Below are 57,291 nucleotides of genomic sequence, written 5' to 3'. Positions count from 1 at the left end.
GATGTGACGATCTTTCTTGTGCACCTGCGAGGCCATGGAGAACCCGGCCTGCTGTTTGTGCACCGACTGGGTGACGAAGATGCCCGGATCGTCCGCGTGCAGGTCCAGCAGCAAGGGCGAACAGTCCTTCATCATCGGGATGAACTGCTCGTAGCCGACCCAGGCCGAGTCGAACAGGATGTAGTCACACAGTTTGCCGATGCGGTCGACTACCTGGCGGGCGTTGTAGACGGTGCCGTCATAAGTGCCGAGCTGAATGATCGCCAGGCGGAACGGGCGGGCGGCCTGGGCCTTGTCCGGTGCTACTTCGGCGATTAACTCGCGCAGGTAACTCTCTTCGAAACAGTGGGCGTCGATGCCACCGATAAAACCGTAAGGGTTGCGCGCGGTCTCCAGATAAATCGGCGTGGCACCAGCCTGGATCAGTGCACCCTGGTGATTGGACTTGTGGTTGTTGCGGTCGAACAGCACCAGGTCGCCGGGCGTCAGCAGGGCATTGGTCACCACTTTGTTGGAGGCGGAGGTACCGTTGAGCACGAAGTAGGTTTTGTCGGCGTTGAACACCTTGGCCGCGTGTTTTTGCGCCAGCAGCGCCGGGCCCTCGTGGATCAGCAGGTCACCCAGCTTGACGTCGGCGTTGCACATGTCGGCGCGAAACAGCGTCTCGCCAAAGAAATCGAAGAACTGCCGGCCGGCGGGGTGCTTGCGGAAGAACTGGCCGCCCTGGTGGCCCGGGCAGGCGAAGGTGACGTTGGCCGATTCGGTATAGCGTTTAAGTGAATCGAAGAACGGTGGCAGCAGGCTTTCTTCATAGGCCTTGGCCGCTGTCTCCAACTGGTGACCATGGTATTCGGCATTGTTGCGCGAACGGTCGAAGATGCCGTTGACCTGCAGCAGGACGTCCTCGAGGTGCTTATAGACATCACGCGCGCGGTTGCCGGTGCCGGGGGAGGTGGCGAGGAAAATCGGAATATCGAAACCGGTGCGCTGGAGTGACTCCAGGGCGCCGGCCATCACGTCTTCCACCGAGAACACGGCGACGGCGATGTCGGTGTAGTCGGTCTGACTGAGCGGGACTACTTGCCGATAGGTCTGGAAGCAGTCAATCGCGGAATCACTGGCAGCAATCTTTAAAATTTTCATGCGGGGAAATCTCCTGGCGGACACTCACTTGTCCACCGTTTGCAAGAGATCAATGTACCGAGGGATCCATCAAGGTTCCCTGACCTGAATCATGCCAACACTGGTTATAGACGTGTTTGGCCAGATTGGTAGTGACGGGCGAACCGCAGTCGACTCCTGGCAAACCCTGTGCATCCCCGACGCTGACACGCCAGTACTTCGGCGCGCATCCCCGCGAACACTAGGTTGCGGGCACAGCGGATCTGGCCAACTACAGGTCGGATTCGCGCAAAAAACCTCGGGATGCATCTGTTCGAATGATCTCCAGCGGCCCACCAGAGTGGCGCCCTCTGTCGCTCAATCACTGACAAGGATCAAAGACATGCAAATGCCCAAAACCATCCAGATCAAGAACGGCGAGAAAGTGAGCCCGACCTTCTCGGCTCAGGAGTACGCCAACCGCCAGGGCAAACTGCGCGCTTATCTGGCACAAAACAACATCGACGCGGCAGTCTTCACTTCCTATCACAACATCAATTACTACAGCGATTTCCTCTACTGCTCGTTTGGCCGCCCATACGCCCTGGTCGTGACCCAGGACAGCGCCGTCACCATCAGCGCCAACATCGATGGCGGCCAGCCTTGGCGTCGGACCGTGGGCACGGAAAACATCGTCTACACCGACTGGCAGCGCGACAACTACTTCGTCGCGATCCAGCAGGCTTTGCCCAAGGCCGGGCGCATTGGTATCGAATTCGATCACCTGAACCTGCTCAACCGCGACAAGCTCGCCAGCCGCTATCCCCAAGCCGAACTGGTGGACATCGCCGCGCCCTGCATGCGCATGCGCATGATCAAGTCGGCCGAAGAGCACGCGATCATCCGGCACGGTGCACGGGTGGCGGACATTGGCGGCGCCGCGATCGTCGAAGCGCTGCGTGACCAGGTACCGGAGTATGAGGTGGCGCTGCATGCGACCCAGGCCATGGTGCGCGAGATCGCCCGAACCTTCCCGGACTCGGAGCTGATGGACACCTGGACGTGGTTCCAGTCCGGTATCAACACCGATGGCGCGCACAACCCGGTGACCTCGCGCAAGGTCAACAAGGGCGACATCCTCAGCCTCAACTGCTTCCCGATGATCGCCGGCTACTACACGGCGCTTGAGCGTACGTTGTTCCTCGACCACTGCTCCGATGAGCATCTGCGCTTGTGGGAAGTCAACGTCAAGGTCCACGAGGCCGGGCTGAAACTGATCAAGCCGGGCATGCGCTGCTGCGATATCGCCGCGCAACTGAACGAGATATTCCTGGAACACGATTTGCTGCAATACCGCACCTTCGGCTACGGGCACTCCTTTGGCACCCTGAGCCATTACTACGGTCGCGAAGCCGGGCTGGAATTGCGTGAAGACATCGACACGGTGCTGGAGCCGGGGATGGTAGTGTCCATCGAACCGATGATCATGCTGCCCGAAGGGCGGCCAGGTGCGGGCGGTTACCGCGAGCACGACATCCTGATCGTCAACGAGCAGGGTGGGGAGAACATCACCAAATTCCCGTACGGGCCGGAGCACAACATCATTCGCAAGTAACCGAACAACAGTTGGATGTGGGAGCTTCGCCGCTCCCACTTCCGGTCGTAGACCATCGCTGAACACTACGATGCATGAGCGCCCAAGAACGCCCAGCATTCATTGACCTTAACCCTGCCAAATAAAACAATAGAGGGTGTTTGTCATGTCATATGTATCGACTGTTTTTCCCGATTTTTGCGCCTCGACCCGGGGAGGTGCGCAATGAGCACTGCAAGCCTCACGCTGGAACAGACCCATGAAAAAAACTCCGAGCGCAAGGCCCTGCGGCGCGCGGCCAGCGCCAGCTTCATGGGTAACTTTGTCGAATGGTTCGACTACGCGGCCTACGGTTACCTGGCCACCGTTATCGCGCTGACATTCTTCCCGCAAACCGACAAGGCCAGCGCCTTGCTGGCGACCTTCGCGGTATTTGCCCTGTCGTTTATCGTCCGCCCCCTGGGTGGCCTGGTGTGGGGCCACTTTGGTGACAAGTATGGCCGGCGCAGCGCGTTGTCCTGGTCGATCCTGATCATGTCGGTCTCGACTTTCTGCATTGGCATCCTGCCTACATACAACCACATCGGCCTGTGGGCGCCGGCGTTGCTGCTGGTGATTCGCCTGTTCCAGGGCTTCTCTGCGTCCGGTGAATACGCGGGGGCGTCGGCGTTCCTCGCCGAGTACGCACCTGAAGGCAAACGTGGCCTGTACACCAGTATTGTCCCGGCCAGTACCGCAGCGGGTTTGCTGTTTGGCGCGGTATTCGTCGCCGGCCTGCATGCCTGGCTCAGCGTCGAGGACTTGCACAGTTGGGGCTGGCGCCTGCCATTCCTGCTGGCCGCGCCGTTTGGCCTGGTGGGGCGCTATATCCGCATGAGCCTGCAGGACACGCCCAAATTCCTGGAGATGGAAAAGCGCCTCGAAGCCAAGGAATGTGCGACCCACGCCCCGGTTCGCGAGTTGCTCACTGTGCATCGGCGCAGCGTGATCATCGGCATCGGCGTGACCTGCCTCAACGCCGTGGCTTTCTACCTGCTGCTGAGCTACATGCCGACCTATTTGTCGACCGAGATGGGCATGAGCGAAAGTGATTCGTTCCTGGCGTCCACGGTGTCCCTGGCCACCTATATCGGCCTGATCTTCCTGATGGGCAGGCTGTCGGACCGCTTCGGGCGCAAGACCATGCTATTGACCGCCTCGGTGCTGTTCCTGTTGTTGACCTTTCCGCTGTTCGGGATGCTCGATCATCAGCCGTTGCTGGTGGTGCTGATGATCCAGATTGCCTTCGGCGCGATCCTGGCGATGAACGACGGCACCCTGCCGTGTTTTCTCGCCGAGATATTTCCCACCCGGGTGCGCTTCAGCGGGTTTGCCTTCAGCTTCAACATCGCCAATGCGGTATTTGGCGGGACGGCGCCATTCATTGCGACCTGGCTGATCCAGATGACTGGCAACAAGATGGCCCCGGCCTGGTACCTGCTGGCCGCCGCAGCGGTAGCGCTGGTGGCAATGCTGGCCAGCCGTGAGACCGCGCACAAGGCTTTGCAGGATTGATGCTGGGTGCGGTGGGGTTCGCCCGGACCCCATCGCGGGCAAGCCTTGCTCCCACAGGACACCGGCAAGCCTTGCTCCCACAAAACACTGGCAAGTCTTGCATTAATGCACGGCCACCTGCTTGCGCTCACCAAGCGGTGATACCCCAAAAAACCGGCTATAGCATTTGGAGAAATGTGCCGGGGACACAAAGCCGCAGGCGAGCGCGATGTCGCGGACCTGCGACTCGCTGCGCAACAGCAGTTGCCGCGCCCGCGCCAGGCGCAGTTCCAGGTAATACTGGCTGGGGGTGCGCTGCAGGTGTTTGTGAAACAGGCGCTCGAGCTGGCGCACCGACACTTCGTTCAAGCGCGCCAGTTCTTCCAGGCTCACCGGCTCTTCAAGATTGGCCTCCATGATCGCCACCATCTGGCTGAGCTTGGGTTGCGAGGTGCCCAGCTTCTGCCGCAACGGCACGCGCTGCTGCTCCTGGGCGCCGCGGACCCGGTCGCACAACAGCAACTCGGCGGCATGGGCGGCAATGTCGCGGCCACCGGGTTCGCGAGCGATCAGTTGCAAGGTCATGTCCATCGACGCCACGCCGCCGGAGCAGGTGTAGCGGTCGCGATCGAGCTCGAACAGCTGGTTGGAGATGATGATCCCGGGAAACCGCTCTTTCAGTGCCTCGATGTCTTCCCAGTGAATGGTACAGCGATAACCCTTGAGCAAATCCGCCCGGGCCAGCAGGTGGCTGCCGGTGCAGATGCCCCCCAGCGTCACCTGTTGGTGGGCAAGTTTGCGCAGCCAGTTGAGCAGGGGGCGGCTGCTGTGATTGGAGACAATGGGGTTGGAGCCGACCACGAACAGAATATCCAGCTCGGGGGCGTCGGCGATGGAGTAATCGGGCAGGATGCGCATGCCATTGCTGGCGGTGACCGGGTCCAGCGTGGCGCCGATCACCACCGTGCGAAACATCGACCGGCGCGCCGCCATATTGGCCATGCGCAGAGTTTCCACGGAGGAGGCGAAGCCGATGGTGGTGAAGTTGGGGATGACCAGGAAGCCCACGGTTTTCACCGACCGTTGTGCACTGGCTGGACTGTCCACGGGCGGTGTGTTCGCCTTCATCAATACTCTCCGCTGTACCAGTGACGCGTTGTGCGCACGCACCGACCTGGCGCAGCGTCAGCGCGTTTTCACGAGGGTGATGTGCAAGTGCCGGATGGTTGAATCTTACACCCAGTGCTCGCTCAACAGGCGCACCGCCTCGGCCTCCACGGCGCCTTCATCGGCGCCATCGGAGAACACCGCGCAGGTAGTGATTTCGGCTGCGCAGACACTGTGGTAAACCGCCACCACACTGCCAGGGCCGCAGCCGGTATGACCGCTGAGGATACGTCCTCCTGCAACCGGCCCGTGCATCAGGCCCAGGCCATAAGCGGGCGCGACCCATGGCCGTCCGGGGATCGGCCCGCCGAGCGCGCGCACCGTCTGCATTTGCTCAAGCAAGGAGTGCGCCAGCAGGTCGCCGGCGAACAGACGGTCCAGGCACAGTGCCGCTTCCACCAGCGGGCCGATCAGCAAGCCGTGGTAGACCCAGCATGGGTCATAGGTGCTCGCTGTGCCCATGTTCACTCCTTGCAAGTCGGCCTTGCAGGTCGCCAGGCGCACCCGCGTCAGGCCAAGCGGTGCGAACACCCGTTCCGCCAGCGCCTCGCCCAGGCCCTGGCGCGTCACGCGCTCGATCAGCCGCGCCACATACAGATAACCCACATTCGAGTAGCGCCAGCCATCTCCTGGTGCATAGCGCAGGCGGGATGCATCAAGGCGCTGCAGCATTTCCTCCGCCGCCCAGGGAGTGTCGCCGCGGGCAACCGCCCCATGGTAGTCGGCCAGTTCGCTGTAGTCCGCCAGGCCAGCTTCGTGGCGCAACAGCTGGCGCAGGGTGAAGGTGCCCTCGGGCAGTGGCTGATCCAGCGCGACCAGGCCGTCTCGCACCAGGGACAGGGCGGCAGCAGCCAGCACGGTCTTGGTGAAGCTCCACCAGGGGATCGTCGCATCAGGCCGATCCGGGGTCAGGGGGGTACCGTTGGAAACAAGAGAGAAAAGCATCGCTGGCTGCTCTGAAAGGGGGGGCGCGGCGTGAGTTTGCCAGAATGCAAAAGCCGATGACCAATTGATTGCTATCTGCTCATGACCGCATGCGATTCATCGCAGCCAATGCACCAGCACTCCCGCCACTGCGCATGAAATCAGCACTTCGATAACACCCCGCTTGAAATGCAGCAGCGCAATCGCGGCAATCAGCGCGAGCAGCAGCGCTACCCAATCGAACACGCCACTGAATCCGGCAGGCCACAGCACGTGATAACCGAAGAACAGCGCCAGGTTGACAATTACCCCGACCACGGCTGCGGTGATGGCGGTCAGCGGCGCAGTGAATTTCAGTTCGTTGTGAGTCGACTCCACCAGCGGCCCGCCCGCGAGGATGAACAGAAACGACGGCAGGAAGGTGAACCAGGTGACCAAAGCAGCGGCGAGCGCTCCGGCGAGGAAAGCCTGGTCGGGTCCAAACAGCTGCTGCACGTAAGCACCAACGAAGCCGACGAACGCCACCACCATGATCAGCGGCCCGGGGGTGGTTTCGCCCAGCGCCAGGCCGTCGATCATCTGGGTCGGTGTCAGCCATCCATAATGGCTGACGGCGCCCTGATAGACATAAGGCAGCACCGCATAGGCGCCGCCAAAGGTAAGCAGCGCGGCCTTGGTGAAGAACCAGCTCATCTGGGTGAACGCCCCGTGCCAGCCGAACAGCAGGGTGAGCGCCGCCATCGGCAGCAGCCAGAGGATTGCCCCGACAATTCCCAGGCGCAGCAATTTCAGGCTGCTGAATCGGGCATGCTCGGGCGGTGGGGTATCGTCATCGATCACCGCGGGACCGAAGGATTTACTGCCAGGTAATGCTGCGCCGCGCGTGAATTTGCCGGGTGCAAGACGTCCGCCGCCGTAACCGATCAGGGCCGCCGCCAGCACGATCAACGGAAAGGGCACGTTGAACAACAGGATGGCCGCAAACGACCCGCCGGCAATGCCCCACAGCCAGTTGTTCTGCAAGACCCGGGAACCCATGCGGTGAGCGGCTTGCAGCACGATGGCCGTGACCGCCGGCTTGATCCCGTAGAATACGCCGGCCACCACCGGCACCTCGCCGAAGGCGATGTAGACCCAGGATAATGCGATCAGGATGAACAACGACGGCAGCACGAACAGCGCACCGGCAATCACGCCACCCCAGGTGCGATGCATCAGCCAACCGAGATAAGTCGCCAACTGCTGTGCCTCCGGGCCGGGGAGCAACATGCAGTAGTTGAGGGCATGCAGGAAACGGCGCTCGGAGATCCAGCGCCGGCGCTCCACGAGCTCCTGGTGCATGATCGAGATCTGCCCGGCCGGGCCACCAAAACTGATAAAACCCAGCTTCAGCCAGAACCATAAGGCTTCCCGCAGGGAAACCGTGCGGGGTTGTGCCTGAGCCCGTTCACCTTGAGTCATTACTGGGCGCCAAACATTGCCGTCCAATAGATGCCAGCATTGCTTTTCGGATCCGTCGCGTAGGCCGCCCCCAGTTCCGTGTATTCGGGATTCATCAGGTTGGCGCAGTGGCCAGGGCTGGCGACCCAGCCGTCGACGACCTTGCCCACGGTGTCTTGCCCTGCGGCGATGTTTTCGCCGACGCGCTGGCCAGCGTAGCCCGCCAGTTCCGCGCGGTCACCCGGCATGCGGCCATCGCGATCCTTGTGGTCGAAGAAGTTGTTGTTGGCCATGGAACGCGAATGCGTTTCGGCGGCGCTCGCCAGTGTCGCGTTCCAGGTCAGTGGGGCGGCAGCGGCAAAGGATTGCGTGCCGCATTGGCGAGCCTGGCTGCGGGCGTTGTTGAGCAGGGTCAGGACTTTCTGCCCTTCGGCCTGCGAGTCGCCCAGGCGTGCGGCCATCAGCGGCCGCGCGAGCACGATGCGCCAGTCGCGCTCGTCACGACTGACGCCAATGTCGACGAATTGCGGGTCGAGCACCACGTGGCAGAAGCTTTCCCGAATGGCTTGCATGGCCGATTGCGCGTCCCGCGGGCCGGACAGGGTGATCGCCTGCACATTGACCATCGGGTAGCCGGCACTGGCCATGGCTTGCTGCAGGTTCCGGACGTTGGTGGCGGACAGTGCCAGGCGCGGATCACCCGCCAGTGGCGGCAGTTCCTGCGGTAGCTGGTCGGCGCAACGCTGGGGCTGGCTGCGGTAGAGGTTGATGGCATCGATCAGTTGTTTCTCATCGACCGCCAGCGCCTGGGCAGTGAATGACAGGCCCAGCGACAAGGCGGCGAGGCGCATAACGGATGGAATGAAGCGCATGGAAATCCCCTTGGGCAGATTGCGCCCATGATGCGCGATTTTACCCCTGCTTGCGCAATGCCTTTTTGTGCATCGAAACAGTTTTATTGGCCGCCGGATGAAATGAATGGCGCCTACTACAATCAAGCCAGGCCGCCGATATGACGTGTAACAGCGTCGATAATGCGCTGCCCCATCCGGTTCCTTGAGAAGGGTCGATCATGCGCTTGATGTGGACTGCAACCTGCCTGGCACTATCCCTGATTGGCGGCCTGGTAGTGGCCACTGAACTTGAACAGCAAAAAGCCGAGGACAAGGCTGAGGTCCTGGAGCACAAAGCGGCGGAGAAAGGCGCCGACGTCCCGGTGCCCAAGGCCGAAGCGATCACCACCTCGGAAGTCCAGGCAGTCGATCCCGCCGGCTCGGCGCCGCTGGATGACGCCATTACCTGTCTTGCGCGCTCCATCTACTGGGAGGCCAAGGGGCGTGAAACCAGGGAAATGGAAGCCGTCGCCAGCGTGGTGATGAATCGCCTGGGGCACGAAGGTTTCCCCGATACGGTTTGTGCCGTGGTCAAGGAGGGCTCGGAAAGCCGCAACTGCCAGTTTTCCTGGTGGTGCGACGGGCGCCCGGATCAGGTCAAGGAAGACGCCGAGTATGCGGTGGCCAAGGAGATCGCGCGCAAGGCGTTGAACCGAACCCTCAATGACCGCACGGCGGGCGCGATGTATTTCCATGACAAGACCGTGCGGCCGGATTGGGCGAGCAAGTACATCAAGACGGCGGATATCGGCAGGTTCAGGTTTTATAAGCCGCGGGGTGGGGACGCGAAGTAGGCTTGGTTAGTCTGAGGGGAATGAGTTGTCTGAGGCCCATCTGATTTCAAACGGTGATATGTCATGAACAGACTCTTTGCGTTATTGCTGCTCATATTTTCGGTAGGCACATCGTCGGCTTCGGACGATTTCCCCTATTTTATTGACGGTATCAACAGAATCAACGCAGTGCTGGGGAAGTCTCCATCACCCAGTCGAACTGACTTGATTGAGGTCAGCACCATCGGTTGCAACATTTTCACTCAGCTACTACACGATCCAAAGTTCGATGAGGGTCTTGTCCGGGTTTCGCGCTCGTCGCCCCAAGCCCGAAAACAGCTTCAGGAACTGGCCCGTAACTACGATCTGTTTCTGATGTCATTTGTGCCTGTTGAGGAAAAAGAGCTGCTAAAGGCAGGTCTCGACAAAGAAGTGGTCGCGGATCTGATTCAACTTATTAAAAAGTACCAGCATGCGGTCGCGACGCCTGTTGATCCCGGCGCGATCAAGGAGCAATTTGGCACTTTGCGCAAAGAATTTTGCGCCAGGTCGAAAGACCTGCAAGGCATCGAAGATGCTGCACTGGCCGACGCCACCGCCTCCCAGACTAAGCGTGGGTGGTATTGGCAGTTAGGTGGCGCTGCAGTCGTCGTGGTCGACATGGGAGCTTCCGCAGTCGCCATTGCCGGTGGAACAGTCGCTCTCCCTGGAATAGGTACGATTGCCGGTGCAGAATTTGCTGCAATCGTCATGGGCGGTTCGACTGTACTGGGTTCGGCAATCGCCTCCGATGCTAAATGACGCAAGCGTGGCTAGCGCTTATGTTCGCCGGTTTCGGTCGACAAAGCTGGTCAGTAATGAAATAGGCCAGAAGCATATTTGCGCGACGTTGGAGCCGTCTTGAGCAGTGGCGTCACCGTTCCATAGGGTTATATGGTCTCCGGTCAGTGCATCATTTGGACCTCGTCGCCAGTAATTCTTGAAGGCGATGATTCCCCGCGTGTGTGCTATGCGAGGGCTTTGGAGGTAGTTGCGAGCTTCACTTTTACTCAACTCGAGGGGTTTGCCCAACCGATCTTCAAGCAATTCCATAAGGTTTTCCGCCGAGGCAATCAACTTGCGACCATTGCGGTCATGGACGATGTATTTACTCCAGCCATCGAACAGCATGCCTGCGCCGGCGTCGTGCAGCGCCAGCGAAAGCCGAGTCGCGCACATGTTCATATGCGGTTTGCCCGCTCGCTGCTGTTTGAGAAATTTCTGGTCTGAGTAAACATCGGCATCGGTTCGGGCGATGCCTAGCGACTGCCACATCCTCTCGAACACATCGGGTTCTGCGGTCCGCGGACCAGGGCTCTGTGGCCTTGCTTCGGCCACCGATGGTTGCAAGAGACGAAACGGCCATGGCCAACGCGATTGTCCTGCCGACGGAACCTGGCTTGAGCGCTCACCGACGTCGACCTTGGTGTCACCCTTGGACACACTGAACGGAGCTCCGCGTTCCGCTGCTGCGCCGATAGCGGAGGTGATCTCAGGTTTGTCCAACGGTGACATTGGCTTGTCTCCTGTCAGGCTCGCGATCATCGCGTCATTCACTTTACCGATGGCTGACTTCGCATCGTCGCTGGAAATATTTCCCGATGCGGCATCTCGATTGATCGATTCTTTGACTTTGTTTCCCGAGCTCGATGAACCGCTTGAACCGGGAGGGATTGGAACGCCGGTGTAATAACTCACTACGGCCTTGACGATGTCGCCAGCAATCTCTTGTTGTTTCATATTAAGACTAGTGGCCATTTCTCCAAATTTTGTGGTGGTGGCATAGCTTTGGGATAGTGCCTCGCGGGCATTCTGCTGTGTGCCCTGCAGTCCTCGTGCGTCGGGGAATGGACTACCGGAGGCAATCGCGACGATGGCTTTGGCAAGGTCAAATGGCGAGGGGGCGTCGCCAACATTCGTGCGCTCCTGAACGACCACTGGCGGCGCCATGTTCGGCGTCATATTGGTCGGCGCCTGTGCGCGCGAAGTGGTCGAGAGAGGGTCGATTTGAGTTGGCTCGTCTGGCAGCGGATGCTCCCAATAACGCCAGTTACGAGCGTCATCGATCGCTTCGCAGCTGTTGCAACTGCCCATCACTGACTCGGCGAATACGCCACGCGTCGGTACTGCAATGCGCATGCTCGGATTGGGGATGCTCGGTTTGTACAGTTGTAAAAGGAGTTCATCACTGCTGCTGTTTGGATCAATCTCCATGTCGAGCTTTCCGGCGACATCATTGAAATAATCAAGTCGCAGCCCGGGGGAGAGCGGCATGACCAAGCTATTACCCACAATAGCGACCAGGCGGTTGTCGACTACTGATGCGACACTACGCCCGCCAGCATTAGGTGCGATGTAACCGTCGAGCAGGCTGAATCTGCGCTCGCTGTCCATCAGCGACCAGATTGCCTTGTGGTAATACTCCAGATGTTCGTTCAAATGCTGAAGAAGGTCTGTCCGGGCCATCAGGTCTTCTGTTTCAGGGACTTTCAAGTCTTCATTAAGCACGGGTGTGGGCATCCGTATGGGCGTGCCCAGCCCGGATGAGTTAACCCAGGCCGGTGATCCAATATTGGTCCTGTTGACTAAAAGGGAGCGCCTGAATTTTGTCGTGACATAGATAAGCAGATCGGCCAGTTCGATGCGTACATAACTGGGCAATGCAACGCTCAGCCCAACCCACACTGCATCGACCTCGTTTCTCTTGAAAGCTCTGATATCCGCGTCTTCCGTCAGCACAATTCGCAGCGGCATATCTGCCCGATAGCCAGATACGATGAGCCGCTTGAAATTGATCTGGGCATTGACAGGAACCGGTTGCGCAGGTGTTTTGTGCTCGATGGAAAAAGATAAGAAGCTAATCATTTTGCCAGCTAGAACCGGCACGATCTGACCGGTGTAATAAGACAGGCGCTCAGCTTCTGTTTTTGCCTTAAGTGCAATGAACAGCTGCTCAAGTTCATCCGGTGCGTTTATTGGGAGCTCAAAGAACCCTCGCCAATCCAGCGCATTGATATCTCCTTTTGGATAGGCGAACACCAGGGTCAGAGCCATTTCGCCATCAGTGCCGAGCAGATTTTCATCGGCATAGCTTTTACTCGGACCCGGATAGGTTGGCATGGCCAAGCGCTGGCATGCATCAAGCGCATCCAGCAGACGCCTGGAAGGGAGAAAACGCTCCAGCGTGCTCCGCCAACGCAGGGCCTTGGGGGCGTCGAACGGTTCAATCGGCATAGGAATATAGAGGCACTCGCGTACTGCGGCGAGTTCATAATCGACCCTGAAATGCCGTAATACTTCGAAGTACTGCACAGTAATCGCATGACAGGCATTACGGTTCGCGACGGTTTCCGTGACGGCCCGGACATTCTCCAACTGACTGACCTGCTGCACGGTGGTTACACGTTGTGACCGGTAGGCATTTGCAGACTGGATAGTCTTGTCGCGCAATTGATTAACGAAGCTGGCCGCCAGTGACTTGGTGGAGTCCTGGCTCGAACTGGACCAGGCGCTCGAGGAACCGCCACTTGAGCCCAGCGACAAACCTCCTATGGAAAAACCAAAGCCGCTGCTGCCTCCGCCGCCGCCCGAATCCGATCGGCCACGAAGTGTTTCATTCATCGCAGTGTTGACGATCTCGGATATTCCACGCTCCCGGCTGGCCATGTTGGACAGCGAGTCAATATTTTCCTGGCTGGAATCCAGGGACAGATTGTCGTCGCGTCCCCAGTCCAGCACCGCGATGTTCTTTTTTTGCAAGGGGGCCAGGGGCAGTGAATAGCGCAAGTCGCCGAGTGAATAGCCATCAGCTCGCCAGACCTGCTTTACCGTCAACACCCGACCATGGGAGATGGTCGCGGCTTGAGTAATAAGCGGTGTTTTATCCCAGACAATCGGGTCGCGCCTTGTCAGGGGTACCCGAAATAACCCATCGATTGGATTGCTCGGCGCAATTGAATCGGCCGAACCGGGCGCGATTTCCAGGTAACTGCGAGTCACCATGGGGTCGGTGGTGCGCACAACAATGTCAAAATTGAACTCGTCTACTGCACGGTCGCGATCACCAAACCCGAGGTCATTGCAGCCACAATCGGTGGTGAGTTTGCTGGTGATCTCGTCAAGATTGCCGTTTCGTAGTTGACTGTCGACTTCAAGCAGGATGGGTTCAGGGAATCGGTACGGGCCGGCCTGAGCTTCGCCTTGGAGCTTGAGTCCCAGTGGCAAAAGGAGGCCACTGACCCGCAGTAATGCATGCTGTGTGCTAATTGTGGTGTGTTTTGGGTAGTCGAATTCAAAGTACCCAGACTCGTCTGTTCTGGCTACCGCTAACGCCTGCGGCGCCAGCAGCACGGGAGGAATGTCATCCTCGTCGTCACAACAGCCATCGTCAGTGTGGATCTGAAATTCTTTTGGCGGACAGCATTCGTCGGCCAGATGAGAAAATCCTGGAGGCGAAAAAATAGCTAACGTACGAACGCCGAATGGCTGGCCGTCGGAAAACCAAAGTCGTCCTTTGACAGTTTCCCGCGCTTCGACAGCTTTCGGTCTGGACTCTCGCAAGAACGCTGCGCGCAACTCCTGAGTCGGTTCGATAACAACCTCGACGCCTGTTTTTTCTTCAGCCGCCAGCCAGCCTTCGAATTCATTGTGTTCTATGTAGTGGGTCAGTAACTGGGCACCGTCGGGTCCGATCACATCAAATCTGGCCCATGCGCCATAGTCGGTCCCGTCGTCAGGAAAGCGCACAACTCCACCGAGAATGAATCCGTACCTAATGTAATTGTCAGTTGCGCTGCTATGAGTATCAGTACTGGTGACGGTTTCTTTTGTAAGCCATCCAAGCAACTGAGTGGTCTCGAAAGGGATCACGCTTTCCACCGGATTTGGCAATGCCGGATCTTCAGGCGGTGTCACTGGTTTATCTGCCGAGGCAGCTCCACCGCCTGGTTCCTGCCCAGTCGGTGGCATAGTTTTTTTATTGCCCGATTGCCCATCCACCTCGGCAGTCGGGTCTGTGAATCCGAGCATTTCCATGAGGCGCCACAGCTCGTCTTTTTTTAGACCCAGCTCGTTTTCAAGCAACAACGCGCCTCGCTGATTGGTGGCTAAGGTCCTGATGTCGGAGTTTGTGCGCTCCGATAGAGCGCGCAAACCTGATTTAAGCCTCACTGCGTTGTTGGCCAGGCTGCTAGCGCCGTCTTTAAGGTTTTTTTCGATAAAACTGCGCAGTGAGTCGAGCAGGGCCGCACCCGTTCCAAGTGATCCAGGTAGTTTCTTAGCCAGGGCGAGGACTTCATCGAATACATCACCGAACAATCTCATCACTTCAATCGAGAGCGGTTCGCCAGGCCGCTCCTGAAAAGTCAGTACTACCGGGAACGGTAGTGCATGGTCCTCTTTTGAAAGGTTGGGAGAACCAGGCGCAGCAGAGGAATGATTCATTGGTGCCTTGAAGCGATCGTGCAATATGTCGAAGATTTTTTCGAACTGGGCTGCAATATCTACGCTGTCCGCTGACGAATCTTCGAACCGGAGTGTTCCGCTGATTTTTTTGCGCCCGTTCATTTTTCACCTTTGTCGGTAGAGGAATGATCGTCGGCCCGGGAGGGCGCCTTCTGAGTATGTTCGAAAGTGATAAGGACATGACGCATTGGCGCCAGGCACGCAGTTAGCTCACGGAAGTATTCTGCGCGTAATGCGTAGCTTCTTACTTCTGCGCGTGGAACTCTCACGGTGCTGTCGTCGCTATGTTTTTTTGGAATCATCAATCTCCTGCAAGCCGGAAAGTGTTGTCCAGGTGCGATATTGCCTACGGATTGCAGGCAAAGTGGACGATTGTTCGGGTTGCGATCGGCAGGCAGGTCTTCAAGGGGTTTTTCATTGACGTCGAGCTGGAATTTCTTGAAGCAGGTATTCCAAAGTTGATAATCAGCCGCGCTGGGGATGCTTTCATTGATGATGGAATTAGAGACCGTACTGTCGACAAAAAGACCTTTGTCGTCCTCTTTCACAATGTCCACCAGCAACTTGCGAACAAATTCGGCTCTTTTGTCTGCGAGCGGCCTATTGGAAATCTCACTGCCGATAGGGTCCGTCTGGGCTGAAATTCCTTTAAATTTTATGTCGTTGTATTGATTGAGCAAACGCGTTAACGCCGTTTTTGCTCTGTTGGTATGTTCGTCACTGATGGGGGTTTTGTGATTGAAATCGAAAACGAGATCAGTATCAAACGAAATGCTTGTTACCCCCGTCACCCCCTCGGTGCAGGGGATTGATCCGGGATTGGTGCACCAGTCGGGATGTTTGGCGATCACTGTGGCGCTGATGAACGCCAGGAGCAACAAAATGATGGTCATCAGCAGTGCTAGCAGGTCGCCAAAGACATACTTGGTGGGTCGCTTGGGATTCGACGGAGTTTCTTCGCCGGCGTCCCTGATGAGATTTTCCTGTAGTGATTTGAGATCGGAGTAGTTGCCCGAGTGCAGAAGTTCTGCTTGAGTTGGCCAGCTAGAGTATTGGGCAACGTCCGGTTTGTGTTCAGTTGCAGGGAAATCAAATCGGTTCAGCCGCTTCGCAATGTGTTCAGTGCTCATTCTGCGCAGATGGCCAGGGGCAGCACACTCGCCCAGCGCCTCGGCGCAAGTGGGTGTGAGCCACAAAATAACCGCATGAGAGCTGTTATTCAGAGCCCCGACTTTTCTCCAGTGTTGAACCAGCCACCAGAATACCGGGCCGGCCATGGCTGCCCCGAGCAGAAAGTAAGGGAGCACGCAATACAATGTTTCCATACGAGAAATGCTCCTGTCAGGACTTGCATACTTAAATGGGTATGCCTGTTTAGGCGGGTTGTCGTTGGAGAAACTTCGTGAGTTGTTCGGATAAACAATTACGACGTGTACTCGTGTGTGGGCTGTATAGTTATGAGTTAATTCTGGTTGTCCAGTGTGAGCTCAATAGTTACGTAAGGTTTAGTGTCATGTCGGTGTGTCGTCAAGGTCTACAAAAGTTAAACTATGAACTAAATCGCAATATGAGGTGGTCGGGTTGTGCTGTTTAACGCTATATCGGAGTCGACGTACTATGTTTCAATAATGAGATGGGTAGGTTGCTATTAAGTGAAGTGGAGCGTTGTATGTTTAAGTGATAGCAGTGCTCTGACGCTTAACGTTAACAGTTTACCCCTGTGATTTTCGGCACGGTATACGCTCTTTTTCAGGGTTTACTTCTGTGGATCGGCTCCATTTTGGTGCCAGGTACAGCTAACAGCGAAATACTTAATGGCGTCACCATTCTGCGAATCAATAACTTACTGATGTTTTTTTGTGCATAGCGTTGACCTGGCACACTCATTGCTCTTTCCAGTTTGCATCCTAGCGATGCACCCATTCCGGGACGACCCGGAGGCCCCCGGGCTTTGCGATATCTGGACGACCAGGTGACATTTTGACTAATCATCAGGAGGTTACTTATGGCGCCCACGCCTCGTATCACGCCGCATTCAGCATTCAAGACATTACCCCTCGTGGACATTCGCGGATTGTTTTGCCCACGCCTTGCAGATCGCATCGAAGCGGCCAGCGCACTCGGCGCGGCTGCTTCACAGGCAGGCTTCCTCTACGTCACCGGACATGGTGTCGACCCGCAGGTGATCAGTCGGCTGAAGCAGCGCACGGTCGAGTACTTTGCCCAGCCGCTCGAACACAAGATGCAGGACTACATTGGCCTGTCGAGCAATCACAGTGGCTACGTGCCTGAAGGTGAGGAGCAGTTCGTCGAGGGCAGTATCGATCACAAAGAAGCTTTCGATGTCGGCTTCGACTACCTGTCGCTGCAAGGGCTGCGGCCGATGCTCGGGGCAAATCGCTGGCCCGGATTGCCGGGATTCCAGGAGGACGTCAAGGCCTACTACGAGGCGGTGTTCAGTCTCAGCCTCACGCTGTTCCGCGGTTTCGCCCTGGCGCTTGGGCTGCCGGAAGACGCCATCAGCCAGCACGTGACCCATCCCCCCAGCCAATTGCGGTTGATCCACTATCCCTACTCGGCGCAGGCGCCAGTGGATCGTCCGGGGATCGGCGCACACACTGACTATGAGTGCTTCACCATCCTGCTTCCCACCGCGCCGGGCCTTGAGGTGTTGAACGGGGCAGGGCAGTGGATTGATGTGCCGCTGGTGGAGGGCGCGTTTGTCATCAATATCGGCGACATGATGGAAGTGCTGAGTAACGGCACCTATGTGGCCACGGCGCATCGGGTACGCAAGGTGGCCCAGGAGCGTTACTCGTTCCCGATGTTTTGCGCCTGTGATTACGACACCGTCATCGCCCCCATCCCGCAGCTGCTCGATCCCGCCGTCCCGAGTCGTTACGACCCGGTTTCCTGTGGTGACCATCTGTACGCTCAAACCCTGCAGACCTTTCGGTACCTCAAGCAGCGAGTGGCCAGTGGTGAGCTGAAATTGCCCGAGGACGCCAAGGCGCTTTCCTCATTCGGGCGTGCGGCGATGGTCGGAGAGTCCTGACATGCACCTGACTGAATTGCTCACCCGCTACCCACAGCAGCCGGTCCAGGGAGTGCCAGACTGGATGCTCGGGTTCTTCAAGCGCCAATCGATCAGCTTTGCCGACGGCCTGACAGATGTGCAGACCAACGTGTGCTGGTTTCAGAGTCGTAACTTCACCATCGATTTGCGCCTGCCCCAGGCCAAGTACCAGGTGCCGGCCAAGCCGCTGTCGGCCTGCAGCAGCGAAGAGCTGCAAGTGCTGGCCAACTACGAAGGCTGGGAAGCCTTGTGTCGCTGGGAGGACGAGTTGCTGAGCTGGCACACCGATACCTCCTTTCAGCTGCACAACCGCTGGCCGGAGCCTGCAGTGTTGAAGCGCATCGGCAACTGCATGATCGAGTTCGCACCCAGTGGTGCCTACGTCGAGGACTGGCGTTTGCAGTGTTCCAGGCCTGGGGCGCTGATCGGCCTGCGATTGCTGGAGGAAAGGGACCGCGATAGTGGTGAGGTGCATCACCGCGGCGGCGGTTTGATCGTGTGTGGTGAGCATGCGGCACTGGTGCTGGGCCGGTCCCAGGCGCTGGAAGGCGAGACGCCGTTGCCTGATCAGCTCAGGCAACACGCAGATGACCCGCAATGGCTGAGCCGTGCATTCAATTTCGAAACCTCGGTGGCGCAAGGCTCGTTGCAGGATGGCTTCACCGTCACCCTTTCAACCCGCGCCGAGCGGCTGGGCCAGGCGCTGATCCCGCTGCACGGGTTTGAACGTGAGGCCGACGGTAAGCATCTGGTGCAGACCCTGGTGATCGGGGGCAAAGCCCGGGAGCGTCGGTTCGTCATCGACACCCTCGAGCCGCAGGTGAGTTTTGCCCAAGGCACCGGCTTCACCCCCGATGCCGCGCAGTGGTACGAGCGTGAATCGCCGACCTTGAGTCGTTACCTGCAGTCGCTGGTTTGAAATCATCCCATTTATAAGCCGTGAGGTTTTCATGAAGGCATTCTCCTGTGTGTCCATTCGTTTTGCAGTCTTGCTGCTGGCGTTGTCCTGCGTAGCGTTCGGGGTGTCCGCCGGCGAGAAAAAACAGCACTTCAAGGTCGCCTGGTCGATCTATTCCGGCTGGATGCCCTGGGGTTATGCCAGTGAGCAGGGGATCATCGACAAGTGGGCGAACAAGTACGGGATCAAGATTGAACTGGTGCAGCTCAACGACTACATCGAGTCGATCAATCAATACTCAGCCGGGGCATTCGACGCCTGCGGCATGACCAACATGGACGCCCTGACCATACCGGGTGCCAACGGCGTCGACACCACCGGCCTGATTCTCGGCGACTACTCCAACGGCAACGATGCAATCGTGCTGAAGAACGGCAAGACCTTCGCCGACATCAAGGGCCAGCAGGTCAACCTGGTGGAGCTGTCGGTCTCCGACTACCTGATGTCACGCGCTTTGGATATCCACGGCATGTCCCAGCGTGACATCAAGATCATGAACACTTCCGACGCTGACGCAGTGGCTTCTTTCGGCACCGCGGGCGTGACCGCCGCAGCGCTGTGGAACCCGCAACTGAGCATGGTGATGAAGCAATCTCCCGGCGCGGTTCAGGTGTTCACTTCAAGGGAAATCCCTGGCGAGATCATCGACATGATGGCGGTGAATACCGCGACGTTGGCGGCCAATCCTGAGCTGGGCAAAGCCCTGGTCGGCGCCTGGTTCGAGACTCTGCAGCTGATGTCCGGCGAGAATGCCCAGGCCATTGCGGCACGTACTTCCATGGCCGAGCGCTCGGGTACCGATTTGCAGGGTTACGAAGAGCAATTGACCCAGACCATGCTGTTCTATACGCCCAGCAGCGCGTTCGACTTCGCCAATTCCGCTGCCATTCGCCACACCATGGACAAGGTTCGGACTTTCTCCTTCGCCAAGGGCCTGCTCGGTCAGGCCGCCACCAGCGCCGACGCCGTGGGCATGCAGTTTGCCGACGGCAGCACCCTGGGTGATCCACACAACATCAAGCTTCGATTCGACAGTCGCTTCGTCAACATGGCCGTGAACAACCAGTTGTAGGCGCACGCCAGCGGCATGGCGCGCTGCCGACAAAAAAGGCACCTTCGCAGGTGCCTTTTTGGTTTACCGCCGTATTACAGTTCCTGACCCAGGAAGATCAGCGTATTGCCATGGGCTTCAGCCGCAGCGCGCTGGTTGTAGCTGTCGCGATGGGAGCAGTTGAACCCGTGTTCGGCCTGCGGGTAGACGACGATTTCCACGAAGTCGTTGTTCTCGAAGCGCTCGGCGATCTTCTCCACGGCTTCCAGGGGAATGTGGCTGTCTTCTTCGCCGAAGTGCATCAACAACGGCACGGTGATTTCGTCGGCGCGGTCCAGTTGGTCCTGGATACCGCCACCGTAGTAGGTGATCGCCACATCCACCAGGCCATTGGCGGCAGTCAGGTAGGACAGCAAGCCACCGAAGCAGTAGCCGATGGAGGCCACGCCGCCATCCAGGCCGGGCTGGTCCTTGAGTGCGGCAATGGCCAGCTTGATGTCGTCCTGGGCTTTGCCGATGTCCGTGGCGTTCATCAGTTCTACCGCTCGTTTCCAGCCGGCTTCATCGTAAGTCAGCTCGATGCGCGGGCCGTTGCGCCAGAACAGATCCGGAACGACCACCAGGTAGCCGTCAGCCGCGTATTGTTCGGCGACCGAGCGAATGTGTTCGTTGACGCCGAAGATCTCCTGGATCAATACGATCCCCGGGCCTTTTTGCGTGTGTGGAATCGCCAGGTAGGCGCCGAATTTACCGTCGGCGCTGTCGATCTCGATCCATTGGGTGGTTACGCTCATGGTGGCTCCTGTCTGTGCGATTGGGGAATGTGCAGCTTGCCACGGTAACATTTCAATGCGTGTTACGGCGCCAGAAAATGCGTGCCAACAGCGTGTCGAGGCTGAGCTTGCCGGCGCCGCTGAATACCAGTGGGAGCAGGGCGACGAGGTAGATCAGCGGCAGCTTGAAATTGCCATGGCCTTTGTTGCTGATGGCGTAGCCCTGGGCAAGCTCACTTAATGTAGACCAGTCCGCCGGCCAGTGGACCGCCGCAGTGGCAACGATGGTCACCACCATCAGGATGATTGCCGAAACCCGCGTGCCCAGGCCCACCAGCAGGGCGAGGGCGCAGATCAGCTCGGCCCACATCGACAGCTCCCAGTTGAAGGAGGCGGGGACATGGTTGAACGGAAACGGGAACCGCCCCTGGATGTCGGCAAACCAGTTCTGGCCATTCCATTTTTCCAGGCCCGACTCGAAGAACTCCCAGGCGAGAAAAACCCGCAGGCTCAGCGGCGCGAGCCAGCTACCAGCGCGGTCGAGGTTGAGGTGCAGGCCTTTGACGGCCAAAGAGAGTGAGGTGCTCATGGGCTGGATCTCCGTTGCGCATTTTGATCGGCTAGGCCAATCGACAGTGGGATTTCAGCAGCAGGATGTATCGGTGTTGTGTCGCCGGGGCGGGGGGATTGGCGGGTAGTGTGTCGGTCATGGGGGTGGATACAGAGTGATACGTATCGGTGGGAGCAAAGCGTGCTCTCACAGGATGGATTGAAATGCCGGGAATGACGCTCCCTGGATTTTCCGGTACCTTTTCTGCCCGCCCATTGCATGGTGATACCGCTTCATGTCTCTTGCGCTCGATCGTCTAGTCGCTGGCACGCCCATTCCTTTTGCCGGCAATCGTGTCACTGTCGTCAGCCCTGAACTGGCTGAGCGTTTCCAGCCCGGTGACCACCTTCTGGTGGAGCAGGTCAGTGGTGAATTGCTGTTGATTCCGGTGGCGGACCAGCAAGCTGCGGCGGTGGCGATCGAGCGCGCCGAGACGGCGTTCGAGGCGATGGCAGCAGTGTCGGATGAGGCGATCAGCGAGTTTTTTGACCACTTCGCGCAGCGCCTGGAAAGCCCCGATGCCTGGGCGTTGATCGAGGCGGCAAACCTCGCCGATATCGAGCGAGCCAAGGCCCGGGGACGTTCCACTACGCGCCTGCTGGCCAATGAATCGATGCGCCGCGATATGATCACCGGGCTCAAGGCCTGGCGCGACGCGTCGGCGACTCGCGGCAAAGTCATCAGCTGTGTCGAGCATGATGGCTGGAAAGTCGAGCAGGTGGTCTCACCGCTGGGGATTGTGGCATTTGTCTTCGAGGGGCGACCCAATGTCTTTGCCGACGCTGCAGGCGTGCTGCGAACCGGCAACACCGCCGTGTTGCGCATTGGCAGTGATGCGTTGGGCACCGCCCAGGCCATCGTTACCCATGCGTTGAATCCTGCGTTGGCCGATGCCGGATTGCCCGCCGGCGCCGTGTCGCTGGTCGAGAGCGTCAATCACGCAGCGGGTTGGGCGATGTTCGCCGACCGGCGCCTGTCGCTGGCCGTCGCCCGAGGTTCGGGGCGCGCGGTCAGTCAATTGGGCAGTATCGCTCAACAGGCCGGCACTGCGGTCAGCCTGCACGGCACGGGTGGCGCCTGGCTGATCGCCGACAAGGATGCCGACGCCCGGCGTTTTGCCGCCGTGGTGCGCAACTCCCTCGACCGCAAAGTCTGCAACACTCTCAACGTCTGCCTGATACACCGCGAGCGGGCTGCCGAGTTGGTACCGTTGTTTCTCCAGGCCCTGCAGCAAGCCGGCATCGCTCGCGGTCAGGGCTGCAAATTGCACTTCGTTCAGGGCAGCGAGCAGAGCTTGCCAGCAGATTGGCTCACTGCGAATGTCGAGGTGTATCGCGCCGAGGGTTATCGAACTGAAGCGCTGGCCGAGTTGTTGCCTGAAGATCAACTGGGACGTGAGTGGGAGTGGGAAGAAACTCCGGAAGTCAGTCTGAAAATCGTTGATGGTCTGGACCAGGCCATTGCTTTGTTCAACTGCTATAGCCCGCAGTTTACTGTGTCGTTGATTAGTGAGGATGCTGGTACTCAACAGCGCTTTTACAACGCGGTCAACGCGCCTTTCGTGGGTAACGGGATCACTCGTTGGGTCGATGGTCAGTACGCATTGAATAAGCCGGAGTTGGGATTGTCGAACTGGGAGAGTGGACGCTTGTTTGCCCGCAGTGCGATTTTATCGGGAGATGGGGTGTTTACCATCCGCAGTCGCATGACCCAGGTTGATCTGGGGGTGAAACGCTAAGGCTGAGAAGGGGACTGATCTGTTTTTTGGTGTTTTTGGTGTTTTTGGTGTTTTAGGTGTACATATCCGTTGCTGCGGTCACGGCTGCTTATGGTTCCGCTCTTACAGCGGGTTACTTGGAGAAGCGCCAAGTAACCAAGCGCTTTTTGCCCCACCACTTGGCACCTCGCCTAGGCTCGGTGTGCCCTCACTCCGGCATTGCTCCGCGGGTCGCCGCGATGGGCCCTCCCTGGCCCAGCGCGGCTAAACCGGCATCCTTGCCGGTTTACCCGCTGCGCAATACCTGCGTTCGGCCAGCGTGGTTAATGGGGCGTCCGTGATCAAAAACCGGGCCGTGGCGGCCTTCGGGCCGACCAAGGCATCAAGCCGGCGCGCTGCGCTTCTTTGGTGCGCACAGATAAAATCGACATGCGGCCTTTTTTCTTTTTTTGAGCAATCAAGAGTGCGTCCCAGATTGGTCGGGGCGTTAGACGCTAAGGTATTTGCGTTATAAAAAAAGGCCTGCTCTTTTGCGAGAGCAGGCCCTTTTTGTTTTAGGGGTGTGAGGTGTCAGTAGAACCGGTCAATCACCCGAACTTCATTCTGATTTTGCATCGAAGCCCACGCCTGTTTCAGCGTTTGCAGAACATTGCCGATGAAGTCTTTATCGGCGGCGGCTTTCTTGCCGACGTAGCCCTGGCCGCGACGGTACATTTTCAGTCGGGCAAGCAGGTTCTGGTTGTTCTTGTCGAACTCCGACTCGTCGGCGTGGGTTGCCAGGCAGTCGATATGCACCTGGCCCGACTTGCTGATCCACAGAATATGGCTGTCGTGGCTGTCTTTTTGCGCAGCGAACATGCGAGCCAGTTCTTCGATAGTTGGTTGATTGTTCAGATTCATAATTTGCCCCTTGACCATTTGGTGATCTTTCAAAGTTGGTTCGCTAATACAGGTAGCCCATCGGTTAGTTGATCCCTGGCACCGAAACCAGGACGTCAGCGTTCATTCGCCGAATGGCGAGGTCCCGCGTCTGTTGCATGTAGTCGTGTTGAATAACTGCTACGCAATAGCGTCACAACGAAGAGAAGCAGCGAAAACCTGGAGGCCACTGCCGACTTTTCAGGGTCGGCCACAAGCTTCATGAGGATTGATCGCCAGCGCTTCTCGTCCTTGTACTGGACGTTCGGGCCAGGTCACCTTCTTCAATCTGCCTTGTGGGCAGCGTGTATCCGGGAATAACAGCTCGGCGGTCAGACGAGCTTGCTTAAACATGTTGCTGTACTCCCGATCGGGGAGATGTCTGCATCATGCAAGGGCAAACCGGAGGCGTCAATGGTTATGTAGTGATTATTTTCAGTCACTACATATTGTCGGACAAAGCCGATTGGAATTAGCAGGGAGAGGCGGTGTGCCCAGGTGCGGCGGGCTGTAACGGGGTTTCAAAGCGGTAAAGCGTGCATGGGTAGCCGTCGATTGGACGCTGGTGCACGCTGTACAAGTCGCTGGTAAGAAGCGGTATGAGTCCGGCCCAGAACCGTCGTGCAGGCTGGTTGGCGTCGATATGGAAAATTTGCCATTGCCCCGGGTTGCGACTCAATAGGGCAGAGACGACAAACTTCGCGACGCCTTGGCCACGAAAGCGTCGACTGACAAACAGATAACCCAGGTTGAACTGAGCGCCACTGAGGTGGGTCTGGTCGTCGACGGTCACAAAACCGGCCAGTTCGTTGTCGACCGTGATCAGAAAAGGCTTGGTTGCCGGCTTCCTCCAGTAGTCCAGTTGCGTCTGGATACTGAAGAAACCGTGTTCCGCGAGCTTCAGCGGGAGCCATTCACTGAAATCGTACAGGTAGAACTGCATCAGGTTTTCAATGGTGTCCAGATCGTCGCGCCGGGCGACATGCAGTTCTATCAAGGACATTGCGCGTGGCTCCCGACAGGTTCAATCAGTGGGGCGCGAAATCGTATTGTCCACCGGTCTTGAGTGCTGCGGCATAGGCCGGGCGTTTCTGGAAGCGTTCGACCCAGGCCGCCACATGCGGGTACTGAGCAAGTTTGCCCTGCGCCCTGGCGATCTCGCCGATAAAGCTCATCTGGATATCCGCAGCGCTGAATTCGTTGCCCAGCAGGTAGTCAGACTGGCTTAGCGCCGAGTCGAGGTAACCCAGATAGTTGGCCACTTCCGAGTTGATCCGCGGCTGTAATGGAGCGCCGGCCTCACCCAGGCGACCGACGTACAGGTTGAGCATCAGCGGCAGCATCGCCGAGCCTTCGGCGAAATGTAGCCACTGTACGTATTGATCATAGGCGGCGGTTGCAGGATCAGGTTGCAGGCGACCCTGACCATGGCGGCGGATCAGGTAGTCGATGATTGCCGCTGATTCGATCAGCGTCTGTTGACCATCTTCGATGACCGGGGATTTCCCCAAGGCATTTACAGCCTTCAACTCCGGCGGTGCCAGGTTGGTCTTCGGGTCGCGCTGGTAGCGTTTGAGCTCATACGGGATGGCCAACTCTTCCAACAGCCAGAGGATCCGCTGCGAGCGAGAGTTGTTCAGGTGATGGACGATAATCATATTCGAGGCCTTTTAAAGGGGAGGGCTGGCGCCGGGCTTGAACAACACTAGACCACCAGGGGCGGTGCGAAGTGCCCTCATGCTTTGCCGGCTGGTTTGGCTGTGCGCCGGGTGCCGCTCGCGGGCTTGCGCTTGGTCGGTTTGCGTTGCTTTTTCCATGGAGTGGCGCCGCGCCCGGCGGGGCTTGCAGGCCCGCTGATGGTCAGGCTCAGCCCGGCACAGCGAGCCACCTGTTTGCTCATCCACGCAGCCTGTTTGGTGACGAACTCTTCAAGGCTCATCTCGCCGCTCTGCACCATGTCCAGGGCCTGTTCCCAGATGGCCGTGGTGCCTGGATCGGCGATGGCCCGGGGCACGGCGTCGATCAGGCTGAACGCCGCTGGCGTCGCGGCCAGCGCCTTGCCGTGCTTGATCAGGTAACCACGGTCGAGCAGCCCTTGAATGATCGAAGCGCGAGTCGCTTCGGTACCGATGCCGGTGGTGTCCTTGAGTTTTTGCTTGAGCAGCGGATCTTCCACCAGCTTGGCGACGTTTTTCATCGCCTTGATCAGGTCGCCCTCGGTGAAAGGTTTTGGTGGTTGGGTCCAGAGGTCCTTGAGCTTGACGTCAGCAACCTGGCAGTCACGACCTTCGGCCAGTATCGGCAGGGTCTGCGGAGCCGGTGCTTCTCGGCCCTTGGCAGGCGCGAGGGCCTCGGGCAAGGCGCGTTTCCAGCCAGGTTCGACGATTTGCTTGCCCACTGCGCGTAACGCTTCGCCGGCGCAATCAAAGTCGGCCTGGGTGCGGTCGTACTCGTGGTTGGGCAGGAACTGCGCCAGGTAACGCGCCCGAATCAGGGTGTACACCGCACGTTGCTTGCCAACCAGGCGCTCAAGGTTTTTGGCTGCCGCCGTGGGAATGATCCCGTGGTGAGCACTGACCTTGGCATCGTTCCAGGCCCGGGAGCGTCGATGCGGCTCAAGGAAATCATTCAAGGCATTCAGGCTGGGATCGGCCTGCCTCAGCGCAGCCAGGATCCCGGGGGCCTCGCTGTGCTGGCTGACGGGCAGGTAACCGCAGTCACTGCGCGGATAGGTGATGACTTTGTGGGTTTCGTAGAGCGCCTGGGCGATGTCGAGGGTTTCCTGGGCTCCCAGCCCGAGTTTCTTCGAGCAGACTTCCTGCAAAGTGCCCAGGTCAAAGGGCAGGGGCGCTACTTCGCGCAATCGTTCCGTGCGCACTTTCACTACCCGTGCGCTGGCCGCATTGCCGATGGCTGCTGCAGCCTGTCGAGCCAGCTGCGGGTTCAGGCAGCGGTCCTGGTCGTCGCAGACCTCGGAGGCTGCGCGCCAATGCGCGGTAAAGGTGGTGCCGTCGTGCAGCAGTTGCACGTCGATGGCCCAATAGGCCACCGGGACAAAGTCGGCGATGCTGCGATCTCGGTCCACCACCAGGCGCAAGGTCGGCGTTTGCACCCGACCGACCGGCAATACCCCTTGATAACCGGACTGCCGCCCCAGCAGGGTGAACAACCGACTCATGTTCATGCCGATCAGCCAGTCGGCCCGGGAGCGGCCCAGGGCGGAGTGATACAGGCTGAAGGTCTCGGCGCCCGGCTTGAGTGCCGCCAGTGCCTTGCGAATTGACGCGTCGTCCAGCGCCGATAACCAGAGGCGCCGGATCGGCCCGCGATAACGACAATGCTCGACCAGCTCCCGGGCGATCATCTCGCCCTCGCGGTCGGCGTCCGTGGCGATCACCAGCTCATCGGCCTCGCCCAGCAACCGTTTGACTGCCTTGTACTGGCTGGCGGTGCGCGGTTTGACGGTCATTTTCCATTTGTCCGGGATGATCGGCAGGTCTGCCAGCACCCAGCGCTTGTAGCGCGCGTCGTAGGCATCCGGTGGCGCGGTCTCCAGCAGGTGACCGATGCACCAGGTCACCGTGACGTCGGTTCCCAGCCAGCAGCCGTCACCGCGACGCCGGGCGCCGAGCACGGCCGCAATATCCTTGGCCTGGGAAGGTTTTTCACAGAGGTACAGCCGCATGACCACCATCGTTGTTCAGTGTACGGGAGGTGCACAGAATGGCGGTTGCCGGACAATGGATCAACCATTATCTGTATGGATGTACAGGTAGTGCGTTTCCAGTGATTGCCATGGTGCACTGCCCCCAGGCCGATCCGCCTGCATGGTCCGTTCGGCTGTGAACTACTCGCGCACGCGTATCTTGGGTTATACCTGATAGCAGATGATGCGTCTTCGAAGAGGAACACTTCATGTCAACTCCCCCTGCTGTCATTACCATTGCAGAGCAACCGGGCTGCCTGCTGGTGAAGTTTCACGGAATCCAGGTTGCGGCGTCCGCACGCGCACTGGTGTTGCTGGAGGCCAATTACCCGCCGGTGTATTACATCCCGCGCGAAGACATCGACGAGAAATACTTCGCCCGCACCGACCACACCAGTTACTGCCCGTACAAGGGTGATGCGAGCTATTTCAGCCTGCAGATTCCCGGGCATGAAGGCGCGAACGCGGTGTGGAGCTATGAGAATCCCAAGGTTTCTGTCGAACAGATCAAGAACTACGTCGCGTTTTATCCGGATCAGGTGAAGTTCGAGTTGCTGGAGGCCGAAGTTTGATGACAGTTGCGGGGTGATGGCTATTGCCAACTACCTGTTGCAAACATGACAATGCGAGTCATTATCAGTCGCGAATAATTCCATTGTCATGTCCACCCACGAATTGTCCCTGCGCAGTGCCGTCAATGAGCTGTATTGCGAACACCATGGCTGGCTGAACAGCTGGTTGCGCAAGCGGCTGGGCAATACGTTCGATGCGGCGGACCTGGCGCAAGACACGTTCGTGCGGGTCATCAAGGCGCGCAATGCGCTGGAGATCCGCGAGCCGCGCCCCTACCTCTCGATGATCGCCAAAGGCCTGTTGGTGGACCTGTTCCGCAGGCGCTCGCTGGAACAGTCCTATCTGGAAGCACTGGCGGCCATGCCGCAAGCGCAGCAACCGTCGCTGGAGGAGCAGGCGATACTGTTGCAGGCATTGCTGGAGATCGATCGGCTGTTGCAGGGCCTGGGCTCGAAGGTCAAACAGACGTTCATACTGTCTCAGTTCGACGGCTTGACCTACCCGCAAATCGCCGAACGCCTGGGTATCAGCACACGAACGGTGAACAATTACATGGCCAAGGCCATGGAGCACTGCTGCCTGATGCAGCTTCAGTTGCAGCTGGCATGAGCCTTTCTGCAGAAGAGTTGAAGGCGATCAGCGCAGCTGCGCGCTGGTACGCCAGGCTCCAGTCGGGCGTCGCCACTGACGCCGAGCGAGCGGGGTGGCGCGCCTGGTTGAACGCTGATCCGGCCCACCATTTGGCCTGGCAACGGATTACCGCCGTAGGCGAGCACATGACCAGCGTCCCGGGCGCCCTGGCGTCGCCGGCCCTGCGCGCAGCCGAGCGATCGCGGCGACAGGTCCTGCGCAGTGTGCTGGTGTTGGCGTCGGCCGGCTCGCTGGGCTGGCTGGGTTGGCGCAGTGAAACCACGCAAACGCTGTTTGCCGACGTGCGCACTGCGGTAGGCGAGCGCCGTGAGTTGCGGCTGGCCGATGGCAGTTCGTTGCTGCTCAATACCGATACTTCGGTGAACATCCGCTTCGACGGTCGGCAGCGCAGGCTGGAATTGCTGCGCGGCGAAGTCATGGTGACGACGGCTGTCGATCCTTCCCGGCGTCCTCTCAAAGTCGTCACCGAACACGGCGAAGTCCTGGCGCTGGGCACACGGTTCAACGTCAGGTCCGAGGCCGCAGGCGGGGAGGTCGCTGTGCTGGAAAAAGCGGTTGAAGTCAGTGCGTACAACAGCGCTTCGACGGTGCGCCTGGAGGCGGGCCAGCGGATCAATTTCACGACCTCAGCGCTGGGCCAGATTCGCCGCAACGATGCCTCGGTAGGTGCCTGGCAACAGGGCAGCATCATCGCCATCGATCGCCCGTTGGCGGATTTGCTCGAAGACCTTTCGCGGTATCGCCCGGGGGTGTTGCGCTGTGATTCTAAAATCGCCGATCTAAAAGTGTCAGGGGCATTCCCAGTGGATAACACGGACCTGGCATTGGCTGCGCTGGAGAGTGGATTTGCCTTGCGCGTCAACAGGTACAGCCGGTACTGGGTGACAGTTTCGCGGTAAAAAACTGCAGCAAAAAAAATTCTCAATTCATTGCACTTTTCGCCTGCATCGTTCGGCTCATCCCTCAGTGATCTTTTATTGATGGGTTCTGGGGATGGGAAATATGTCTCGGGTGTACGCGCCAGGTCGTCTGGCAACAGCGGTAAAAATCGGCTTGCTCGCAGCAACTACTATCGGCGCCTGGCCAGCCGCCGTCATAGCCGCGCCGGCACAGCAGCAAAGCGCGGTGCAAACCTTTGACATCGCCGCCGGCAGCCTGACTGAAGTGCTCAGCCGTTTTGCCAGTGCCGCAGGCGCCGCCATCTCCTTCGATGCCCGCCAGACCGAGGGCTTGAGCTCACCGGGCATCAAGGGCGCGTTCGGCACCAGTGAAGGCTTTGCGCGAATCCTCCACGGCAGCGGCCTGCAGGCTGAACCCCAGGGCAACGGCACCTACGTACTGCGAGTTGCACCGCCAGCCGGTTCTGCACTTGAGCTGGGTGCCACCAACATCAATGGCCAGTTGCTCGGGGCAACCACCGAAGACAGCGGCTCTTACACCACGGGCGCGGTGACTATCGGCAAGGGCGAACACTCGCTCAAGGAAACGCCGCAATCGGTCACGGTAATGACCCGAAAAATGCTCGATGACCAGAACCTCAACACCATCGACCAGGTGATGGAAAAGACCCCGGGCATCACCGTCTATGACTCGACCATGGGCGGCAAGTATTTCTACTCCCGCGGCTTTCGCATGTCGGGCCAGTATCAGTACGACGGTGTGCCGCTGGACATGGGCAATCTGTACGTGCAGGCCGACAGTTTCAGCGGGGACATGGCCTATTACGATCGGGTCGAAATTCTGCGCGGCGCTGCGGGGATGATGAAGGGTTCGGGTGGCACGGCGGGCGGCGTCAATTTCGTGCGTAAGCGCGGGACCGGCGCAGCACACACAGACATCACGCTGTCCGGTGGCAGCTGGGACAATTATCGCGGCCAGGTCGACACTGGCGGGCCGTTGAACGAAGCGGGCACTCTGCGGGGGCGGGCGGTGGTGGCTGAGCAGAGCCGGCACTACTCGGTCGACGACGCCAGTCGCAAGGACCAGGTCTACTACGGCGCGCTGGACTTCGATTTGAGCGCCGACACGACCCTCGGCCTGGGCGTGGCCTACGAAGATGTCGACGCCAATCCATGCTGGGGTGGCCTGCCGCGTTACCGCGACGGCAGTGACTTGAAACTCGGGCGCTCCACCTGCCTCGACCCGTCCTGGAATACTTGGCGCAGCCAGCGCACCACGGTGTTCGCTGATGTGAAACACCAGATCAACGAGGACTGGGCGCTGAAGGTCGCCAGCGTCTACACAAAAAACACCCAGGACATCAAATACGCCTTCGCTTCCGGCGCGGTCACCCCGGGTGTTGGTACCACCGGCATGCTGGGCAGCCTGTATGACTATGACCAGGTCGACTACGGTCTCGATGCCTACGTCGATGGCAAGTTCGCCGCGTTCGGCCAGCAACATGAACTGGTGGCGGGCTTCAACGCCAGTCGTGCGAAAAAGGATGACTTCTACAGCGTGGCCTTCCTACCCCAGCGGCAGAATGTGTTTAATCCCGATAAACATATCCCGGAACCGGATGACAGTTACTTCATCGATAATTCTTCCCGCGGAGGCCCAGTCAATTCCGTGACTAAACAGCAGGGCCTGTACTCGACCCTGCGCCTGAAGCTGGCCGACCCCCTGACGCTGGTCGTGGGCGGACGGGTGAGCTGGTACGACTCGGACACCGATTCGGTGTTTATCAATTCGGGCACCTCCGAGCACTCCAGTACCACCGAGACCGGCCAGGTCACGCCATTCGCCGGAGTGTTGCTGGACCTCAACGAGAACCTCACGGCCTACGCCAGTTACTCGGATATCTTCACCCCGCAGGGCAATTACCGCTCCGAAGACGGTTCGGCGCTCAAGCCCCTGGTGGGCCAGAGCTATGAATTGGGGATCAAGGGCGCCTGGTTCGACGGCCGCCTGAACAGCTCGTTCAACCTGTTCCGGACCCTGCAGAAAGACCAGGCGCAGACCGACTTCAACTCCTCCTGCCCGTCATCGGATGGCTACTGCTACGTCAACGCGGGCAAGGTTCGCGCCCAGGGGTTCGAGGCGGAAATCAGCGGGGAAGTGATCGAACGCCTGCAGTTGCTCGCTGGCTACACCTACACCCAGACCAAGACGCTCGATGACATCGACACCAGCCTCAATGGCGCGGCATTCAACAGTTACGTGCCGCGCCACGTGTTGCGCATGTGGGGCGACTACGCCCTGAGCGGGTCTCTGGAGCGGTTTTCCCTTGGCGCGGGGGTGAATGCGCAGAGCGATAACTTCCGGGTGTCGCCGTCCTCGGGGAATAAAATCAGCCAATCCGGTTACGCGATCTGGAACGGACGCATCGGCTATCGCATCGATGACACCTGGTCGGTGGCGCTCAATGGCAATAACCTGTTCGACAAGCGCTACTACGCAACCATTGGCACCGAGACGTTTGGCAACTACTACGGCGACCCGCGTAATTTCATGTTGTCGGTGAAAGCGAGTTTCTAAGTGGCACCAACGTGGTTTCGTCGATCTGATCGATCGACGTCACCCCGGTCAGCGTCATTGCCACGCGCATCTCCCGGGCAAAGATATCCAGCATGTTTTCCACCCCGCGCTGACCGTCGGCGGCCAGTGCGTAGGCCATCGAGCGTCCCAGCAAGACGCCTTTGGCACCCAGTGCGAGCATGCGCACCACGTCCAGGCCCGAGCGGATTCCCGAGTCGACCAAGACGGTCAGGTCGTTACCCACGGCCTGCACGATGGGGGGTAACGCGCGGACGGTCGAGAGCACACCGTCCAACTGGCGGCCGCCGTGGTTTGACACCACTATGCCGTCGGCACCGAAGCTGACGGCGTCCCTGGCATCCTGCGGATCGAGGATGCCCTTGATAATCATCGGCCCTTGCCAGAACTCGCGAATCCACTCCAGGTCACTCCAGCTGATCGACGGGTCGAAGTTGTTGGCCAGCCAGCCCATGTAGTCCTCAAGGGTCACCGCCTTGCCGAGGTAGCGCGAGATATTGCCCAGGTCATGGGGGCGACCCATGAGCCCGACGTTGAACGCCCAGTCGGGCCGAGTCATGGCCTGCAGCATGCGCCGTGTCGAAGCATACGGGCCGGACATCCCCGAGTGGGCATCGCGATAGCGCGCGCCGGGAGTCGGCATGTCGACGGTGAACACCAGGTTCTTCACGCCGGCAGCCTTGGCCCGCTCAAGCGCGTTTTTCATGAAGCCGCGATCCTTGAGCACATACAGCTGAAACCAGATCGGTTGCTCGCTCTGGGCCACGACTTCTTCGATAGAACACACCGAAACCGTCGAAAGGCACAAGGGAATGCCCTTGTTTTGCGCGGCCCTGACAGCCTGGACTTCGCCTCGACGGGCAAACATCCCCGTCAGGCCAACCGGCGCCAGGACGATCGGCATCGCAAGTTTCTGCTCGAACAGGGTGGTTTCCAGGCTCAGGCTTTCGACGTTTTTCAGAATCCGCTGGCGCAGGCTGATGTCGCTCAGGTCGGCGCTGTTGGCCCGCAACGTGTGCTCTGCATAGGCGCCGCCGTCGATGTAGTCGAACAAAAAGCGCGGGAGTTTGCGGCGCGCGGCCTCGCGATAGTCGGATGCAGATGAAATGATCATGAAGACAGGTGCCTCGATCTGGTGAATGCAGTGACCCATGTGCACAGGTTAACCAAAACGCCCCGCGAGTGCGGGGCGTTATTTGGTCTGCTGTCAGTTGGTGTCCAGGTCGACGTTTTTCGTCTCACGCAAACAGATCAGCCCCACGACCAAACTCACCCCGGTGATCAACACCGGGTACCACAGCCCGTAGAAAATATCCCCGGTGTACACCACCAGCGCAAAGGATACGGTGGGCAGGAAACCGCCGAACCAGCCATTGCCGATGTGGTAGGGCAGGGACATCGAAGTGTAGCGGATGCGTGTCGGGAACAGCTCGACCATCAGCGCGGCCAGCGGGCCGTAGCACATGGCGGAGATAATGATCAGCCCCACCATCAGTGCCACGATCATGCTCTTGTTGACTTGTTGCGTATCGGCTTGCGACGGATAACCCGCCAGGGTCACCGCACCGCGCAAGGCCGCTTCGTCGAAGCCATCCAGTTTCACGTCACCGACGCTGACCTGCACGGCGCTGCCGGCTGGAGCTGCTTCGCTGCTGTAGGGCAGGCCCTGTTTGACCAGGAAGGTTTTGACCTTGTCGCAAGGGCTGTCGAATTTCGCCTTGCCGACCGGGTCGAACTGGAAGGTGCAGGTGGCCGGGTCAGCCAGCACGACGATGGGTGCCTGACGGCTGGCCTGGTCAATGGCCGGGTTGGCGTAGTGGGCGATGGATTTGAAGATCGGGAAGTACAGCGCTGTGGCCAGCAGCAGACCGAGCATCAGCACCGGCTTGCGCCCGACCTTGTCCGACAGCCAGCCAAAGAAGATGAAGAACGGCGCGCCGATGATCACGCTGATGATCAACAGGCTGTTGGCCAGGGCCGGGTCCATCTTGAGGAACTGGGTGAGAAAGAACAGCACGTAGAACTGCGCAGCATAAAAGGTCACCGCTTGGCCGGCGTTGATGCTGAACAGGGCGATCAGCACCACCTTGAGGTTTTCCCATTTACCGAAGGAGTCGCGAATCGGTGCCTTGGAGAGCTTGCCTTCCTCTTTCATTTTCACGAATGCGGGGGATTCATGCAGGCTCAAGCGAATCCAGGTCGAGATGCCCAGCAGCACGATGGAAAACAGGAACGGCAGCCGCCAGCCCCAGACTTCGAACTGGTCGCCGGTGAAATAGCGGCAACCCAGCACCACCAGCAGCGAAAGCAGCAGGCCGAGGGTCGCGGTAGATTGAATCCAGCTGGTCTGGAAACCGCGCTTGCCGATCGGCGCGTGTTCCGCCACGTAGGTTGCCGCGCCGCCGTACTCGCCACCCAGGGCCAGGCCCTGAAGCATGCGCAGCACCACCAGGATGATGGGCGCCGCGATGCCGATACTGGCGTAGGTGGGCAGCAGGCCGACGCAGAAGGTTGCCACGCCCATCAGCACGATAGTCGCCAGGAAGGTGTACTTGCGCCCGATCATGTCCCCCAGGCGCCCGAAAACCAGGGCGCCGAACGGCCGCACGATGAAGCCTGCGGCGAAGGCCATCAGGGCAAAGATGAATGCCGTGGTGTCATTGACCCCGGCAAAAAACTGCTTGCTGATCACCGCCGCGAGGGCGCCGTAGAGGAAAAAATCGTACCACTCGAAGACCGTCCCGAGTGACGAGGCGAAGATGACCTTGCGGGTGTCCTGGCCGATCTCGGCGCGGCCCACAGACTCCAGCGGCTGAACATGTTCTGACATATCGGTATCCCTTACAGTGATTGTTTTTGTTGTTCCACTGTCGGCGCCTGCCTTGTGGGCGGGTGCCGGTACTTCGATGTAGCGCGTGCTTCCTACGGGGGGCGATTCAGCGGGTGGTTACCAGTTCCTTTGGCGTGGTGATACTCCTTGTGGCTGGGTTGAGGATCAACTCTGCTGCCTTTTCCGCAATCATCAGCGTAGGCGAACAGGTGTTGCCCGAGGTAATTCTCGGCATGATCGAAGCGTCGGCAATGCGCAGCCCGGGAATGCCGTGCACCTTGAGCTGCGAGTCGACCACGGCGTCCTGATCATTGCCCATGCGGCAGGTGCCTACCGGGTGGAAAATCGTCGTGCCAATCCGCGCAGCCGCTTCATACAGTTCTGCTTCGCTCTGCAAACTCTCCCCGGGCAGATATTCCACCGGTTTGAAGCGCCCAAGGGCGGGTGCCGAGACGATTCGGCGAGTCAGGCGAATGGCGTCCGCCGCCACTCGCAAATCTTCCGGGTGGCTCAGGTAATTGGGCTGGATCAGCGGCGCGTCCTGGGCATTGGCGCTGCGGATTTGCACGCGGCCACGGCTTTTCGGTCGCAGGTCGCACACCGACGCGGTGAAGGCAGGAAAGGCGTGCAACGGCTCGCCGAAGCGTTCCAGCGACAATGGCTGCACGTGATATTCGAGGTTGGCCGAAGTCTGCTCGGGCCCGGACCGGGCAAACGCGCCCAACTGGCTCGGCGCCATCGACAGCGGTCCGCTGCGGTTGTAAAGGTAGCGCAGGCCCATGCCCATCTTGCCCCACACGCTGCCGGCGATCTGGTTCAGGGTGCGGGCGTTTTCCAGCTTGTAGATCAGTCGCAGTTGCAGGTGATCCTGCAGGTTGCCGCCAACCCCCGGCAGCTCATGGACCACGCCGATACCGAGTGATTGCAGGAGCGGGCGAGGGCCGATGCCCGAGCGTTGCAGGATGCTCGGCGAGCCCACAGCACCGGCACACAGGATGATCTCCTGGCGCGCCTTGAAGGTTCTTGGTTGGCCCTGGCAACGGCTGATGACTGCCGAAGCGCGACCATTGTCCAGTTGCACGCGATCGACCTCGACCTCGGTCAGCACCGTGAGATTGGGCCTTTGCCGCACCGGCTTGAGAAATGCCTTGGCCGCATTCCAGCGGATTCCAGCCTTTTGATTGACCTGGAAATAGCCGCAGCCTTCGTTATCGCCCTGGTTGAAATCATCGATGCTGGCAATTCCGCTCTGTTCGGCGGCGCTGCGGAACGCGTCCAGTATCGGCCAGGACAGGCGCTGGCGTTCGATTCGCCATTCACCGGCAGCGCCATGAAACTGCGAGTCGCCGGCAAAGTGGTCTTCACTCTTCTTGAACAGCGGCAGCACCTCTTCCCAGCTCCAGCCGGCATTGCCCTCTGCCGCCCAGCTGTCGTAATCGCCGGCCTGGCCACGCATATAGATCATGCCGTTGATCGAGGAGCACCCGCCCAGCACCTTGCCCCGCGGATAACTCAAGGCGCGACCTTGCAGGCCAGGTTGCGCCTCGGTCTTGAAGCACCAGTCGGTGCGCGGGTTGCCGATGCAGAACAGGTAGCCTACCGGGATGTGAATCCACGCGTAGTTATCGCGGCCACCGGCTTCCAGCAGCAACACCCGCTGCTGCGGGTTGGCCGAGAGTCGATTGGCCAGCAAACAACCGGCCGGACCGGCCCCGACCACGATGTAGTCGAATTCATCAAGGGAAGTCTGCATCCATGACCTCTTATTGTTGTTCTTGTCGTCAGTCATCCTAGTTGTTAGCTTTCGTTAAAAGAATGTTAATTTTTGCGCAGCCGCTGTGCGTTTTTAGACAGCGCGGCCTTGGGGCGAGCAATGTTCGACTGGAATGACTTGCGCTTTTTTCTCGAACTCCAGCGTAGCGGGCGATTGCTCACTGCGGCGCGGCGTTTGAACACCACTCACGCCACCGTTGCTCGGCACATCGAAGCCATTGAAAAAAGCCTGGGCACTGCCTTGTTTGTGCAGCACGCCCAGGGTTACCAGCTGACACCCGCCGGCGAAGCGCTGCGCAAACACGCCGAGGCCATGGAAAACGTCGCATTGCTAGCCCAGGAAGAAATCACCCAGTCGACCGCGCCCCTCGGCAAGATTCGCGTCGGGGTGACCGAAGGTCTGGGCATCATGTTCCTCGCCAGCCGCATGAATAGCCTGTTCGAGCGTTATCCCGGGCTGGAGGTGGAGCTGGTGGCGGTACCCCGGTTTGTCAGCATCCTCAACCGCGAGGTCGAAATCAGCATCCACCTCGAACGGCCAGCGGCGGACATGCTGGTCACCCGCAAGCTCACCGACTACCGCCTGGCGCTCTACGCCAGCCAGGACTACCTCGACCGCGCACCGCCGTTGCGCAGCCGCGAAGATCTCGGCCGGCATGCCTGGATCGGTTATGTCGATGACCTGCTGTTCAGCCAGGAACTGATGTTTCTCAACAGCTTTTGCCGCAACCCTCAGGTGGTCTTCCACAGCACCAGCGTCATTGCCCAGCAGCAGGCGGCTCGTTCAGGCCTGGGGATCGCGGTGCTGCCGTGTTACATGGCCAGTGCAGATTCGGCGCTGGTGCCGTTGCTGCCGGATGAAAACATCCTGCGCAGCTACTGGATCAGCACCCGCCGCGAGCTGCACAAATCGGTGCGCCTGCGGGTGTTGTGGGATCACGTGGTGGCGTTGTGCGAGAGTGAACAGGGGTTGTTGCTGGGCAACCGGCCTTGATTTGGGATCTGAAAATGCGTCGGCATTTGTAGCCGCAGGACTATTGGATTTCTGACTTGGAAACCCTGGGGCCGCTTCGCGACCCAACGCAGGCTGCGCCAGCTGCTACAAAAAACCGCGTCGACCTTGTAGCAGCTGCCGAAGGCTGCGTCCGCTTGCGCAGCAGGCGCTATTCCGGACGATTGGATTTCTGCCTTGGATACCTTGGGGCCGCTGCGCGCCCTAACGCAGGCTTCGCCAGCTGCTACAAAAATCCGCGCCGACCTTGTAGCAGCTGCCGAAGGCTGCGTCCGCCTGCGCAGCAGGCGCTATTACACACGACTGTATTTCGGCATTGAAACCCTGGGGCCGCTTCGCACCCCAACGCAGGCTTCGCCAGCTGCTACAAGGATTGGGTGCGGCAGGGATTTTGTGGGTTTACGGGAGGATTTCGAAGGCCGTTGTGGCCATCCGTTCGCCGTTCACCATCACGTGCACCGCATGCTTGCCCGCGTAATGCCGGCGGGTGGTGAGTTCCTTGATCTGCTGGCTACGCGCAATTCGTTCGCAGGCCTTGCCGGGCAGGGTCAGCGCCTTGAGCTTGAACACCTTCGCCGAAGTGCTGCCATTGGCCTTGACGTAGTCGATCGCGTAATCGATCACCAGTCGCTGGCTGTGTTCGACCGTTGACTGCACGGCAAACGACAGGGTGATCTTCTCGCCGAGCCCGATCACTGCCGGCTCGACCCGAACCTGAGTGATCTCGACCTCGGCCTTGCCCCCCGCGCCGATGATTGCCAGTGCCCGCCGATTGCCTTGCTTGATCAGGCTGCGCAGGGCGTGCCTGGCGATCCATGCGGTATGGCGGTTGTCCAGCGACCAGGTTTCGATCAGGTCCAGCACCCACTCGGGCTGTTCCTTGGTGATGTCGTTCAGATGGTTGGCCACGGACTTGCGCACGTAAAGGCTGTCGTCGGCCTTGAGGTTGTCGAGAATCGTCGCGGCCAGGCTCGGGTCTGCCTGCATCCGTTCCAGGCGGAACGACCACGGCAACCGCGGCCGGCTGCCTTCGCTCGCCAGGCGCCTTACGTGTTCGTTTTCATCCAGTGACCACTGGTGCATCACCGCCAGGGTGCGCTCGAAATCGCTGCGCAGGAAATGCCGGATCGCAAACTCCGACGATCCAAAGGCGGTGAAGTACTTGAGCGCGGCCATCGACTCTTCGAACGCGTGGCCGCCATAGCTCGCAACATAATGCGGCAGGGAAATGCTGACGAAACCACTGTTCAGGCGAGGCGCCAGCGCGCGCAGGACAACCAGGGATTCCTCGTAGCCCAGTGGCAGCACCGCATGCAGGCATTCACTGACTCGGGCCATGCGCTGCATGATGGACAATCCGTCGAGGCCTTCGTTGGCCATTTTCAGGAAAGCCTTGGCCCTGAACTCGGGGTACACCGCGCGCATCTCGTCAGCGATATGCTGGAGGCGCTCGGCGTTGAAGATTTCCTTGAGGGCAGGGGCGGGTTGATCAGCAGCCATGGTGGATTCCTTTGAGTTCGTCATTGACCAAACAGCTCAAACCTTACCCAGCTTCTCCTCTTCCAACTGATCCGATTCGAACAACTTGGCCAGTTCCGCCCGAGCTTCCTGCGCCGTCTGCAGCACCTTGGCGGCATCGTCATAGATCGCATGCTGGGCTTCCAGGACCTGCTCGTCGTGATGCTTGAAGCGCTTGATCCGCGCATCGGCCTGGGCTTGGGTCAGGCCCAACCCTACCAGCGTACGACGGCTCATTTCCAGGCTCGAATAGTAGGTCTCACGAATCGCCTCGGCGCCCAGGTCGACCAACCGATGCACGTGCTGGCGGTTACGAGCGCGGGCGATGATCTTGATGTGTGGGTAAAGCTTGTGCACCAACTCGGCCGTCTTGATGTTGGCGTCCGGGTCATCGGTGGCAATCACAAAGTATTCCGCCTGTTCCACCTTGGCGGCGCTGAGGATTTCCGGACGCATCGGATCGCCGTAGAACACCGGCACTCCGCCAAAGCTGCGGGACAATTCGATGGTTTCCACTGAAGTATCCAGAGCAACGAACTTGATGTTCTGCGCGCGCAGGATCCGCGCGACGATCTGCCCCATGCGGCCCATGCCGGCGATCACCACTCGCGGGGTGTCGGTGTCGATTTCCCGAAACTGCTCCGGTACCACCACCGGCTGCACTTTCGGGCTCACCAGGCGTGCGCACACCAGCAACAGCAGGGGAGTCACGGCCATGGACAGGGTGATGGTCAATACCAGCAGGTCGTACAGGCGCGGCTCGAACAGGCCCTGGTCGCGACCAATCTTGAACACGACAAAGGCGAACTCACCGCCGGCCGCCAGCACGATCCCCAGGCGAATCGCACTGACCTTGCCCAGGCCACCCGCCAACTGTCCGACCACAAACAGCAGGGGCAACTTGATGGCGATCAGCAGCAGGGTCAGGCCCAGTACCGTGATCGGCGCACTGAGTAGCAGGCTGAGGTTGGCGCCCATGCCCACGCTGATGAAAAACAGGCCCAATAGCAAACCCTTGAACGGCTCGATTTGCGCTTCCAGTTCGTGGCGATACTCGGAGTCTGCCAACAGCAGGCCGGCGAGGAATGCTCCAAGGGCCATGGACACTCCCACCAGGTCCATCAGCCACGCAGTGCCGATCACCACCAGCAACGCGGTGGCGGTGGACACTTCAGGCAGACCGGTCCGGGCCACTGCGCGGAATACCGGACGCAACAGGTAGCGCCCGCCGATCACCACCACGGCGATACTGCCCAGCACCTGCAACCCGTGATTGATATCCTCGCTGGCAGTGGAGGTGTGATCACCGCCCGCCAGCAGTGGCACCATGGCGATCAGCGGGATCGCCGCGATGTCCTGGAACAGCAGGATCGCAAAGGCCAGTCGGCCATGGGGGCTGGTCAGCTCCTTGCGCTCGGCGAGGCTCTGCAGGCCAAACGCGGTGGAGGAGAGGGCAAGGCCGAGGCCCAGCACGATGGCACTGTTCAGCGGCTGACCGAACATGAACCAGGCTGTCACGCCAATCACCGAGCCGGTCAGCAGCACCTGTGCCAGGCCCACGCCAAATACCGATTTGCGCATCACCCACAGCCGTCGTGGTGACAACTCCAGGCCAATGATGAACAGCAGCAACACCACCCCGAGTTCGGAAATATGGCTGACGCTCTGCGGATTGTCGATCAGGCCGAGCACCGACGGACCGATGATCACCCCGGCAAACAGATAACCCAGCACCGCCCCCAGTTGCAGGCGCTTGGCCAGCGGCACGGTGAGCACCGCCGCTAACAGAAAGACGACGGCGGCTTGCAACAGGTTGCCTTCATGGGGCATGGCTTACTCCAGGACTCGGTACGGCGGGGGGCGACAAGGATAAAGCCTGTAACGGGATGCGTCAGCCACGGGCGGGCATGATTGTATGAATGGAGCATCTTTGCCCACGCCAAGGAATCATCGCGCCCTGAATGAATGATTTTCTCTGCGCGCAGTCGGAGTTCAGGTATTACGACATTTCTGGAGAATCAACCATGAACAGCAAATCCCTCATCGCCGCCCTGGCCATTGCCGCTGGCGTTGCCGGTATCAGTCCCATCGTTCAAGCGGCTGACTCACCTGAAAAAACCGTGCAGCCAAGTGCCACCAATACTCGCGAGCTGAACGTCAATGACCGCGCCCCGGATATCTATCAGCGTCCTGAAAAAGCCCTGAAAAACTGGAAAGCTAAAGGTCTGAAAGCCCCGGTGGAGCAAGCCCAGTGGGTGCAGGTGCATGACAAGTACATGATGGTGATGATTACCAACGGCACGATCGTGGATATTACCCCGGTGGAAAAGTAGGCCAGCGCGCTTGCGCGACACCCTGGTTGCTGTGGGAGCCGGCGCTCCTGCAGTAGATTTTCATAGCGTTCACAGAACTTCACCCTTGTCCCACAAATGCACCAGATCACCTGGCGCCTGGTCCTCTGGCACCTTCATCACCATCCGATCATCCTGCTCGCCGGTGCGATAGTGCACTTCGATTTCATAAAAGCGCTGATCGCCCCGGCCGCTCGGCTGTTCGGCGTAGGGCAGGCAGCCTTGCAGCACGTCGCAGATGCGCGAACGCTGTTCGATATCGCACTGCGCGAATTCGATACTGCGCGGGCGCGTCAGGGCGTGGATGGCCGCGACGCCGCCCTGGCGGGACAGATGGATGACTGCATCGGCACCCAGGGTTGGCAGGGTTTTCATGATGGCTCCCGATTCGTTTCCACACCGACGTCAGACCAGGCCTGCATCACTGCGAGCTGTTCATCCGCGCCAAAGCGCTTCAGCGCCTGCTCAATGGTCAGCGCAGCAAATTCGCTGAACGACGCCTGCGTGCCCAGGCGCGGGTCGCACAACGTGTCGTACCAGATATGGCCGGCTTTCTGCCAGGCGAACCCGCCCAATGCCTTGGCCGCGAGATAAAACGCCCGGTTGGGAATGCCGGAATTGATATGCACGCCGCCATTGTCTTGCTCGGTGACGACAAAATCACGCATGTGGTCCGGTTGTGGGTCCTTACCCAGCAGCGGGTCATCGTACGCGGTGCCGGGGTGGGCCATGGAGCGCAAACCATCACCTTTGATCTGCGGCGCCAGCAGGTCGGCGCCGATCAGCCAGTCGGCTTCCTCGGCAGTCTGGTTCAGTACCCGTTGCTTGATCAGCACGCCGAATACGTCCGATATCGACTCATTCAGCGCCCCGGATTGATTGGCGTAAATCAGCCCGGCCTCACTTTCGATCACGCCATGGGTCAGTTCGTGGCCGATGACATCCAGGGAGCGGGTGAAGCGCTCGAATATTTCGCCATCGCCGTCGCCGAACACCATCTGCGCACCGTTCCAGAACGCATTTTCGTAATCCTGCCCGTAATGCACACTGCCAATCAGGGCAAATCCCTGATTGTCGATCGAATCGCGAGCGTGGACTTTCCAGAAGAAATCATAGCTGGCGCCCAAGGCATCATAGGCTTCGTCGACCGCCGGATCACCCGTCGCCGCCTGACCTTCGACGCGCACCGGCATTCCTGGCAGGAGCATTTTGCCCTGGGCGTCATGAACGCTGCGCTGGACCACGCCGGGCTGAGTGGACGGTGGCAGCAGGGTGGTCGCAGGAGGCCGATTTGGTGGGAGGGGCGTATGGCGCAATGTCCGAACGTGAGTCAGCGTCGCCTGGGCACTCGAACGCTGGCGCTCGGAGCCGTGGGCAATGATGCGGTTGAGGATGTAGGGCGGAATGAAACTGCGCGGTGAGTCGGTCATCAGAGCGTCCTTTCCTGAGTACGAAGTCGATACTCATGTGAACGGGCGGGGCTGTTTCGGTTCCATGGATTGCCAACAGCGGCGAATTCTGCGAAAACGCCCTGATTAACAGCCAACCGAGCAAGATTCATGAACGACGAATTACAGATCATCGACCTGCAGCCGGGGGAGGGCAAGGCTGCCGTCAAGGGCGCCCTGATCACCACTCAATACCGTGGCTGGCTGGAAGACGGTAGCGAATTCGACTCTTCCTACAACCGCGGTAAGCCGTTCCAGTGTGTGATCGGCACTGGGCGCGTCATCAAAGGCTGGGACCAAGGCATCATCGGGATGCGGGTTGGCGGCAAGCGCAAATTGCTGGTGCCGGCGCATCTGGGTTACGGCGAGCGGACCATGGGTGCAATTACGCCGAATTCGAATCTGATTTTCGAGATTGAGTTGTTGGAAGTGTTGACCAGGGACGATTAAAACGCACTCAGCAGTGAATCGCCGATCGAGGCCCGCCTAACCCGGCGCGGCCCCGCCTTCCTGTAGGAGCTGCCAAGAGAAACGAGGCTGCGATCTTTTGATTCTGTTCTTCAAAAACTGAATGCCGGAACCCGCCCATTCAACGACCGCCGGTACACCCACTTCAATCCCCCCACCTCAATTCCCGTGGCAAGCAGTGCCTGCAAGGTGGCTGTGCAAATATCCAACGCCAACCCCTGCCCAGGACAGTGATGCCTACCCGCACCAAACCTGAAACTCTGACGGTTCGCACGATCAAGCAAGAACTGCTCAGGCTCGTTATTTAACATCGGATCCCGATTCGCTGCAGCCAACACCACCAAAATCACATCCCCCGCCGCAAGCCGCACGCCCTCGATCTCGCAGGCCGCTGCGACAAACCGGCGAGTGTTCTGCACGGGTGGATCGAAGCGCAGGGTTTCGGCAATCCAATCGTTGATGTTCGCTGCATCCCGTGGCAGCGCCGGGTGTCTATGCAGCGCAATCAGGGTATTGCCGATGAGGCCAGCGGTTGCCTCGTGGGTCTGAGAGAGCAGCCCAACCAGGTTGGCAATCAACACCGTCTGGTCCGTCGACATTGCAGCGAAGCGCCGGCGGATGTTGGCCAGCAAGGGGCTGCTGTTGTCCGGATCATTCAATAGCTCAACCATGTAGCCGCTGAGTTGTTCGGCTGCCAGTTGCGCCGCCGCCACTTGAGCGTGATCGCTCAAAGGCGAAAGACACGCCACGAACTCTGCCGTCAGCTCGCTGATGATCCGAGCGTGGGCGGGAGAGAATCCCAGCAGCGCTGCGACCACGCACACCGGCCCGCGGAACATGGCATTGTGCAGGCCTTCAGCGTCAGGAGTGATCAGGCGTGCAGTCACCAACGCCTTCACTTCACTGCAATCAAGTGCTGCCAGCTCGGGCTCGATCGCGGACCTGGGGCAGCGCTGCCTTGGCCCTTCGTTCATCCGCATCAGGCGCCCGAACACGCTGCCCGCCATCCCGCCGGCAATGGCCTTGGGCACCGGCTCATCGGTTGGCCGGACGTGACAATCGGGGTGTTCCAGTACCGCCGCAACGGCGCGGGCGCTGCTGGCGACCCACAGGTTGAGCCCCTGGTGAAATGCCAGTCCGCCTGCGGCGCGCAGCTGTGCGTAGTAGGGATAGGGATCGGCGTGGGTTGCAGCGATGATCGGGTCCATGGGTCGCGGCCTTGCTTGATAGGGTGGAAGTGTTGCTACTATCTTCAGTTCAATACAGCCTCGATTCGTCCGGGAGCGAAATATGCACGTACAACAGCACGACGTCGGCGTCTCTCAAGTGGCGGCGGCGATCGCAGAGCCGGCCCGGACGAAAATGCTCTGTTCGTTGATGGATGGCCACGCCCGGACCAGCACCGAGCTGGCGGCAATTGCCGACGTCAGCGCGTCCACCGCCAGCGCGCACCTGGCAAAATTGAAGGAGCTGGCCCTGGTGCGCTTGCACATACAGGGTCGTCATCGTTATTACAGCCTCGCGGACCCACGCGTGGCCCGGGCGTTGGAAGCGTTGATGGTGATCGGCCAGAGTGCGCCGCCGACCTTCAGCTCGCGGACGCCGGATCGCCTGCAATTTGCCCGCACCTGTTACGACCACATGGCCGGCACTCTGGCGGTCCTGATGCATGACCGGATGCTCGAGGCAGGGTGGTTGCTGCTGACCGCTGATCAGGGTTATCAGTTGAGCGCGCGAGGGGAGGAAGCTTTCGAAGGCTTGGGCATCGAAGTCGCAGAGTTGGCCAGCCTGCGCCGGCGCTTTGCCTGTCCATGCCTGGACTGGAGCATGCGTCGGCCACATCTTGGCGGGGCATTGGGCGCAGCTTTGCTGAAAGTGGCCATGGCCCGGCGCTGGGTCACTCAGGACATGGATAGTCGGGCGCTGGCGCTCACGGCAGTGGGGCGCAAGGAGATAAGTCGGCGGTTTGCTGTTGAGCTGCCTCTCGAACCCACAGCACCTTCACAAGCCAAGCGTTCGTCGGCTAACGCACCAAACGCCGTTTAACGACTTGAACCCCGGGCATCGACTCTATACTGTATATCCAAACAGCTAGTGGCGTGCCCCATGGAACTCATCGACAAGCTCAGCATCCTCGCCGACGCCGCCAAGTACGACGCGTCCTGCGCCAGCAGTGGTGCGCCCAAGCGCAGCTCGGAGGGCAAAAGTGGCCTGGGTGCGAGCAATGGCATGGGCATCTGTCACAGCTATACCCCTGACGGGCGCTGCGTCTCGCTGCTGAAGATTTTGCTGACCAACTTCTGTCTCTATGACTGCCAGTACTGCGTCAATCGTCGCTCCAGCGACGTGCCCAGGGCACGGTTCACGCCGGAAGAAGTGGTCACGTTGACCATGGATTTCTATCGCCGCAACTGCGTCAGCGGATTGTTTCTGAGCTCCGGGATCATCCGCTCGGCGGATTACACCATGGAGCAGCTGATTCAGGTGGCGCGGCTGTTGCGTGAAGAACATGAATTTCGCGGCTACATCCACCTCAAGACCATTCCCGAGGCCGACCCGGCGCTGATCGAGCAAGCGGGGCGGTATGCCGACCGCTTGAGCGTCAACATCGAGCTACCCACTGACGCCAGCTTGCAAACCCTGGCGCCGGAGAAACACATCGGCTCGATCAAGGGGGCGATGCAGACCATCTACACCGGCGTGCAGACCGTACTGAACGAGCCGCGAGCGCCAAAATTCGCCCCGGCCGGGCAGAGCACGCAGATGATCGTGGGCGCCGACGACACCGATGACAGCACCATTTTGCATAGTGCCCAGTCGCTGTACGGCAATTTCAAATTGCGCCGAGTCTATTATTCGGCGTTCAGCCCGATACCTGACAGCCCAAAAAGCGTGCCCCTGGCTGCGCCGCCGTTGATGCGCGAGCATCGGTTGTACCAGGCCGACTTTCTGTTGCGCAGTTATGGCTACACCGCTGGCGAACTGTTCAAGGGCCCAGGTCACCTGGCGTTGGACATCGACCCGAAACTCGCCTGGGCCTTGGAAAATCGCGACATCTTTCCACTGGACCTCAATCGCGCCGAAGCCTCGCTGATTTCGCGCATTCCCGGGATCGGCCTGCGCACGACCGAGCGGCTGGTCGAACTGCGCCGCCAGCGCCGCATTCGGTATGAAGACCTGGCGCGCATGCGCTGTGTGCTGGCGAAGGCCAAGCCGTTTTTCATCACCAGCGATTACCACCCACAACAGGCCGAAGTCACCAGTCATCTGCTCTATCAACAATTGCGCGACCGCCCGCAACCCCAGCAAATGGGCTTGTGGGGATGATTAACCTCGATTGCGACGACCTGTTCGACACCTGGCGCCAGCAAGCGCGCTGGCTGCTCAGTCATGAGGTTGATCCGAGCCTGGTGGGTTGGGCCAGCGAGGGCGTGCAGGATCTGTTCGCCAGCGATCACACGTTGCCAGAATCCCAGGGGCCATTTCTGGCGCGCATTCCGCGCACGCTGCTCGACACCCTGGAACAAGCGGCCCGATATCGCGGCGACCAGCGCTGGAGTCTGTTGTATGAGGTGCTGTGGCGAGTCAGCCATGGTGATCGTACTGCGATGATGGCCGGGGACAAGCTTGGCAGTGAATTACAGAGGAGAATCAAGCAAGTACAGCGTGAATCTCATCATCTACACGCATTTGTGCGGTTCGTTGAATTGCCCGGATGCGTAGGCCCCGAATACGTTGCCTGGCATGAGCCCGCCCACGACATACTGCACAGTGCCAGCGTACATTTCATAGGCCGCATGGGGCGACATCGCTGGCTGATTGCGACGCCTCGGGATGGCGTTTACTACGACGGCGAGCAATTGAACTACCTGCGTCAATGCCCGGTGGAATGGCAGCAAATGGCACAGAATGTCGAAGATCCTCACGGTGACATGTGGCTCACCTACTACAGCCATATTTTCAACCCGGCGCGTTTAAATCCCAAGGTGATGGAAGGGCATCTCCCGGCCAGGTTCTGGAAGAATTTGCCGGAAGGGGCGTTGATTCCAGGGCTGATTACCCAGGCACGTACTGGCAAACAGCAGGATGGCCAGGCCAGCGGGATCAAGGGGCGGCAGGGCAAGCGGATACCCCAGCCAACAAAAAGCCCCCCATTGCGTTAACAATGGAGGGCCTGGGTGTCGCAGTGTCAGGTCAAACCTTGACGATCCAGCCAGCAGGCGCTTCGACGTCTCCGGTCTGTACCCCGGTCAGCTCTTTGTAGAGCTTCTGGGTCACCGGGCCAACTTCGGTTTCGCTGTGGAACACGTGCAGATGGTCGTTGTAGCTGATGCCGCCGATCGGGGTGATCACGGCCGCAGTACCGCAGGCACCGGCTTCCTTGAAGTCCGACAGCTTGTCGATGAACACGTCACCTTCAACCACTTCCAGGCCCAGGCGCGATTTGGCCAGCTCGATCAGCGACAGACGGGTGATGCCCGGCAATACCGAAGGCGAGTTCGGCGTGACGAACTTGTTGTCGTGGGTGATCCCGAAGAAGTTGGCCGAACCGACTTCCTCGATCTTGGTGTGGGTCATCGGGTCCAGGTAGATGCAGTCGGCGAAGTGGGCTTTCTTGGCCTGGGAGCCTGGCATCAGGCTCGCGGCGTAGTTGCCACCGACCTTGGCCGCACCGGTGCCTTGTGGGGCAGCGCGGTCGTAGCTGGAGATCAGGAAGTTGTGCGGGGTCAGGCCGCCCTTGAAGTAGGCGCCGACCGGAATGGCGAAGATCGAGAAGATGAACTCGGGTGCGGTACGCACGCCGATGTTGTCACCCACGCCGATCACGAACGGACGCAGGTACAGCGCGCCGCCGGTGCCGTACGGCGGAATGAAACGCTCGTTGGCACGAACCACTTCCTTGCAGGCTTCGACGAACTGTTCTGTGGACACCTGCGGCATCAGCAGGCGAGCGCAGCTGCGTTGCATGCGAGCGGCGTTCTGGTCCGGGCGGAACAGGTTGATCGAGCCATCTTTGCAACGATAGGCCTTCAGGCCCTCGAAGCATTGCTGGCCATAGTGAAGGGCAGTGGAGCCTTCGCTGATGTGCAGCACGTTGTCTTCGGTCAGGGTGCCTGTGTCCCACTCGCCATTACGCCAGTGCGACAGATAGCGCTTGTCTGTCTTGATGTAGTCAAAACCCAACTTGTCCCAATTGATGCTTTCGTTACCCATGACACCCTCTATCACTGAACAACCGCCAAAGCGGTTCAAGGCTTCTGACGTTTTTTTGGATGGGGACAACAATACTTCATTCCGGGACCAATTCGCAGCCCGGACTATCGGATCATTGGCAGATAAATGATGTCGCCCTGAGAATTCGCGAGCAAGCCCGCTCCCACAGTGGATTTGTGTACGACACAGATCAAATGTGGGAGCGGGCTTGCTCGCGAAGAGGCCTTCACCTACACCATCAATTTCCTTGAATCACAGGTGCAACGCGTGCCCCAAAGCGCGCGACGCGGCTTCTTGCACTGCCTCGCCCAAGGTCGGATGCGCGTGGATGGTGCCGGCGATGTCTTCCAGCCGGGCGCCCATTTCCAGGCTCTGGCCGAAGGCCGTCGACAATTCCGACACGCCAACACCCACGGCTTGCCAGCCGACAATCAGGTGATTGTCCCGACGAGCGACCACCCGCACGAAGCCGCTTTTCGATTCCAGGGTCATCGCCCGGCCGTTCGCCGCGAACGGGAAACTGGAAACGATGCAGTCCAGCCCAGCCGCCTTCGCGTCGTCCGGAGTCTTGCCGACGACCACCAGTTCCGGGTCGGTGAAGCATACGGCAGCGATGGCGGTCGGGTTGAACTCACGGGATTTGCCGCTGATCAGCTCGGCAACCATCTCGCCCTGGGCCATCGCTCGGTGTGCAAGCATAGGTTCGCCACTGAGGTCGCCGATGGCGTACACGTTGCGCATGCTGGTCTGGCAGCGGTTGTCGATCTTGATCGACGAACCGTTCATGTCCAGATTCAACGCTTCAAGGTTCCAGCCCTGGGTGTTCGGCTTGCGACCGACGGCCACCAGTACCTGATCTGTTTCCAAGTTCAGGGTATCGCCGCCCGGTTCTATAACTTGCAGCGTATTGCTTGCAGAATCAAAGCCTTGCACGCTGTGCTTCAAGTAAAGGTTCACACCGAGCTTTTTCAGTTCTTCGTGTACAGGTTGGGTCAGTTCGGCGTCGTAGGCGGGCAGAATGCGCTCCTGCGCCTCGACCACGCTCACCTCAGCGCCGAGCTTGCGATAGGCAATCCCCAGCTCCAGGCCGATATAACCGCCACCCACCACAATCAGGCGTTTGGGCACTGAAGTCGGTGCCAAGGCTTCGGTGGAAGAGATGATCGGCCCGCCGATCGGCAGCATCGGCAGGTTGACGCTTTTCGAACCGGTGGCCAGTACCAGGTGCTCGCACTGAATCCGCGTGTCGCCCACGTCAACGGTTTTGCCGTCGATCACTTTCGCCCAGCCTTGAATGACCTGGACCTTGTTCTTCTTCAGCAGTGCGGCAACACCGGTGGTCAGGCGATCAACGATGCCGTCCTTCCACTCGACGCTTTTGCTGATGTCGAGGGTCGGTGCCGACACGCTGATGCCCAGGGCCGAATGCTGGCTGTGATGCTGCGTCTGGTGGAACTGTTCAGCGACGTGAATCAGCGCCTTTGACGGAATGCAGCCGATGTTCAGGCAGGTACCGCCCAGTGACTGGCCTTCCACCAGAATGGTCGGGATGCCCAGCTGGCCAGCACGGATTGCCGTCACATAACCGCCAGGACCGCCGCCGATAATCAGCAGCGTGGTATTCAAAGTGTCCATCTCTTACTCCACAAACAGGGTGGCGGGTTGTTCGAGCAAGCCGCGAACGGCCTGGATGAATTGCGCCGCGTCCATGCCGTCGACCACGCGGTGATCGAAGGAGCTGGAGAGGTTCATCATCTTGCGAATCACGATCTGGCCTTTGACCACCATCGGGCGTTCGACGATTTTGTTCACGCCGACGATCGCCACCTCCGGCAGGTTCAGCACCGGGGTGCTGACAATGCCGCCCAACGCGCCGAGGCTGGTCAGGGTGATGCTCGAGCCGGACAGTTCATCGCGGGCGGCCTTGCCATTACGCGCGGCGGTGGCCAAACGGGAGATTTCGGCTGCGTTGCCCCACAGGCTACGGGCTTCGGCGTGGCGCACCACCGGCACCATCAAGCCGATGTCGGCTTGTGTGGCGATGCCCACATGGACGGCGCCGAGGCGGGTGATGACCTGGGCTTCATCATCGTAACGGGCGTTGATCTGCGGGAAGTCGCGCAGGGCGACGACCAGGGCGCGGACCAGGAACGGCAGCAAAGTCAGCTTGCCACGGGTTGCGCCGTGTTTTTCGTTGAGGTGCGCGCGCAGCTCCTCCACGGCGGTGACGTCGATTTCCTCGACGTAACTGAAGTGAGCGGCGCGTTGCGTGGCGTCCTGCATGCGCTGGGCGATCTTGCGGCGCATGCCGATCACCTGGATTTGCTCTTCGTCGTTACGCTGGGCGTAAGCGGTATTCGCGGTGGAAGCATTCGACTGACCTTGGGCCAGATAGGCGTCGAGGTCTTCGTGCAGCACGCGACCCGCAGGACCGCTGCCACGCACCAGGCGCAACTGGATGCCGAGGTCGAGTGCATGCTTGCGCACGGCCGGGGAGGCCAGCGGGCGTTCGTCGGCTTCGCGAGCCACCATCGGGCCTTGGCAAACGGCTGCCCGTGGCGCTGCAGCTGCGACCGGTTGGCTTGCCACCACAGGTTCAGGTTTCGCAGCGGCAACCGGCGCTTCTTTAACAGGTGCCGGCTGGGCCGACTCTTTAACGTTGCCCGCGCCTTCTACTTCAATGCTGATCAGGATGCTGCCAACCGCCATCACTTCGCCAGGCTGTCCGCCCAGCGCAATCACCTTGCCATGGACTGGCGATGGAATATCGACCATCGCCTTGTCGGTCATGACATCAGCGAGCACCTGATCTTCGACGACCATGTCGCCGACTTTGACGTGCCACACCGACAATTCAACTTCAGCAATGCCTTCGCCAATGTCCGGCATTTTAATAACGTGCGTGCCCATTCAGACCTCCATGACCCGTTTCAAAGCCGCGCCCACTCGGGACGGACCAGGGAAATACGCCCACTCTTGCGCGTGCGGGTAGGGAGTGTCCCAGCCGGTGACGCGTTCGATCGGCGCTTCCAGGTGGTGGAAGCAATGCTCTTGCACCAGGGCGACCAGTTCGGCGCCGAACCCACAAGTGCGGGTCGCTTCGTGAACGATCACGCAGCGGCCGGTCTTCTTCACGGACTTGACGATGGTGTCCAGGTCCAGCGGCCACAGGCTGCGCAAATCGATGACTTCAGCGTCGATCCCGGTTTCCTCTGCAGCCACTTGGGAGACATAGACCGTGGTGCCGTACGTCAGGATGGTCACGGCCTTGCCCGGACGGGTGATGGCGGCGACGTCCAGCGGTACGGTGTAGTAGCCGTCCGGCACTTGCGCCGACGGGTGTTTCGACCATGGGGTTACCGGGCGGTCGTGATGGCCGTCGAACGGGCCGTTGTACAAGCGTTTTGGCTCAAGGAAGATCACCGGGTCATCGTTTTCGATGGAGGCGATCAGCAGGCCCTTGGCGTCGTAGGGGTTGGACGGCATCACCGTACGCAGGCCACAGACCTGGGTGAACATCGCTTCGATACTTTGGCTGTGGGTCTGGCCACCGTAGATGCCGCCGCCGCAGGGCATGCGCAGGGTCATCGGCGCGGTGAACTCGCCGGCCGAGCGATACCGCAGGCGCGCGGCTTCGGAAATGATCTGGTCCGACGCCGGGTAAACGTAATCGGCGAACTGGATCTCGGCCACCGGACGCAGACCGTAGGCACCCATGCCGACTGCAACGCCGACGATGCCGCTTTCGGAAATCGGCGCATCGAACACCCGGGAGGTGCCGTACTTGTTCTGCAGGCCTTCGGTGCAACGGAACACGCCGCCGAAGTAGCCCACGTCCTGGCCGAAGACCACGACGTTGTCATCGCGTTCAAGCATCACATCCATGGCCGAGCGCAGGGCCTGGATCATGGTCATGGTGGTCGTGGTCATGGCGGTTTCCAGCTCGATATTGTTGTTGTGATCGTTCATGTCAGATCCCCAACTCTTGACGCTGGCGCTTCAAGTGCTCCGGCATCTCTTTATAGACGTCCTCGAACATGGTCGCGGCGCTCGGAATCTGGCCACCGGCGAGGGTGCCGTATTTTTCGGCTTCCTTCTGCGCGGCAATTACTTCGGCTTCCAGTTCGGCGCTGACGGCGTCGTGCTCCTCTTCGGACCACTGGCCGATTTTGATCAGGTGCTGCTTCAAGCGCGCAATCGGATCACCCAGCGGGAAACAGCTCCAGTCGTCGGCAGGACGGTATTTGGACGGATCATCGGAGGTCGAGTGTGGACCGGCGCGGTAGGTGACCCATTCGATCATGGTCGGGCCGAGGTTGCGGCGGGCGCGCTCGGCGGCCCAGGCAGAGGCGGCGTAAACCGCGACGAAATCGTTGCCATCGACTCGCAGGGAAGCAATACCGCACCCAACGCCACGACCGGCGAACGTGGTGGCTTCACCACCGGCAATCGCCTGGAAGGTCGAGATTGCCCACTGGTTGTTGACCACATTGAGGATCACTGGCGCCCGGTAAACGTGGGCGAAGGTGAGGGCGGTGTGGAAGTCGGATTCAGCGGTGGCGCCGTCGCCGATCCAGGCCGAGGCAATTTTGGTGTCGCCCTTGATCGCCGAGGCCATGCCCCAGCCCACACCCTGTACGAACTGGGTGGCGAGGTTGCCGGAGATGGTAAAGAAGCCGAAGTCCTTGACCGAGTACATGATGGGCAGCTGACGGCCCTTGAGCGGATCGCGCTCGTTGGACAGCAGTTGGCAGATCAGGTCCACCAGCGGCACGTCTCGCGCCATCAGAATGCTTTGCTGGCGGTATGTCGGGAAGCACATGTCATCAACGTTCAGCGCCAGGGCCTGGCCGCTGCCGATGGCTTCTTCGCCAAGGCTCTGCATGTAGAACGACATTTTCTTCTGACGCTGGGCGACCACCATGCGGTTGTCGTAGATCCGCGTCTTGAGCATGGCGCGCATGCCTCGGCGCAGGATTGCAGACGGCACGCCTTCAGCCCATGGACCCAGGGCATTGCCCTGGTCGTCGAGCACGCGGATCAAGCCCTTGGCCAGGTCTGCCGTGTCGGCCGGTTCAACGTCGATAGGGGGTTTGCGCACCGTGCCGGCATCGGTCAGACGCAGGTAGGAGAAGTCGGTTTTGCAGCCTGGGCGGCCCGATGGTTCGGGTACGTGCAGGCGCAGCGGTTCGTACGCTTGATTCATGGCTTCTACGCTCGATCTTGTGAATTTCTTGTAGTGAGCTGACGGTCTTTCTTCTGTGGAAGAAATCTTGTCCTACAACAATCATAGGCCGGCTCAAGAAGAATATTTCTCTCTGTTTCGTTGCGCCCAAGATCATTTGAGGATAAAAAACCTGCATAAACATAAAAAACAGGTGATTTTGTCTCATGCGCAAACTGGACCGTACCGACATCGGCATTCTCAACAGCCTTCAGGAGAACGCGCGCATCACCAACGCCGACCTTGCACGCTCGGTCAACCTGTCGCCGACACCGTGCTTCAATCGGGTCAAGGCGATGGAAGAGTTGGGCCTGATTCGCGAGCAGGTCACGTTGCTGGATGCCGATCTGCTGGGGTTGCACGTCAATGTGTTCATCCACGTCAGCCTGGAAAAGCAGGTGGAGGAGGCGTTGCAGCATTTCGAGGAGGCGATTTCCGATCGCCCGGAAGTGATGGAGTGTTATCTGATGGCCGGGGATCCGGATTATCTGATCCGCGTGCTGGTGCCGACTATCCAGTCGCTGGAGCGCTTCATGATGGACTTTCTGACCAAGGTGCCGGGGGTGGCGAACATCCGCTCGAGCTTTGCGCTCAAGCAGGTGCGTTACAAAACGGCGCTGCCGTTACCGGCAAATGGGTTGACCCTGGCGACGTGATGTTCAACCTGTAGGAGCCCGGCTTGCCGGCGATGGCAATCTCGCGGACGCTATCGCCGGCAAGCCGGGCTCCTACCAGGGCCGTAGTTTATGTGAGATCGTCTTCGCAGGCCGGCCCCACAAGGGGTCAGAATTTATTCAGGGGGATCTTCAGGTACCTCACACCATTGTCTTCCTCCGGCGGCAAATTCCCGGCGCGCACATTCACCTGAACCGCCGGCAACAACAGCGTCGGCATGCCCAGCCCGGCATCACGCTGGGTGCGCATGGCGACGAATTGCGCTTCATCAATGCCGTCATGAACGTGAATATTGCTTTTGCGCTGCTCACCCACCGTGGTCATGCACCGGGATTCGCGACCTTCGGGCGGGTAATCGTGGCAGACGTACAAATTCACGCTGGCCGGGAACGCCAGCAGCTTGTGGATCGAGGCGAACATCTGGCAGGCATCGCCTCCGGGAAAGTCGCAGCGGGCAGTGCCCACGTCCGGCATGAACAGGGTATCGCCCACCAGGATCAGCGAGCTGTCGATCAGGTAGGCCATGTCTGCTGGTGTATGGCCGGGCACATGCAAGGCTTTGGCCTTGAGGTTGCCGATCATGAATGACTCGTCTGGCGCGAACAGATGGTCGAACTGCGAGCCGTCGACGGCAAACCCGGGCTCCAGGTTGAACAGGCTCTTGAATACGTCCTGGACCTTGCTGATCGACTGGCCGATGGCGATCTTGCCCCCCAGTTCCTGTCGCAGGTAGGGCGCCGCCGACAGGTGATCGGCGTGGGCGTGGGTCTCCAATAACCATTGCACCTGCAACTGGTGGGCGCGGACAAAAGCACTGATGCGATCAGCCTGGACAGTGTCGGTGCGGCCCGCCGCCGCGTCGTAATCCAGGACCGGGTCAACGATCGCGCAGGCACTGCCATCGCCCTCGTAAATCACATAGCTCCAGGTCGATGAGGCGGGGTCAAGAAAAGCTTCAATCAGGGCAGGCATGTTGGCCGGTTCTTCGTGGGACAAGCGTTGAGCGTAGATTCATTTGCCCCTGATTAGCCACCCCTGAACAATTGGTGCAAGGAAAAATCCCTTCGTACCTCTATCCTGTACACCATCGATACCGGGCGTTCCCGGCTTTTCATGGATCACGATTTTTTATGTTGCTGGCAATTTTTTTTGGTGTGGTGATGGGCCTGGTCCTCGGATTGACCGGGGCCGGTGGCGGCATCCTGGCGGTTCCGGCGCTGGTGCTGGGACTCGGCTGGAGCATGACGCAAGCGGCGCCTGTTGCATTGTTTGCGGTCGGCAGTGCCGCCGCGGTCGGGGCAATCGACGGCCTGCGCCACGGGCTGGTGCGTTATCGCGCTGCACTGCTGATTGCCTTGATGGGAGCAATCTTTTCCCCGGTGGGGATTTTTTTCGCCCATCAGCTTTCGGAAAAGGTCCTGATGCTGCTGTTCAGCCTGCTGATGATCATGGTTGCCTGGCGCATGTTGCGCCGGGAACGGCATGAGGCCGGGCCGAGCGACCACGGTCATGCCAACTGGGGCCAGAAAAACTGCATGCTGGACCAGCAGACCGGGCGCTTTTCCTGGACCGCCAAATGCACTGCAACATTGGCGGCGCTGGGCGCGGTAACCGGCGTGGTGTCGGGATTGCTTGGGGTGGGCGGCGGCTTCCTGATCGTCCCGGCGTTCAAGCAGCTGACGGATGTGCAAATGCGCGGCATCGTCGCCACCTCGCTGATGGTCATCAGCCTGATCTCGGCCATCGGCGTGATCGGCGCATTCCACGCAGGCGTGCGGATCGACAACCTGGGCGTGAGCTTCATTGTCGCCAGCATCGTCGGCATGATCATTGGCCGGCGGTTCTGTGCGCGGGTCCCGGCCCGGGCGCTGCAGGTCGGTTTCGCCAGCCTGTGCATCCTCATTGCGGCCTATATGCTGCTGCGCGCAGGCGCCTGAGCGTCTTACACCCTAAGTGGCGGGCCCTGACGCGGCCCGGTCTTACGCCAAATTTGCCGCATCGCACCGGCGGCTCCAAAGCATCTCATAACCGCCTCCAAGGCAGTGTATGAGGCCGCCGGTCGACTTTCGATAATCGCCTCCGACATCCAGTCCCCGCTGCGGAGCGCGTCATGCACAACAACAAGAATTTCAAGCATCGTTACTTGCCTGCCCTTATCGCCAGTCTGTCGGCACTGGGCCTGAGCCCAATGGCCGAAGCCGAGATCGTGCTGTACGACAAGGACCAGACGACCTTTTCCACCGACGGTTACATCAACGCTTTCTACGTCAACAGCGATGTCGACCGTGAGGGCGAGCAGTACGACCGGCGGCAGTCGCGGGTC

The 57,291-nt window shown here is 59.7% G+C and carries 48 protein-coding genes (2 of these 48 running past the window's edge); 21 read left to right on the top strand and 27 right to left on the bottom strand.

Annotated features, from left to right (window positions below):
* On the bottom strand, positions 1–1,143 hold the 5' portion of the coding sequence (gene speF, locus ORL50_RS21955) for an ornithine decarboxylase SpeF (RefSeq protein ID WP_266017974.1). 1,041 nt of this gene lie to the left of the window's left edge; 1,143 of the gene's 2,184 nt are visible here — the first part of the coding sequence; its start codon is at positions 1,141–1,143; the stop codon falls past the left edge of the window.
* Positions 1,144–1,504: 361 nt separating this feature from the next.
* Here speF and creA point away from each other — a divergent pair, with 361 nt between their 5' ends.
* Together creA and ORL50_RS21945 are read left to right on the top strand one after the other, a co-directional pair.
* On the top strand, positions 1,505–2,716 hold the full coding sequence (gene creA / locus ORL50_RS21950) for a creatinase (protein ID WP_266017972.1): 1,212 nt from the start codon (positions 1,505–1,507) through the stop codon (positions 2,714–2,716).
* Between the two features lie 204 nt (positions 2,717–2,920).
* Positions 2,921–4,249, top strand: coding sequence for an MFS transporter (locus ORL50_RS21945; protein ID WP_266017971.1), 1,329 nt, complete (start codon positions 2,921–2,923; stop codon positions 4,247–4,249).
* A 102-nt stretch (positions 4,250–4,351) separates the two neighbouring features.
* On the opposite strand, the gene cahR is transcribed toward ORL50_RS21945, so the two are convergent.
* The 4 genes from cahR to ORL50_RS21925 all read right to left on the bottom strand — a co-directional run bounded on the left by cahR (position 4,352) and on the right by ORL50_RS21925 (position 8,631).
* Complete coding sequence (cahR, locus tag ORL50_RS21940) at positions 4,352–5,356, bottom strand: transcriptional regulator CahA (protein ID WP_266017970.1); 1,005 nt, start codon at positions 5,354–5,356, stop codon at positions 4,352–4,354.
* 105 nt (positions 5,357–5,461) lie between these two features.
* The gene (locus ORL50_RS21935; protein WP_266017969.1) at positions 5,462–6,340 is read right to left on the bottom strand and encodes a serine hydrolase domain-containing protein; all 879 of its coding nucleotides are present in this window, start codon (positions 6,338–6,340) and stop codon (positions 5,462–5,464) included.
* A gap of 96 nt (positions 6,341–6,436) precedes the next feature.
* A complete protein-coding gene (gene chrA / locus ORL50_RS21930) occupies positions 6,437–7,780 on the bottom strand; it encodes a chromate efflux transporter (RefSeq protein ID WP_266017968.1) in 1,344 nt (447 codons plus the stop codon).
* Positions 7,780–8,631, bottom strand: a complete 852-nt coding sequence (locus tag ORL50_RS21925; protein ID WP_266017967.1) for a CAP domain-containing protein — start codon at positions 8,629–8,631, stop codon at positions 7,780–7,782. Before ORL50_RS21925 ends, chrA begins: the two co-directional genes overlap by 1 nt.
* 200 nt (positions 8,632–8,831) lie before the next feature.
* On the opposite strand from ORL50_RS21925, the gene ORL50_RS21920 reads away from it, so the two are divergent.
* Both ORL50_RS21920 and ORL50_RS21915 read left to right on the top strand, forming a co-directional pair.
* The gene (locus ORL50_RS21920) at positions 8,832–9,446 is read left to right on the top strand and encodes a cell wall hydrolase (RefSeq protein ID WP_266017966.1); all 615 of its coding nucleotides are present in this window, start codon (positions 8,832–8,834) and stop codon (positions 9,444–9,446) included.
* A 63-nt stretch (positions 9,447–9,509) separates the two neighbouring features.
* The gene (locus ORL50_RS21915) at positions 9,510–10,226 is read left to right on the top strand and encodes a hypothetical protein (RefSeq protein WP_266017965.1); all 717 of its coding nucleotides are present in this window, start codon (positions 9,510–9,512) and stop codon (positions 10,224–10,226) included.
* Positions 10,227–10,244: 18 nt separating this feature from the next.
* Here the strand turns inward: ORL50_RS21915 and ORL50_RS21910 are convergent, their stop codons facing one another.
* Together ORL50_RS21910 and ORL50_RS21905 are read right to left on the bottom strand one after the other, a co-directional pair.
* Entirely contained in the window at positions 10,245–15,029 is a 4,785-nt protein-coding gene (locus ORL50_RS21910; protein ID WP_266017964.1) for a T6SS effector amidase Tae4 family protein, read from the bottom strand.
* Positions 15,026–16,252 (bottom strand): OmpA family protein, encoded by a 1,227-nt coding sequence (locus ORL50_RS21905; protein ID WP_266017963.1) that lies wholly within the window; start codon positions 16,250–16,252, stop codon positions 15,026–15,028. The genes ORL50_RS21910 and ORL50_RS21905 overlap by 4 nt, the downstream gene beginning before the upstream one ends.
* A gap of 680 nt (positions 16,253–16,932) precedes the next feature.
* Here ORL50_RS21905 and ORL50_RS21900 point away from each other — a divergent pair.
* The 3 genes from ORL50_RS21900 to ORL50_RS21890 are packed head-to-tail and all read left to right on the top strand — an operon-like array spanning position 16,933 to position 20,033.
* Positions 16,933–17,982: an isopenicillin N synthase family dioxygenase gene (locus ORL50_RS21900; RefSeq protein ID WP_266017962.1), complete on the top strand. Its 1,050-nt coding sequence runs from the start codon at positions 16,933–16,935 to the stop codon at positions 17,980–17,982.
* A 1-nt stretch (position 17,983) separates the two neighbouring features.
* Positions 17,984–18,922, top strand: a complete 939-nt coding sequence (locus tag ORL50_RS21895; RefSeq protein WP_266017961.1) for a hypothetical protein — start codon at positions 17,984–17,986, stop codon at positions 18,920–18,922.
* Between the two features lie 31 nt (positions 18,923–18,953).
* On the top strand, positions 18,954–20,033 hold the full coding sequence (locus ORL50_RS21890; RefSeq protein ID WP_266017959.1) for a putative urea ABC transporter substrate-binding protein: 1,080 nt from the start codon (positions 18,954–18,956) through the stop codon (positions 20,031–20,033).
* A 74-nt stretch (positions 20,034–20,107) separates the two neighbouring features.
* Here the strand turns inward: ORL50_RS21890 and ORL50_RS21885 are convergent, their stop codons facing one another.
* Positions 20,108–20,806, bottom strand: a complete 699-nt coding sequence (locus ORL50_RS21885) for a dienelactone hydrolase family protein (RefSeq protein WP_266017958.1) — start codon at positions 20,804–20,806, stop codon at positions 20,108–20,110.
* Between the two features lie 52 nt (positions 20,807–20,858).
* Complete coding sequence (locus tag ORL50_RS21880; RefSeq protein WP_266017956.1) at positions 20,859–21,374, bottom strand: HvfX family Cu-binding RiPP maturation protein; 516 nt, start codon at positions 21,372–21,374, stop codon at positions 20,859–20,861.
* A 256-nt stretch (positions 21,375–21,630) separates the two neighbouring features.
* Here ORL50_RS21880 and ORL50_RS21875 point away from each other — a divergent pair, with 256 nt between their 5' ends.
* Positions 21,631–23,133: an aldehyde dehydrogenase family protein gene (locus ORL50_RS21875; protein WP_266017954.1), complete on the top strand. Its 1,503-nt coding sequence runs from the start codon at positions 21,631–21,633 to the stop codon at positions 23,131–23,133.
* A 549-nt stretch (positions 23,134–23,682) separates the two neighbouring features.
* On the opposite strand, the gene ORL50_RS21870 is transcribed toward ORL50_RS21875, so the two are convergent.
* The 4 genes from ORL50_RS21870 to ORL50_RS21855 all read right to left on the bottom strand — a co-directional run bounded on the left by ORL50_RS21870 (position 23,683) and on the right by ORL50_RS21855 (position 27,715).
* Positions 23,683–24,012, bottom strand: a complete 330-nt coding sequence (locus tag ORL50_RS21870; RefSeq protein ID WP_266017952.1) for a hypothetical protein — start codon at positions 24,010–24,012, stop codon at positions 23,683–23,685.
* Positions 24,013–24,502: 490 nt separating this feature from the next.
* Positions 24,503–25,033, bottom strand: a complete 531-nt coding sequence (locus tag ORL50_RS21865; RefSeq protein WP_266017951.1) for a GNAT family N-acetyltransferase — start codon at positions 25,031–25,033, stop codon at positions 24,503–24,505.
* A 25-nt stretch (positions 25,034–25,058) separates the two neighbouring features.
* Positions 25,059–25,688, bottom strand: a complete 630-nt coding sequence (locus tag ORL50_RS21860; protein ID WP_266017949.1) for a glutathione S-transferase family protein — start codon at positions 25,686–25,688, stop codon at positions 25,059–25,061.
* 77 nt (positions 25,689–25,765) lie between these two features.
* Positions 25,766–27,715 carry a DNA topoisomerase III gene (locus ORL50_RS21855; RefSeq protein ID WP_266017948.1) on the bottom strand — a complete coding sequence of 650 codons (1,950 nt, stop codon included), beginning with the start codon at positions 27,713–27,715 and terminating at the stop codon, positions 25,766–25,768.
* A 230-nt stretch (positions 27,716–27,945) separates the two neighbouring features.
* On the opposite strand from ORL50_RS21855, the gene ORL50_RS21850 reads away from it, so the two are divergent.
* The 4 genes from ORL50_RS21850 to ORL50_RS21835 all read left to right on the top strand — a co-directional run bounded on the left by ORL50_RS21850 (position 27,946) and on the right by ORL50_RS21835 (position 32,437).
* Entirely contained in the window at positions 27,946–28,308 is a 363-nt protein-coding gene (locus ORL50_RS21850) for a DUF427 domain-containing protein (protein WP_266017947.1), read from the top strand.
* Positions 28,309–28,396: 88 nt separating this feature from the next.
* On the top strand, positions 28,397–28,918 hold the full coding sequence (locus ORL50_RS21845) for a sigma-70 family RNA polymerase sigma factor (RefSeq protein ID WP_266017946.1): 522 nt from the start codon (positions 28,397–28,399) through the stop codon (positions 28,916–28,918).
* A complete protein-coding gene (locus tag ORL50_RS21840; RefSeq protein ID WP_266017944.1) occupies positions 28,915–29,859 on the top strand; it encodes a FecR domain-containing protein in 945 nt (314 codons plus the stop codon). Before ORL50_RS21845 ends, ORL50_RS21840 begins: the two co-directional genes overlap by 4 nt.
* A gap of 103 nt (positions 29,860–29,962) precedes the next feature.
* Positions 29,963–32,437 (top strand): TonB-dependent siderophore receptor, encoded by a 2,475-nt coding sequence (locus ORL50_RS21835; RefSeq protein WP_266017942.1) that lies wholly within the window; start codon positions 29,963–29,965, stop codon positions 32,435–32,437.
* Here the strand turns inward: ORL50_RS21835 and lldD are convergent.
* The 3 genes from lldD to ORL50_RS21820 form a co-directional block, all read right to left on the bottom strand.
* Entirely contained in the window at positions 32,409–33,569 is a 1,161-nt protein-coding gene (gene lldD / locus ORL50_RS21830; RefSeq protein ID WP_266017940.1) for an FMN-dependent L-lactate dehydrogenase LldD, read from the bottom strand. The genes ORL50_RS21835 and lldD overlap by 29 nt on opposite strands.
* 93 nt (positions 33,570–33,662) lie before the next feature.
* A complete protein-coding gene (locus ORL50_RS21825; RefSeq protein WP_266017939.1) occupies positions 33,663–35,285 on the bottom strand; it encodes an MFS transporter in 1,623 nt (540 codons plus the stop codon).
* A 106-nt stretch (positions 35,286–35,391) separates the two neighbouring features.
* Positions 35,392–37,038 (bottom strand): GMC family oxidoreductase, encoded by a 1,647-nt coding sequence (locus ORL50_RS21820; protein WP_266017938.1) that lies wholly within the window; start codon positions 37,036–37,038, stop codon positions 35,392–35,394.
* Between the two features lie 120 nt (positions 37,039–37,158).
* On the opposite strand from ORL50_RS21820, the gene ORL50_RS21815 reads away from it, so the two are divergent.
* A complete protein-coding gene (locus ORL50_RS21815; RefSeq protein WP_266017936.1) occupies positions 37,159–38,052 on the top strand; it encodes a LysR family transcriptional regulator in 894 nt (297 codons plus the stop codon).
* 417 nt (positions 38,053–38,469) lie between these two features.
* On the opposite strand, the gene ORL50_RS21810 is transcribed toward ORL50_RS21815, so the two are convergent.
* Entirely contained in the window at positions 38,470–39,570 is a 1,101-nt protein-coding gene (locus ORL50_RS21810) for a DNA alkylation repair protein (protein WP_266017934.1), read from the bottom strand.
* A 36-nt stretch (positions 39,571–39,606) separates the two neighbouring features.
* Positions 39,607–41,418: a monovalent cation:proton antiporter-2 (CPA2) family protein gene (locus ORL50_RS21805; protein ID WP_266017933.1), complete on the bottom strand. Its 1,812-nt coding sequence runs from the start codon at positions 41,416–41,418 to the stop codon at positions 39,607–39,609.
* A gap of 194 nt (positions 41,419–41,612) precedes the next feature.
* Here ORL50_RS21805 and ORL50_RS21800 point away from each other — a divergent pair, with 194 nt between their 5' ends.
* Entirely contained in the window at positions 41,613–41,921 is a 309-nt protein-coding gene (locus tag ORL50_RS21800) for an RcnB family protein (RefSeq protein ID WP_266017932.1), read from the top strand.
* Positions 41,922–41,990: 69 nt separating this feature from the next.
* On the opposite strand, the gene ORL50_RS21795 is transcribed toward ORL50_RS21800, so the two are convergent.
* Positions 41,991–42,314: a protealysin inhibitor emfourin gene (locus ORL50_RS21795; RefSeq protein ID WP_266017931.1), complete on the bottom strand. Its 324-nt coding sequence runs from the start codon at positions 42,312–42,314 to the stop codon at positions 41,991–41,993.
* Positions 42,311–43,369: a M4 family metallopeptidase gene (locus tag ORL50_RS21790; protein WP_266017929.1), complete on the bottom strand. Its 1,059-nt coding sequence runs from the start codon at positions 43,367–43,369 to the stop codon at positions 42,311–42,313. The genes ORL50_RS21795 and ORL50_RS21790 overlap by 4 nt, the downstream gene beginning before the upstream one ends.
* 129 nt (positions 43,370–43,498) lie before the next feature.
* Between ORL50_RS21790 and ORL50_RS21785 the strand changes: the two genes are divergently transcribed.
* Complete coding sequence (locus tag ORL50_RS21785) at positions 43,499–43,837, top strand: FKBP-type peptidyl-prolyl cis-trans isomerase (RefSeq protein WP_266017927.1); 339 nt, start codon at positions 43,499–43,501, stop codon at positions 43,835–43,837.
* A gap of 110 nt (positions 43,838–43,947) precedes the next feature.
* Here the strand turns inward: ORL50_RS21785 and ORL50_RS21780 are convergent, their stop codons facing one another.
* The gene (locus tag ORL50_RS21780) at positions 43,948–45,063 is read right to left on the bottom strand and encodes a cytochrome P450 (RefSeq protein WP_266017925.1); all 1,116 of its coding nucleotides are present in this window, start codon (positions 45,061–45,063) and stop codon (positions 43,948–43,950) included.
* A gap of 82 nt (positions 45,064–45,145) precedes the next feature.
* Here ORL50_RS21780 and ORL50_RS21775 point away from each other — a divergent pair, with 82 nt between their 5' ends.
* From ORL50_RS21775 to ORL50_RS21765, 3 genes are read left to right on the top strand one after another with little or no spacing between them, the layout of a single operon-like run.
* Entirely contained in the window at positions 45,146–45,901 is a 756-nt protein-coding gene (locus tag ORL50_RS21775) for an ArsR/SmtB family transcription factor (RefSeq protein ID WP_266017923.1), read from the top strand.
* Between the two features lie 60 nt (positions 45,902–45,961).
* Positions 45,962–47,182: a putative DNA modification/repair radical SAM protein gene (locus ORL50_RS21770; protein ID WP_266017922.1), complete on the top strand. Its 1,221-nt coding sequence runs from the start codon at positions 45,962–45,964 to the stop codon at positions 47,180–47,182.
* Positions 47,179–48,018 carry a TIGR03915 family putative DNA repair protein gene (locus ORL50_RS21765; RefSeq protein WP_266017921.1) on the top strand — a complete coding sequence of 280 codons (840 nt, stop codon included), beginning with the start codon at positions 47,179–47,181 and terminating at the stop codon, positions 48,016–48,018. The genes ORL50_RS21770 and ORL50_RS21765 overlap by 4 nt, the downstream gene beginning before the upstream one ends.
* A gap of 31 nt (positions 48,019–48,049) precedes the next feature.
* Here ORL50_RS21765 and ORL50_RS21760 read toward each other — a convergent pair whose 3' ends face one another.
* The 5 genes from ORL50_RS21760 to ORL50_RS21740 all read right to left on the bottom strand — a co-directional run bounded on the left by ORL50_RS21760 (position 48,050) and on the right by ORL50_RS21740 (position 54,275).
* Complete coding sequence (locus tag ORL50_RS21760; protein ID WP_109630208.1) at positions 48,050–49,069, bottom strand: branched-chain amino acid aminotransferase; 1,020 nt, start codon at positions 49,067–49,069, stop codon at positions 48,050–48,052.
* A 252-nt stretch (positions 49,070–49,321) separates the two neighbouring features.
* On the bottom strand, positions 49,322–50,704 hold the full coding sequence (gene lpdA, locus ORL50_RS21755) for a dihydrolipoyl dehydrogenase (RefSeq protein ID WP_266017917.1): 1,383 nt from the start codon (positions 50,702–50,704) through the stop codon (positions 49,322–49,324).
* A 3-nt stretch (positions 50,705–50,707) separates the two neighbouring features.
* Positions 50,708–51,979 carry a dihydrolipoamide acetyltransferase family protein gene (locus ORL50_RS21750; RefSeq protein WP_266017915.1) on the bottom strand — a complete coding sequence of 424 codons (1,272 nt, stop codon included), beginning with the start codon at positions 51,977–51,979 and terminating at the stop codon, positions 50,708–50,710.
* On the bottom strand, positions 51,980–53,038 hold the full coding sequence (locus ORL50_RS21745) for an alpha-ketoacid dehydrogenase subunit beta (RefSeq protein WP_266017913.1): 1,059 nt from the start codon (positions 53,036–53,038) through the stop codon (positions 51,980–51,982). It abuts the gene before it with no gap.
* A 1-nt stretch (position 53,039) separates the two neighbouring features.
* A complete protein-coding gene (locus tag ORL50_RS21740) occupies positions 53,040–54,275 on the bottom strand; it encodes a 3-methyl-2-oxobutanoate dehydrogenase (2-methylpropanoyl-transferring) subunit alpha (protein WP_266017912.1) in 1,236 nt (411 codons plus the stop codon).
* A gap of 185 nt (positions 54,276–54,460) precedes the next feature.
* On the opposite strand from ORL50_RS21740, the gene bkdR reads away from it, so the two are divergent.
* On the top strand, positions 54,461–54,949 hold the full coding sequence (gene bkdR / locus ORL50_RS21735) for a Bkd operon transcriptional regulator BkdR (protein WP_045057697.1): 489 nt from the start codon (positions 54,461–54,463) through the stop codon (positions 54,947–54,949).
* Positions 54,950–55,076: 127 nt separating this feature from the next.
* Here the strand turns inward: bkdR and ORL50_RS21730 are convergent, their stop codons facing one another.
* On the bottom strand, positions 55,077–55,940 hold the full coding sequence (locus ORL50_RS21730) for an MBL fold metallo-hydrolase (RefSeq protein WP_266017909.1): 864 nt from the start codon (positions 55,938–55,940) through the stop codon (positions 55,077–55,079).
* Between the two features lie 158 nt (positions 55,941–56,098).
* On the opposite strand from ORL50_RS21730, the gene ORL50_RS21725 reads away from it, so the two are divergent.
* The gene (locus tag ORL50_RS21725) at positions 56,099–56,905 is read left to right on the top strand and encodes a sulfite exporter TauE/SafE family protein (RefSeq protein ID WP_266017907.1); all 807 of its coding nucleotides are present in this window, start codon (positions 56,099–56,101) and stop codon (positions 56,903–56,905) included.
* Between the two features lie 173 nt (positions 56,906–57,078).
* Positions 57,079–57,291, top strand: partial view of a porin gene (locus ORL50_RS21720; RefSeq protein ID WP_266017906.1) — the 5' end (the start) only. The gene runs 972 nt beyond the window's last position; 213 of the gene's 1,185 nt are visible here — the first part of the coding sequence; its start codon is at positions 57,079–57,081; its stop codon lies beyond the right edge, outside the window.

Origin of the sequence: Pseudomonas sp. RIT-562, assembly GCF_026241895.1 — a bacterium.
Classification (GTDB): Bacteria; Pseudomonadota; Gammaproteobacteria; order Pseudomonadales; family Pseudomonadaceae; genus Aquipseudomonas; species Aquipseudomonas mandelii_F.
This window is presented reverse-complemented; position numbering and strand designations above follow the sequence as displayed.

Excerpts from the sequence above, each read along its gene's own strand:
- ORL50_RS21815 (WP_266017936.1), top strand. The coding sequence starts at position 37,159 with ATGTTCGACTGGAATGACTTGCGCTTTTTTCTCGAACTCCAGCGTAGC.
- ORL50_RS21765 (WP_266017921.1), top strand. The coding sequence starts at position 47,179 with ATGATTAACCTCGATTGCGACGACCTGTTCGACACCTGGCGCCAGCAA.
- ORL50_RS21870 (WP_266017952.1), bottom strand. The coding sequence starts at position 24,012 with ATGAATCTGAACAATCAACCAACTATCGAAGAACTGGCTCGCATGTTC.
- ORL50_RS21750 (WP_266017915.1), bottom strand. The coding sequence starts at position 51,979 with ATGGGCACGCACGTTATTAAAATGCCGGACATTGGCGAAGGCATTGCT.
- ORL50_RS21925 (WP_266017967.1), bottom strand. The coding sequence starts at position 8,631 with ATGCGCTTCATTCCATCCGTTATGCGCCTCGCCGCCTTGTCGCTGGGC.
- ORL50_RS21820 (WP_266017938.1), bottom strand. The coding sequence starts at position 37,038 with ATGCAGACTTCCCTTGATGAATTCGACTACATCGTGGTCGGGGCCGGT.
- ORL50_RS21900 (WP_266017962.1), top strand. The coding sequence starts at position 16,933 with ATGGCGCCCACGCCTCGTATCACGCCGCATTCAGCATTCAAGACATTA.
- ORL50_RS21895 (WP_266017961.1), top strand. The coding sequence starts at position 17,984 with ATGCACCTGACTGAATTGCTCACCCGCTACCCACAGCAGCCGGTCCAG.
- lldD (WP_266017940.1), bottom strand. The coding sequence starts at position 33,569 with ATGATCATTTCATCTGCATCCGACTATCGCGAGGCCGCGCGCCGCAAA.
- ORL50_RS21885 (WP_266017958.1), bottom strand. The coding sequence starts at position 20,806 with ATGAGCGTAACCACCCAATGGATCGAGATCGACAGCGCCGACGGTAAA.
- creA (WP_266017972.1), top strand. The coding sequence starts at position 1,505 with ATGCAAATGCCCAAAACCATCCAGATCAAGAACGGCGAGAAAGTGAGC.
- cahR (WP_266017970.1), bottom strand. The coding sequence starts at position 5,356 with ATGAAGGCGAACACACCGCCCGTGGACAGTCCAGCCAGTGCACAACGG.
- ORL50_RS21760 (WP_109630208.1), bottom strand. The coding sequence starts at position 49,069 with ATGGGTAACGAAAGCATCAATTGGGACAAGTTGGGTTTTGACTACATC.
- ORL50_RS21775 (WP_266017923.1), top strand. The coding sequence starts at position 45,146 with ATGCACGTACAACAGCACGACGTCGGCGTCTCTCAAGTGGCGGCGGCG.
- lpdA (WP_266017917.1), bottom strand. The coding sequence starts at position 50,704 with ATGGACACTTTGAATACCACGCTGCTGATTATCGGCGGCGGTCCTGGC.
- ORL50_RS21890 (WP_266017959.1), top strand. The coding sequence starts at position 18,954 with ATGAAGGCATTCTCCTGTGTGTCCATTCGTTTTGCAGTCTTGCTGCTG.
- ORL50_RS21790 (WP_266017929.1), bottom strand. The coding sequence starts at position 43,369 with ATGACCGACTCACCGCGCAGTTTCATTCCGCCCTACATCCTCAACCGC.
- ORL50_RS21825 (WP_266017939.1), bottom strand. The coding sequence starts at position 35,285 with ATGTCAGAACATGTTCAGCCGCTGGAGTCTGTGGGCCGCGCCGAGATC.
- ORL50_RS21845 (WP_266017946.1), top strand. The coding sequence starts at position 28,397 with ATGTCCACCCACGAATTGTCCCTGCGCAGTGCCGTCAATGAGCTGTAT.
- ORL50_RS21785 (WP_266017927.1), top strand. The coding sequence starts at position 43,499 with ATGAACGACGAATTACAGATCATCGACCTGCAGCCGGGGGAGGGCAAG.
- ORL50_RS21800 (WP_266017932.1), top strand. The coding sequence starts at position 41,613 with ATGAACAGCAAATCCCTCATCGCCGCCCTGGCCATTGCCGCTGGCGTT.
- ORL50_RS21905 (WP_266017963.1), bottom strand. The coding sequence starts at position 16,252 with ATGGAAACATTGTATTGCGTGCTCCCTTACTTTCTGCTCGGGGCAGCC.
- ORL50_RS21780 (WP_266017925.1), bottom strand. The coding sequence starts at position 45,063 with ATGGACCCGATCATCGCTGCAACCCACGCCGATCCCTATCCCTACTAC.
- ORL50_RS21725 (WP_266017907.1), top strand. The coding sequence starts at position 56,099 with ATGTTGCTGGCAATTTTTTTTGGTGTGGTGATGGGCCTGGTCCTCGGA.
- ORL50_RS21855 (WP_266017948.1), bottom strand. The coding sequence starts at position 27,715 with ATGCGGCTGTACCTCTGTGAAAAACCTTCCCAGGCCAAGGATATTGCG.
- ORL50_RS21875 (WP_266017954.1), top strand. The coding sequence starts at position 21,631 with ATGTCTCTTGCGCTCGATCGTCTAGTCGCTGGCACGCCCATTCCTTTT.
- ORL50_RS21770 (WP_266017922.1), top strand. The coding sequence starts at position 45,962 with ATGGAACTCATCGACAAGCTCAGCATCCTCGCCGACGCCGCCAAGTAC.
- ORL50_RS21850 (WP_266017947.1), top strand. The coding sequence starts at position 27,946 with ATGTCAACTCCCCCTGCTGTCATTACCATTGCAGAGCAACCGGGCTGC.
- ORL50_RS21915 (WP_266017965.1), top strand. The coding sequence starts at position 9,510 with ATGAACAGACTCTTTGCGTTATTGCTGCTCATATTTTCGGTAGGCACA.
- ORL50_RS21920 (WP_266017966.1), top strand. The coding sequence starts at position 8,832 with ATGCGCTTGATGTGGACTGCAACCTGCCTGGCACTATCCCTGATTGGC.
- ORL50_RS21730 (WP_266017909.1), bottom strand. The coding sequence starts at position 55,940 with ATGCCTGCCCTGATTGAAGCTTTTCTTGACCCCGCCTCATCGACCTGG.
- bkdR (WP_045057697.1), top strand. The coding sequence starts at position 54,461 with ATGCGCAAACTGGACCGTACCGACATCGGCATTCTCAACAGCCTTCAG.
- ORL50_RS21835 (WP_266017942.1), top strand. The coding sequence starts at position 29,963 with ATGTCTCGGGTGTACGCGCCAGGTCGTCTGGCAACAGCGGTAAAAATC.
- ORL50_RS21860 (WP_266017949.1), bottom strand. The coding sequence starts at position 25,688 with ATGATTATCGTCCATCACCTGAACAACTCTCGCTCGCAGCGGATCCTC.
- ORL50_RS21795 (WP_266017931.1), bottom strand. The coding sequence starts at position 42,314 with ATGAAAACCCTGCCAACCCTGGGTGCCGATGCAGTCATCCATCTGTCC.
- chrA (WP_266017968.1), bottom strand. The coding sequence starts at position 7,780 with ATGACTCAAGGTGAACGGGCTCAGGCACAACCCCGCACGGTTTCCCTG.
- ORL50_RS21740 (WP_266017912.1), bottom strand. The coding sequence starts at position 54,275 with ATGAATCAAGCGTACGAACCGCTGCGCCTGCACGTACCCGAACCATCG.
- ORL50_RS21910 (WP_266017964.1), bottom strand. The coding sequence starts at position 15,029 with ATGAACGGGCGCAAAAAAATCAGCGGAACACTCCGGTTCGAAGATTCG.
- ORL50_RS21810 (WP_266017934.1), bottom strand. The coding sequence starts at position 39,570 with ATGGCTGCTGATCAACCCGCCCCTGCCCTCAAGGAAATCTTCAACGCC.
- ORL50_RS21840 (WP_266017944.1), top strand. The coding sequence starts at position 28,915 with ATGAGCCTTTCTGCAGAAGAGTTGAAGGCGATCAGCGCAGCTGCGCGC.
- ORL50_RS21880 (WP_266017956.1), bottom strand. The coding sequence starts at position 21,374 with ATGAGCACCTCACTCTCTTTGGCCGTCAAAGGCCTGCACCTCAACCTC.
- ORL50_RS21865 (WP_266017951.1), bottom strand. The coding sequence starts at position 25,033 with ATGTCCTTGATAGAACTGCATGTCGCCCGGCGCGACGATCTGGACACC.
- ORL50_RS21945 (WP_266017971.1), top strand. The coding sequence starts at position 2,921 with ATGAGCACTGCAAGCCTCACGCTGGAACAGACCCATGAAAAAAACTCC.
- ORL50_RS21935 (WP_266017969.1), bottom strand. The coding sequence starts at position 6,340 with ATGCTTTTCTCTCTTGTTTCCAACGGTACCCCCCTGACCCCGGATCGG.
- ORL50_RS21805 (WP_266017933.1), bottom strand. The coding sequence starts at position 41,418 with ATGCCCCATGAAGGCAACCTGTTGCAAGCCGCCGTCGTCTTTCTGTTA.
- ORL50_RS21745 (WP_266017913.1), bottom strand. The coding sequence starts at position 53,038 with ATGAACGATCACAACAACAATATCGAGCTGGAAACCGCCATGACCACG.